Source organism: uncultured Amphritea sp., from assembly GCF_937127095.1.
Taxonomy (GTDB): domain Bacteria; phylum Pseudomonadota; class Gammaproteobacteria; order Pseudomonadales; family Balneatricaceae; genus Amphritea.
Map to the genome: position 1 here is coordinate 230685 of NZ_CAKZLP010000054.1, position 57671 is coordinate 288355.

Sequence of the window (57671 nt, forward strand, 5' to 3'; positions counted from 1 at the left end):
GCGTCAAACCCCTCTCTCAGAGCGACAGCCGTCTCATACTGACCGTTGATCCCGCCAGCTGTTAGCTGCTTCTGTACTGTATCGCCCGGCAGGAAGCCAACAATCTCATCATTCCAGACTGGACGACTGCCGGTGTGACAGGACAGGTGAATCACCGGGCTCCAGCCACCGGAAGAGGCAACGGTATCGGCTTTCAGCTTAGTCACAGAACCGATCACTTTAGAGCCGGATGCACTCAGCGCAGCCACAGAGACACCGCTGACCCGCTTACTGCCCTGCACTTCAATCACCGCAGAACCGGAAATAATATTCAGACCACGCTTACGCGCCGCTTCGGTACGGTCACCGACCGCCGCTTCACGGGTATCAACGATAGCCACAACTTTACGACCCGCATCAGCCCAATCCAGCGCTGCCTGATAACCGTAGTCATTGGTGGTCATCACCACCAGCTCAGTACCCGGTACAACACCATAGCGGTTGATGTAAGCTGACACCGCACCCGACAGCATACAGCCCGGCACATCGTTATTAGCGTAAACCAGTGGACGCTCATGAGCGCCGGTCGCCAGCACAACCCACTTAGCACGCACCCGGTGCATCCGCTGACGCACCTGATTAACCGGCGCAATATCTGCCAGATGATCAGTACGACGCTCATGAATCGTCAGGAAGTTATGATCGTGATAGCCGTTTACTGTTGAACGCGGCAACATAAGCACATCTTCATAGGTGCTCAGCTCTTCCACGACAGCGCGAACCCACTCAGCAGCGGGTTTGCCATCCAGTGTCTCTTTGCCATTCAGAAGGCTGCCACCAAACTCATTCTGCTCGTCGGCAATAATGACACGGGCACCACCACGGGCAGCCGTCAGTGCCGCGGCAAGACCGGCAGGACCTGCACCCACAATCATCACATCACAGTGCTGATTAATTGAGTCATAACGATCTGGATCACTTTCCCGGGGTGCACGCCCCAGACCTGCAGCCTTACGAATTACTGCTTCGTAGGTATGCCACATCGACTGCGGAAACATAAAGGTTTTGTAATAGAAGCCCGGTGGCATCATGTCGCCACCGACTTTACCCATCAAACCCATGACGTCGGTATCAACACTTGGCCAGCCATTGGTTGAAGCAGATACCAGGCCATCAAACAACTCTTGCTGAGTTGCACGTACGTTAGGCACCTGAGTCGCTTCTGTCGCGCCTAGCTGCAACACCGCATTCGGTTCTTCTGCACCACAAGCGACAATACCCCGAGGACGGCTGTATTTAAAGCTTCGTGCAACAACGTTGATGCCATTCGCCAGCATCGCAGATGCCAGCGTATCGCCTTGAAAACCTTTATACTGCTTACCGTTATAGGTAAACGTCAGCGGCTTGGAACGGTCAATTCGACCTCCGCTGGTGAGGCGGTTCTGTTGTGTCATTATTCCGCTCCTGTTACTCAGCCACTACAGATGGCTTCTCGCCAATCTTGTAGACTTCTTTAATTTCATAGGTCTGGGTGTCGCGGGTCATATTGAAGAATTTACGACAACCGGCTGCGTGTACCCACAGTTCATGGTGAAGACCACGAGGGTTCTTCCGGAAAAACAGATATTCGCCCCACTCCTTATCGGAGCAGGCTTCCGGATCCAGTGGACGCGCTATATGCGCCTGACCAGCTCCGTGAAACTCTTCTTCTTCGCGATATTCCGCACAGTGCGGGCAGTAGATATGAAACATGTTAATTAGCCCCTGTTAATGTGCTACACCGGCAGCGCCGTGTTCATCGATCAGTGCACCGGTATGGAAGCGCTGTATAGAGAAAGGTTCGGCAATCGGATGAGGTTTACCATTTGCCAGTGTATGCGCAAACAGGTTACCGGAGCCCGGAGTTCCCTTAAATCCGCCGGTACCCCAACCACAGTTGAAGAACAGGTTCTTCACCGGTGTATCGGAAATAATCGGACTGGCATCAGGGCAAGCGTCAACAATACCACCCCACTGACGGTTCATGCGCACGCGACTGGTGCACGGGAACATCTCAACAATCGCCTGAAGCGTATGTTCGATAATGCCGTAAGACCCACGCTGGCCGTAACCAACCCAGCCATCGATACCGGCACCAATCACCAGATCACCCTTATCCGACTGACTCATGTAACCGTGTACATGGTTAGACATAACAACCGTATCAAGGAAAGGTTTGATCGGTTCGGATACCAGCGCTTGTAGCGGGTGAGACTCAACCGGCAGCTGGAAACCAGCCATTTTAGCCAGTACGCCACTGTTACCGGCGACCACGCAACCCACACGGTCAGCCTTGAGGACACCGTACTGTTTGGTTTTGACACCCGTAATTTTGCCGTCGCTGATCTCCATATCGATGACTTCGCAGTTCTGAATCAGATCAACACCCAGAGCATCGGCCGCACGGGCATAGCCCCAGGCCACCGCATCGTGACGGGCGTTACCGGCACGGCGCTGCACAGACGCGCCCATAATCGGGTAGCGAGCATTCTTAGAGCAGTCGAGGGATGGAATCTCTTTCTGCAGCTGTTCGGCATCAACCATTTCGTTATCAATGCCCTGCAACCGGTTGGCGGCAACCAGACGCTCGTTGGTACGCATATCCTGCAGTGTATGACAGGTATGGTATACACCACGCTGGGAGAACATGACGTTGTAGTTCAGTTCCTGCGCCAGGCCTTCCCACAGTTTCATGGAATGCTCGTACAAAGCAGCGGACTCGTCCCACAGGTAGTTTGAACGCACAATAGTGGTGTTACGAGCAATGTTACCACCAGCCAGATGCCCCTTTTCCAGCACCGCCACGTTGGTGATACCGTGTTCTTTCGCCAGATAGTATGCAGTAGCCAGACCATGACCGCCGCCACCGATGATAATTACATCGTACTTCTTCTTCGGCGTAGGGTTACGCCAGACACGCTGCCAGTTCTCATGATGACTCAGACTGTGCTTCAACAGCCCGAAACCAGAATATTGCTGCATATCATCAGCTCCCAAAATAGGGGCAACCATATATCGCTGGCTGCCGGGTGTTTAAATGAGTTCTTAACTCACCGGTCGTGGTTAACAGAGCGGTGAGTAATTTTTCGTCAATTCAGTTTAGCTATAAACCGGGAAGTCAGCGCACAGCGCTTTAACCTGTTGTTTAACTTCAACTATTTTCGCTTCCAGCGCTTCAGGCTGATTCAGCACATCCAGCAGATCCGCGATCCAGCCCGCCAGAGTGCGACACTGTTCCTCTTTAAAGCCACGGGTAGTCACAACCGGAGAACCGATACGCAGACCTGAAGTCACAAACGGCGACTGGGGATCACCCGGTACCGCGTTCTTGTTAACCGTAATGTTAGCGCGACCCAGAGCAGCGTCAGCATCTTTACCGGTCAGACCCTGTTTAATCAGGCTCAACAGGAACAGATGGTTTTTAGTACCACCAGAAACAATCTCGAAGCCACGTTCAACCAGCACTTCAGCCATCGCATTGGCATTTTTTATCACCTGCGCCTGATATTCTTTGAATTCAGGTTCCAGCGCTTCTTTGAAGGCAACCGCTTTAGCTGCGATCACATGCATCAGCGGGCCACCCTGACCACCCGGGAATACAGCCGAGTTAAGCTTCTTCTCCAGCTCGTTATCACGGGAGATAATCAGACCACCACGCGGACCGCGCAGGGTTTTATGAGTCGTTGTAGTGACAACATCAGCGAAAGGCACCGGATTCGGATAAAGACCCGCAGCGACCAGACCAGCAACGTGAGCCATATCGACAAACAGGTAAGCACCGACTTTATCGGCGATTTCGCGGAAACGCGCCCAGTCAACAATCTGAGAGTAAGCAGAGAAACCTGCAACAATCATCTTAGGCTTGTGTTCAACGGCCAGCGCTTCAACCTGATCGTAATCGATCTCGCCAGTCGCTTCGTTCAGACCGTACTGAACCGCTTTATAGATCTTGCCGGAAAAGTTAACGTGAGATCCGTGAGTCAGGTGACCACCATGAGCCAGACTCATACCCAGAACGGTATCACCCGGCTCACACAGCGCCATGTAAACGGCCGCGTTTGCCTGAGAACCGGAGTGCGGCTGCACGTTGGCGTAAACAGCACCAAACAGCTCTTTAGCACGATCCAGTGCCAGCTGCTCAACCACATCAACATATTCGCAACCACCGTAATAACGCTTTTCCGGATAACCTTCGGCGTATTTATTGGTCAGTACAGATCCCTGCGCCTGCATAACCCGTGGACTGGTGTAGTTCTCTGAAGCGATCAGTTCGATATGCTCTTCCTGACGCACCTCTTCGTTGCAGATCGCATTCCACAAAACATCATCATATCCTTGGATCAGGTCTTCTTTCTTAAACATCTGTACCTCCGCGCCAAAACCAGGTCCGGCGAGTCATCTCAGTTATCGTTATCTTTGTTGGTTACCTGCCTTAGGCTACACGTATGCGCCCAATCAGGTTTCTTGATATTGATAGTAGCGGGTCTGATAAACAGCCCTATGCTCGAACACGCCGGGAGTATGTCCAAATACGACAGTGGCCGAAAAAGTACTGACGAAGGGTTTAAACATAAAGGGAAGTTGATACGTCTGAAAGAGATTGTGTGCTTTTTCTGGCAGGTAAAACTTCGTTTTACCTCTCACCATGCACCAGCGGGAGCCGCCTTTAGCTACTGATAAACCGCAACAGCCAGAGACACAACATCCCCCCCATCACCGGCCAGAACACACTGCGGCTGAATTTAGCGATCAGAATCGCCACCAGGGCCGCCAGCAACTGAAAATAATCAACCTGATATGCTGTCAGTGGCCGGGTAAAGATAATTGCGGGAATACAGAGCGCCGCCAGAATCGCCGGGGGTAGCAGCATCAGAATATGTTTACTGCGGGCGATCAGCGCTTCAGCACTGCCATGTAACTGAATAAACGACAGCCGTATCAGAAAGGTGCCCAGTCCGACGGCAAAAAACAGCAACCACAGCTGCAGATTATCACTCATGGGAGGCTCCCCGCATCTTCAACAACCCGGGCAGCAATACACCACCGCCGACACCGGCTGTGACCGCAACAATAAACCCGGTATTAAAGGGCAGCAGCTGAAACAGCACGGCACAACTACCGGAAATAATCGCCACCATAAACAATAACCGACTGGTAATAGTAGTCACCAGCATCGCCAGAAAGGCCAGAGGAATGGTAAATTCCAGTGACCAGGAGGGCGGAATCCCGGCGCCCAGAGCAACCCCCAGGCCCACCGAGATCATCCAGACGACATACAAAGTCAGCGCCACCCCAGCCAGATACCAGACACGTTCAGCAGTGGTCTTTTGCATCTGCGCGGGCATTGAACAGAGCCCGTAGGTCTGGTCCGACAGCATATAGGCCAGGGTAAAGCGATAACGTTTGGGCAGCGGCCCCAGCAACGGTGCAAAGGTTGCACTATAGATGGAAAACCGCAGATTGATCACCATCGCGGTTGCCAGAATAATGATGAAAGGCGCGTTATCCTGAATCAGCGTGTAAGCGGCCAGCTGAGCGGAACCGGCAAAAAACAGTGCGGTCATCCCCATCACCATCTCCGGACTCATCCCCAGCGATATGCCGGTTGCCCCGACAATCATGCCAAACGGGGCCGCCCCCGATATCAGTGGCAGCAGATCCCTGGCACCCAGCCAGAACTGTTTACGATAGTCCTTCAATTAATCTTTCCTTACGACAAAAACAGAACCCAGGCCCTGTCATTAACGTTTATAAAACAGCATAAAGACATTGAGCTACTGAAAAAAATCAGAGGTAACATCCGATAATAAATCAACAGGCAGAGAACATAACAGCAGATACTTATAGCGGCAACGTTGTACACTTAGCTTTTCAGGGATATTGTTCAACCTTTTGAAACATACCCTACCAGTTCAGCTCAACTGTATAGCCCGATAATCAGAGATTCAACATGCACGACACCGCCAAAAAACGTGATTTCAGCTCAGTCATGCGCAGCAGTAACAGTCGCTATCTGTCTGCTGGAGGCGCACCGGATAAGCCGGTCAAAGTCGGGTTTGTGCTGCTGGAACATTTCTCGATGATGGCCTTCACTGCAGCGGTTGATGCGCTGGTCACCACCAATCTGGTACGCACCGCTCCACTGTTCGAACATATTATTCTCGGGGTGGATTCGCGCAAAGTACTCAGCGACCTGGGTATTGAGATCGCCACTAATACCACTCTGGAACACTTTACCATTGAGCACCGTGGCAACATTGATATTCTGATTGTCTGCGGTGGCTTTCGTTGTGAGCTGAACGAAAACCCGCAACTGACCGAAACCCTCAAAGCCGCCGATAAACTCGGTCTGACCCTTGGTGGCATCTGGAATGGCAGTGTCGCTATCGCTTATGCCGGCCTGTTGGATAATCAGCGCTGCGCTGCTCATCCGGATAATCATGCGTTTATCCGTGAGCAATTCCCCAGGGTTGAAGTGGCGGATACCGCACTGGTGATTACCGAACGGTGTGTCACCTGTGCAGGCCCGGTGAGCGCACTGGAAATGATGTTAACCCTGATCCGAAAACAGTATGGCGAAGATATTGTTCGGGCGATACGGGAGATTCTCAGCTGCGATCAGGTGGCGGAAAGCGGTGGCAAAATGAAGTTACAAGCCGGAGATGATCCTACCCACCCGGAGAACCTTCGCACCCTGATGCAGTTGATGAACAACAACATCGAAGAACCCCTGACGCTGGAAGAGCTAACGGCCCATGCCAGCGTCTCCCGGCGGCAGATGGAGCGACTGTTTCAGACCCACCTTGAAACCAGCCCTTCGCGATATTATCTGGAACTGCGCATCACCCATGCCCGGCGTCTGCTGTTGCAAACCAATGAAACCATCACCAACGTTGCCCTGGCGAGTGGCTTTGTCAGCACCAGCCACTTCAGCAACTGTTATAAGGATTATTTTGGACTGTCACCCAGTGCGGCACGCCAGAAACAGCACAGCTAAGCGCGGGTTGTTTTGCTAACCATAATACCCCTTGTATGACTCATCCCTATAAGCTCATCCCTATAAGCTCATCAATATAGAAGCTCACCTCTATAGCTCACCTCTATAGCTTAGTTTTTATAGGCGCGATGTTATCCCGCTCTTGTACGCTTTTATTCAGACTCGATAACCACTTAACACACCCTCAGGACAGATGAACCAGAAGCGACAATCAGCGCCACGACCACGACTCCATAGACCTGTCCACTGCCTGTTCGCGTCAAAGAAATATCTTTTTACGACGCGTTCCCCCCTAAAAAATAAAATTCAACCCAAAAACCAATAAAAAATTAAATTGTTTTTAATCAGATAATTACACACCTATAAGGAAGAATTCACGAAATTTTAACGCTCATAAAACAATACCTTCAAGAATTTACGTTCTGAAAACGACACATTTCACTTTTGACATTTGCTCAAGAAATAGCCAGTATTATTTTTAATTAAACGAACGATTAAGAAAAAAGATTGACGACTAAGCCAGTCTTTTAACGCTCAGTGACTGCATCTTTGATGCAGTACTTTATCAGCGTCAGTTGAATACAAATATCACTGCCTGGTTGCAACATTTTGACCAACAGGCAGCGAAATACGCGGGACGAATATCTATGCAGAAAGCTCTATATATCAATGGCCGTTATCAGGACGCCACCTCCGGTGAGACATTTAACAGCGTAAACCCTGCCACCGGAGAGGTCATTGCGGAAGTGCAACAGGCATCTCTGGCAGATGTTGATCTGGCTGTCGCGGCGGCTAAAGAGGGCTTTAAGGTCTGGTCTGCGATGAGTGGGGCCGAACGGGGACGGGTGTTGATGCGGGCGGTTGCCATCCTGCGCGAACGTAATGATGAACTGGCGCTGCTGGAAGTTCTGGACACCGGTAAACCGTTACAGGAAGCCAACTGCGTTGATATCGCCACCGGCGCGGATGTGATTGAGTATTACGCGGGTCTGGCTGCCACAATTCATGGACAACAACAGGATCTCGGCGGCACTAATTTCTTTTATAGTCGTCGAGAGCCCCTCGGCATCTGTGCCGGTATCGGTGCCTGGAACTACCCGATTCAGATCGCTATGTGGAAATCCGGTCCGGCTCTGGCAGCCGGTAACTGCATGATTTTCAAACCCTCAGAAGAAACCCCACTAAGCGTACTGAAACTGGCGGAGATCTTTACTGAAGCCGGTCTGCCCGACGGTGTATTCAACGTTGTACAGGGTGATTATCGCGTCGGGCAGGCGCTGTCCCGTCATCCTGAAATAGCCAAAGTATCGTTCACCGGCGAGTGCGGTACCGGTAAAAAAGTGATGGCCGATGCCGCCGGTTCGCTGAAAGAGGTCACCATGGAGCTGGGTGGCAAGTCACCTCTGATCGTCTTTGGTGACGCCAATCTTGAAAATGCGGTCGCCGGTGCAATGTTGGCTAACTTCTATACTCAGGGAGAGGTTTGCACCAACGGTACCCGGGTGTTTGTCCATGACAGCCTCTACGATGAGTTTGTCAGCAAAGTCGCTGAACGTACCGAACGAATGATTATTGGCGATCCAACGGATCTGAATACGCAGGTCGGTGCGCTAATCTCAGTCAAACATATGGAAAAAGTCCTCGGCTTCATTGATGCGGCTAAAAAAGCAGGTGCCCGTCTGGTATGTGGCGGCGAACGGGCGCTTGAAAACGGCCTCGATAAAGGCTGTTTTGTTCAACCGACGGTGTTTGCCGACTGCACCGATGAGATGCCCAACGTCAAAGAGGAGATCTTCGGCCCGGTGATGTCGATTCTGCGTTTTAGCGACGAAGAGGAGGTTATCCAGCGCGCCAATGATACCGAATATGGTCTGGCGGCTGGCGTGTTCTCGACTGATTTCTCCCGCGCTCACCGGGTGATTGCACGACTTCAGGCAGGTATCTGCTGGATCAATACCTGGGGCGCGTCCCCTGCAGAGATGCCGGTCGGTGGTTATAAACAGTCAGGGGTGGGTCGGGAAAACGGTATTGAGACACTCAATCACTACACCCAGATCAAGAGCGTCTTTGTCGAACTGGGCGATGTCGAGTGTCCTTACCAGTAACAGTCTCTTTTTAACGGTAGCAGTATGACAGATCAGAAACAGTACGATTACATTATTGTTGGCGCAGGCTCCGCCGGTTGCGTGCTGGCCAACAGACTGACCGAGGATGGCAAACACAATGTGCTGATCCTGGAAGCCGGTGGCAGTGATAAAAGTATCTTTATCCAGATGCCCACCGCCCTCTCCTATCCGATGAATACGCCAAAGTACGCCTGGCAGTTCCACACCGAAAATGAACCCCACCTGGATGGCCGTTCAATGCACTGCCCAAGGGGTAAGGTGCTCGGTGGCGGTTCCTCTATTAATGGTATGGTTTACGTCCGTGGTCATGCCTGTGACTTCGATGAGTGGCAGGATCAGGGCGCTAAAGGCTGGGGTTATCAACAGTGTCTGCCCTATTTTAAAAAAGCCGAAAGCTGGGATCACGGTGGTGATCAGTATCGTGGAGCCACCGGCCCCCTGACCACCTGTGGTGGCAATGATATGAAACTTAACCCACTCTATCAGGCGTTTATTGATGCCGGAGAAGATGCGGGCTATCCAACCACCGACGATTATAACGGTTACCGTCAGGAAGGTTTCGGCGCCATGCATATGACCGTGAAGAACGGCGTGCGCGCGTCCACCTCCAACGCTTACCTGCGTGATGCCATGAAGCGCAGCAACCTGACCCTGATCAGCAGCGTACTCACGCGCAAAGTGGTTATGGATGGCAAACGGGCTGTCGCTGTCGAATATGAAAAAAACGGGCAGATCACTGAAGTGGCTGCGCTAAAAGAGATTATTCTGGCGGCAGGCTCTGTCGGTTCTCCGCACCTGTTACAACTATCCGGTATTGGTCCGGAAAAAGTCCTGCAGGATGCGGGTGTCGATGTGGTCCACAACCTGCCCGGCGTCGGTGAAAACCTGCAGGATCATCTGGAAGTCTATTTCCAGTATCACTGTAAGCAACCGATCACCCTGAACGGCAAACTGGATCTGATCAGTAAAGGGATTATCGGCACCCGCTGGATGCTGTTCAAAGATGGTCTGGGCGCGACCAATCACTTTGAATCCTGCGGCTTTATCCGCTCCAGAGCCGGGCTGAAATGGCCCAATATTCAGTACCATTTTCTGCCAGCAGCGATGCGTTACGACGGCGGTAAGGCGATTGATGGTCATGGTTTTCAGGTACATGTCGGCCCGAATAAACCAGAAAGTCGGGGCCGCATCTGGATCAGGTCCGCCGACCCTAAAGCGAAGCCCGGCATTATCTTCAACTATATTGGCACCGAGCAGGATAAGCAGGACTGGCGCGACACCATTCGTCTCACCCGTGAATTGCTGAATCAACCGGCCATGGATGCCTACCGGGGTGATGAGATTCAACCCGGTACGCAAATAGCGTCCGATGAAGCGATTGACCAGTGGGTGCGAGAAAACGTCGAAAGTGCTTACCACCCATCATGCAGTTGCAAAATGGGGGCCGATGATGACCCAATGGCCGTGCTGGACAGCCAGTGTAAGGTCCGTGGCATTGAGGCTCTGCGCGTTGTCGATTCCTCTATCTTCCCGACGATCCCTAACGGCAACCTGAACGCCCCGACGATTATGGTGGCAGAAAAAGCAGCGGATATGATTCTCGGCAGGCAGCCGCTGGCTGCGGCTAATGTTGATATCTGGATCGATAGTCAGTGGCAGACCCGGCAGCGTCCGGGGTGTGCAAAACGACCGCTGATAAGCAAAACTGAAACTAAACAGGCAGGCTAAGGTTCTGCCCTCGCTGCACAGGGAGTGTGCAGCGTCGCAAGAAACACTGAATAAGAGAAAAGACTAGCGCACATAAACTACTTAAATAAGGGTATAACGAATGAACTCACAACAGAAAAACAGCCGCTCAGCAACACCCCTGCTTAATCGCCTGACTTGCGTACTGGGCATTGCCGTCGCCACCAGCTTCGCAGCGTCTACCGCGTTTGCAGGACAGTGCGACACCGTCCGCTTCTCCGATGTCGGCTGGACCGATATTACCGCCACTACCGCGGTCACCAGTGAACTTGTTACCGGCATGGGGTATAAGCCATCAACTCAACTGCTGTCTGTTCCGGTTACCTACACCTCTCTGGCCAACGCCGACATCGATGTTTTTCTGGGTAACTGGATGCCCACCATGGAAGCGGATATTGCTAAATATCGCGATGCTGGCACCGTTGAAACCCTGCGCGCCAACCTTGAAGGTGCGAAATATACCCTGGCAGTGCCAAAATATGCCTATGACGCCGGTCTGAAAAGCTTTGCTGACATTGCCAAGTTCAAAGATCAGCTGAAAGACCGGATCTACGGTATTGAACCCGGCAACGACGGCAACCGTCTGATTCAGAGCATGATTGATGATGATGCCTTTGGCCTGAAAGGGTTTAAGCTGGTTGAATCAAGTGAGGCTGGAATGATCTCTCAGGTATCCCGCGCAGCAAAACGTGATCAGTGGGTTGTGTTCCTGGGCTGGGCACCACACCCGATGAACTCTAACATTGAGATGGAATATCTGTCCGGTGGTGACGACTTCTTTGGTCCGAACTATGGCGGAGCCAATGTCTATACCAACGTACGCAAAAACTACACTGAAGAGTGTCCAAACATGGGACACCTGCTGAAAAACCTCTCTTTCACTCTGGAGATGGAAAACCAGATTATGGGCTCGATTCTCGACGATGGTATGAAACCTGATGCTGCGGCCCGTGCCTGGTTAAAAACCCACCCTGAGGTTCTTAACAACTGGCTTGAAGGTGTAACGACTCAGGACGGTGGCGATGCACTGCCCGCTGTTCGCAAGTATCTGGAGCTTTAAGCACCACGTTGTTTAAACTCGCACACAGCGATTCAGGCGCAACCAGATTAACTGAAGATAACTGCATTTAATCTGGCTGTGAGGTTATTTCTACCGATCTGCATCTCCGAGTTGAGTGCTGATAATCTAACTGTAAAAAAGGCAGTCGTATGAACTGGATTACAGAACATAAAATCCCTTTGGGTAGCTGGATGGAAGCGTTCGTCGACTGGCTGACGTTTAATGCCGCAGGATTCTTCGACGCAATCTCCATATCCCTGGAATGGGTGATCCTCTCAGTGGTGGAGATATTCCAGTGGTTTCCACCCTATGTGCCGATGATTATGACCGCAGCCCTCGCATGGGCTTTGCACCGTAGCATTCCGCTGGTGATCTTTGTTGTAGTTGCCCTGCTGCTGATTCTTAATCTGGGTTACTGGCAGGAGATGCTGGAGACCTTTGTCCTGGTACTTACCGCAACGACCCTGTCCGTTATTATGGGCATTCCGATCGGCATTCTGGCGGCACATAACCCTCGACTCTATACCTTCCTGCGGCCGATACTGGATATGATGCAGACCATTCCAACGTTTGTGTACCTGATTCCAACGCTGGTACTGTTTGGTCTGGGCGTGGTACCGGGACTGATCTCCACCATCATATTTGCCATCGCTGCGCCGATCCGCCTGACCTATCTGGGCATCAGCAAAGTACCGGAAAGCCTCATTGAAGCAGGTAAGGCGTTTGGCGCTACCCCGTCAAAACTGCTCTTTAAGGTAGAACTGCCAGCAGCAATGCCGAGTATTATGGCGGGGATCACCCAGTGCATCATGTTATCACTATCGATGGTAGTTATTGCCGCACTGGTGGGCGCTGATGGCCTGGGCAAACCAGTTATCCGGGCACTCAATACGGTGAATATCTCCCAGGGGTTTGAAGCCGGTCTGGCGATTGTTCTGGTCGCGATCATCCTCGATCGCATCTTTAAAAACCCCGGTTCTAAAGAGGAGAGTTAATCATGTCTGCTATCAGTATTCGCAATCTGGATGTGGTTTTCGGCGACAAGGTAGACGCCAGCCTCAAACTACTTGACCAGGGTAAAACACGCCAGGAGATTATCGATCTGGGCTGCAATGTTGTCGGTGTGCATAATGCCAGCATCGAAGTTGCCGAAGGAGAGATCTGCGTCCTGATGGGCCTCTCCGGTTCCGGTAAATCCAGTTTGCTGCGGGCCGTCAATGGGCTAAACCCGATCAGCCGCGGTGAGCTCTTGGTTCAGGACGGAGAGCAGATGGTCGATATCGGCTCCTGTGATGAGACCACTCTGCGTCATATGCGCACCCGTCGCATCTCGATGGTATTTCAAAACTTCGCCCTGATGCCCTGGCTGACTGTATTGGACAACGTTGCCTTTGGACTTGAGATGCAAGGCATGGGCAAGCAGGAACGTCGTGCCAAAGCGATGGAGAAGCTGGAGATGGTCGGACTGGATGAGTGGAGTAGTAAATACGCCCATGAACTCTCCGGCGGAATGCAGCAACGGGTTGGTTTAGCCAGAGCCTTCGCAATGGACAGCGACATATTGCTCATGGATGAACCCTTTTCTGCGCTGGATCCGCTGATTCGTAGCCAGCTTCAGGATGAACTGATTGAGTTGCAGCAGCGGCTGAATAAGACCATTCTGTTTGTCAGCCACGACCTGGATGAAGCGCTGAAAATTGGCACCAACATCGCCATTATGGAGTCAGCCAGAATCATTCAGCATGGCCGACCCGAGGACATCGTGCTAAACCCGATCAACGACTATGTTGAGCAGTTTGTTGCCCACACCAACCCTCTCAACGTGCTCAAAGGTCGCTCGTTGATGACCGAAACCTCCAAGCTTGAGCGCCTTGAGGATATGCTGGTGCTCAATCGCAATGATAACACCTGTGTCAGTACCAACAGCGCCGGTCAGGTCGTATCTGCCTCACGTCAGGGCAAACCAATCGCGTTGTACCAGTGGCAGGAGGGCGAAAGTATTGATCGACTGCCGGAAGATACACTGGTCATGGCAACGCCGGATATCTCTATGCGTCAGGCAATTGAGATTCGTTACCGCACCGGTCAGCCGGTGCTCCTGAATGAAAAAGAGAGCCTGATTGGAATTTTATCTGATAACAATTTCTATCACGCATTGCTGGGTAAGCACTTCACCTCAACTGAAACCAGTATACCCAGCCAGGCAACGCTTGCAGATGATGCTGAAAGATTAACCAACAGCAGCATCTGACCTTTTTACCAAACCTGTTTAGCCACTGCCTGATTCGTCAGGTAGCGGTTATGCTTTGCCCAAAATTCGGAAAGTTACCGGATACGGGAACACAACCATCCTAATGCTGAGGATTAAAAATGTTTAAAAAAATAGCACTTTCAACGGTCATAACCTCTGCTGCAATATTATCGGCTCAGGCGCAGGCAGACGTTTCTGCAACGGTCTCCCTGGTCTCTGATTACGTTTATAACGGTGTCAGTAACACGGATAACGACCCTACCCTTCAGGGCAGCGTCGACTGGTATAACGATGCCGGCTTCTATGCGGGTGTCTGGGCTTCTGGCCTGGACGAAGGCTTTTACAGCAGCGCTGAAGTCGAGATCGATTACTATGCCGGTTATGCTGGCAGCATCAATGACGACTTCGGTTATGATCTGGGCTACGCATTTTATACCTATCCGGGTGCAAACGATGCAGGTGCTGAACTGAACTACGGCGAGCTGTACGGCTCAGTAACTTACAAAGAAAGCACCACTGCAAAAGTACAACTGTCTGACAACTACTCAGGTGAAATTGGCAACTCAGTGGTAGTTTCTCTGAGCCATACCATCAGCCTGCCAGAAGATTTCAGCCTGACGCTCGATGCCGCACACACTAAACTTCTGGATGACAAAGCCGCAGCCTATTACGGTAGTGATGCCGGTGATGATTCCTACACTAACTGGGGTATTTCAGTCGCTAAAAGCGTTGCCGGATTTGACCTTTCTCTAGGCTATACCGACAACAATATCGAGGACAATTACTGGGGTGATATTACCGATGCACGGGCAGTACTGAGTATCAGCCGTACCTTTGAGTAAGTTACGCTTCAGAGCATACAGAAACAGCACTCCCCCTTCAGTGCTGTCGATGTAAAACAGAAAGACCCCGAAAATCGGGGTCTTTTTTTCTCTGCAAGAATCACCAGAAATCAGCTTAACTGATGCTCCAGATAATCGGTGATCATTCGCTGGGCCAGTTCGGCATTAATCCCCTGGGGAGAGAGCGCCCCACGCAACCAGATACCATCGATCAGCGCCGCAATTCCCTGGGCAACGAACGTCGCTCTCTCTGGTGGTAAGACCTTCTTCAGCTCCAGCGTCAGATGAGAGATCAGCCGTTTCTCATTCACCCGTTGAAGGCGAAACAGCATGTCGTCATGCATCGACTGCGACCAGAACGCCAGCCAGGTTTTGACCACTTTACTGTCCAGCTGATCTGGTGAGAAATTACCGCCGACGATCGCCTGAATCCGCGCGATAACATCATCAGGCCCAGCCTCCTGCAGACGGACTCTTACACCATCAGACAACTGTTTCAGAATAGAGCGCATCGTGGCTTCGAGCAGACCGCTCTTGCCACCAAAGTAATGGTTAATAATCGCGGGGGAAACACCCGCATAACTGCTGATCATCACAACGCTGGCTTTTTGCAACCCCACGGAGTCAATCGCTTCCATGGTGGCTTTAATCAGCTGAGGCTTCCTGATTTCCGGCATTCCTACTTTAGGCATTCACTAAGACCTGTTTACTTAAATAGACGTTTAACTAAAAATGCCCCTCTGGCTCTGAACTGTCAACCCCCCATAGGGAGTCTATAGTATCAACTGACTGTCCGCCTCACTGCTCAGGCTGCTGGGATGATAATCTTTTAACCTGTTCCAGTTCCTCCTCAGTGAGCTCCCCATAACCTCTTGGATAGGACCAGCCATAACCCCAACGGAATTGTGTCGGCAAGAAAGGCCCACCTCCGACTCTCACACCTGCCAGCATCAACAGCGCCGTCCTGGGTTTTCCGACTGCCGCCACACACTCTTCCAGCCGGTTATCCGCATCCAGGCGTTGCTGATAGGTGCCACCTTTCCAGTATGCCCGGTCATGCTGCTTACAGCAGGATAACCAGAGGGTATTCTCTTGCCAGGTGCCGTCAGGAAACGAGCTGCAGCCGTCACTGGTGAACGGTTTCAGTTCATCTGCGCCAGAATAACCAGGCAGCATAAGGATCAGTAAGAGTAAACACAGGTGCTTCATCCCTGAAACCTCCTCTGGTTAGTTGATAAACAAATCAGGTTTGCCCAATAGTATCTCTGGCAGTGCCACAATCACTATTGATTCAGGTTAGTCGTTTGCTGAATAATCTTCTGGCATTAGCGGATACGAACGTTCAGGTACAAAAAACTCGCTTCCTAACAATAAAAAAGATTGATACAAAAAAAACTGATCATTTATTGAGCAATCGAAAAAATCTTTTCTATACTGCCTTTTCATCTGAACAATCAATAGAGAGATCGGCAATGAAAGCCCTGCGCCTGCGAAACGTCCCCAAACCCAAGCCAGCCCATGAAACCCACGAGTCGATTCAAAATCAGACCAGTCAGTTTTTGCAACAGGGTGGAAGAATTACTCAGGTGCCCACAGGGTTCAGTGGCATCCCCCGAATGCAGGGACCGCAGCAAAGAACGGGCAAAAAGCTGCTGCTCTGATCGATCATCGTCACCTAGCTGACTGATCAATACCCGTTTCAGCTTACTCGCTTAATCTGCCAGTCTGGCCTGTAAGTCTGCGACCGTTTTCTCCAGTTCACAGATACGCTCTTCCAGGGCTTGTATCGTATCGTTACTGATACGCGAACTGACGGCCACAGCACTGTACTCAGACGGATCAGCAGCTTCGACCTCACCGCTAAACAGATGTGCATAACGGGACTCACGCTTGCCAGGTTCTCTGGGCATACGTACCACCAGCGGAAACTCATCCCGCTCACTCATTTTCTGCAGCACCGCTTCGGTTTCATGCACGTCACTAAAATTGCATAAGCGATTGGTACGGCTACGCAGTTCTCCAGGGGTCTGCGGCCCGCGCAGAAACAGCGTACAGATAATCGCCAGTTCCTGCTCACTCAGCTGCAGCTGAGAAAACTCGGTGTTACAGAAACGGTGCTTGTACTTAGGTACCCGACTGCCAAAACTCCCCTCCTCGCGGATCAGGTGTTTGCTGTTTAGTTCGTCAAGCACATCCTGAACATCGGTATCGGACAGATCCATCACCGGATCACGGTTACTTTTCTGATTACAGGCGGTGGTAAGGGAGTTGAGGGTGAGCGGGTACTGATCCGGTGTGGTTTTCTCTTTCTCAATCAGACAGCCAATCACCCGGGTTTGCAAAAGACTCAGATCCATATCCATGTTGTAACCTCTTACAAAAAATAATTAACGCATTCATAAGGTTACCCTATTTCCAGGAAATGGCACCCTAATTGTTCAGCTAAATCTGACTTTGCCAGAGCAGTACAACTGGCCATATCAGCGCCGCAACTCTAGACTGTCTGACAGGTTTAATAATGGAGTCGTACAATGAACAGTCTTTCACTACCCGTTGAAGGGATCTATATCGGCCAGCTCTCGACCATCGGCCCGGCAGAGACCGCCACCGGGATATTTAAAACGCTATCCGAAGCACCCCATGAGATAAGTGAACTGGGACTCAGTGGTGATATTCAGGTAGATAAACGGGTACATGGCGGGCCGGAAAAAGCGATCTACCACTACCCGGCTGAACATTACGCGCTGTTGCAAGAGGCACTGCCGCATCTCTGTGATAGCTTCGTAGCGGGTTCTATCGGTGAAAATATCTCCACCCACGGATTGCTGGATACCGAAGTTCATATTGGTGACACCTTTCGTTTGGGCAGCGCAATTGTGCAGGTATCACAGCCTCGCCGCCCCTGCTGGAAGGTGAATCAGAAATACGGCAATGCCCATATTGCATCGCTGATCATGTCGCAAGCGATCTCTGGCTGGTATTACCGGATATTGGAGCCCGGCCAGTTAACCATTGGCGATTCCATAGAGTGCTTAGACAGGCTGGACAATAGCGTTGCAGTGGCGGATATCTGGGAGATTTTTATGGATCGACTGGAAAGAAAAATGGGCAGAGAACCACTCCCTACAATTCCGGGTCTTTCAGATGAGTGGCGCTTTGAGTGAGAAGCAACAGCAGCGGCTTACACACCTTCAAGCTGTTTCAGTTTGCGGTACAGGGTTGCCCGACTGATGCCTAGTTCAGACGCGGTAGCCGAGATATTACCCTCGTTCTGCTCCAGAACCTGTTGAATGGTTAACAGTTCACTGCTCTTTAACGTGCCGCCACTCTGATTCAGCGATCCAAAGTTCCCGCTGGAAGATATCGGACTGTTGAGTTCTTCAAGGAAATCATCGCTGATATGACAGCTATTGATCTCAACTTCATCCGGTTCCATAAAAGCGATTGCCACCCGTAAGGTGGTTTCCAGCTGACGGATATTACCCGGCCAGTGATAGGCCAGTAGCTGCTCCATCATATCGGCGGCTATGTTGATCTGCCGGCCATCCGGTGTCAACTGATGAAGGAAGTAGCGGATAAAGTCCTCTTTATCAGTACGATCCCGGAATGCAGGAATGCGCAGGCAGACGCCGTTGAGACGATAAAAGAGGTCTTCACGAAACAGACTTTCAGCCACCAGCGTTTTCAGGTCTCGATGGGAGGCGCAAATAACCGCAATATCCAACGCGATCTCATCGCCGCCGCCCAGTGGAGCGATAGTCCTTTCCTGCAATACCCGTAACAGCCTTGCCTGCAGAGCCAGGGGCATATCGCCGATCTCATCAAGAAACAATGTCCCCCCCTGCGCCTGTTCCAGTCGCCCGATCATGCCGCCTTTGCGGGAACCGGTGAATGCACCCTCCCGATAACCAAACAGTTCCGATTCGATCAACCCTTCGGGGATTGAAGCACAGTTAACCGCCACAAACGGCCCACTACTGTGTCGGCTATCCAGATGCAGGGATTTAGCCATCACCTCTTTACCGGTACCGGTCTCCCCCTGAATCAGTACCGGCAGCTCATGGGACAGTGCCCGGCTGCCCATGCGCACACCCTTCTGTAACCGCGGATCCTGTCCGGCGAGTTCAGTCAACGGCGGTGCATTCAGCGGGGCTGGCGCAGGTTTACTGCGGCTTGATTTAGTCGGCGCTTTATAAGCGGTCGGAAAACTATTGGGAAAGTGCAACAGCTCACAATAGAAGTCACCACCACGGGTTCTCAGCTGTCCACGGCCTTTGCGGTGCAGATCAGTCAGCAGCACTTCAGGGCGGACACCGAACAGTTCTTCCAGATTGCGCCCTACCAGCTGTTCCCGCTTGCGATTCAGCAGCTGACAAACCTGTTCATTGGCTGCCTGAATATGACCATCCAGCTCCAATGCCAGCAACCCCTGCCAGGAAGACCGCAGATATTCCGGTCGACTGTGTACACTGAGAACAATATGCTGCTGAAACTGCCCGCTGAACATCCGGTTTTCGATGGAGCGCACCGCCTGCTGCACCAGACTGAGATTCGGCGGCAGATCACGATTATCAGTCGGTGAAGTGAGATCCAGCACCCCCAGCAGCTCCCCTTTGGGATCGGCGATAGGTGCAGAACAACAGGAAAGATAACCGATCGAATCGAGAAAGTGCTCATTACCCCGGATCATCAGGGGAGAGCGGTTAACAATGGCGGTACCCGGACCATTGGTGCCGCGCAACTCTTCGCCCCAGTTGGCCCCCGGTGCAAGCGCATAGCGGGTGGCGGAATCCAGATGCCGGGTATCGCCCTTTATCTTCAGAATCGTAGCCGATTCATCAGTCAGCATCACAAGTCCGCCATCGGAACTAAAATAGTCAACCAGCTGTTTAATCTCAGGATGAGCCGCTTCGATCAGCCCCCGGTTTTTCTCTTGCAGAGTGTCGATCCTGTCTCTGGAGAGATTTTCCAGATCGAGCGGTGCTTCACAGTTAAGTCCGGCGTTTACACTTCGCTGCCAGGAATCTTCAATCTCGCTACGTAAGACTCCACTGGGGACTTCACCTTCCTGAACAAGCCGATTACGGGCGACCTTCACCGAGTTAAGGGGGTCAGTAGGTAACACGGAATCTATCGACTTTTTCATAGTACTGATCACTCGCCACTGCTTAATTCAACAACTCAAATACAGGTTATCAATTTTTTACCGTATCTGTGTAACAGAACAATAAAAACATAGTACCATCACCGAGTGTCTACTCGGTGATGGTAAATTCAGCTCTTACAGAACACCTTTGAGTTACGCTCGTTACGATACACCGGCTCTTTGTGGGATGGCAGCTCCGCTTCCTCGCGGGCCTGCAGAATCAGATCGTGGTGGGGCGACTTACTGCACACCGGATCGGCATTATTGGCATCCCCGGTCATCATGAAGGCCTGACAACGACAACCGCCAAAATCTTTCTCTTTCTCATCGCATGACGCGCAGGGTTCCTTCATCCACTCATAACCGCGGAAATGGTTAAAGCCGTTGGAGCGGTTCCAGATCTGCTCAATACTCTGCTCGCGCACACTGGGGAACTCGATCGGCAGCATCCGGGCGCTGTGACAGGGTAATGCGGTGCCATCGGGAGTGACCGTCAGAAACACCTGTCCCCAGCCGTTCATGCAGCCCTTGGGCCGCTCTTCGTAATAATCCGGCGTGACGAAGATAATCTTGATCGGATTACCTTCGGCAGCCAGACGATCACGATAGTCATTGGTGATCCGCTCGGCCCGCTCCAGCTGCGCCCGGGTCGGCAACAGGTCGTTACGGTTCTCATACGCCCAGCCATAATACTGACAGGTCGCCAGTTCGACATAATCGGCTTTCAGTTCGACACAGAGCTCAATAATACGGTCGATCTGATCAATATTGTGACGATGGGTAACGAAGTTCAGCACCATCGGATAGCCCTGCGCTTTAACCTCCCGAGCCATCGCCAGTTTCTGCTTAAAGGCCTTTTCAGAACCCGCCAGCAGATTATTCACCTCAGGGTCCGCCGCCTGGAAGCTGACCTGGATGTGATCCAGCCCCGCCTCTCTGAAATCAGCGATCTTGCGCTCATTCAGGCCAACGCCAGAGGTAATAAGATTAGAGTAATAACCCAGATTACGTGCTTCGCGGATCAGCTCGATCAGATCCTGACGCACCAGCGGCTCGCCACCGGAAAAGCCTAACTGCGCGGCTCCCAGCTCACGTGCCTGAGTAAAGACATCGATCCACTCGGCGGTGCTCAGTTCACCGGTCTTGCTGGCAAAGTCGACCGGGTTGGCACAGTAGGGACACTGCAACGGACACTTATAGGTCAGTTCGGCCAGCAGCCAGAGCGGCTGACCATGGGTTGGGACACTGTTCAAAGACGGCGCCTGTGAAGGCTGGCCGTTACAGGGTGATCCAGAGTTGCTCACGGGCGTCTCCTAAGAAATCCAGAATATCCCGGTCGATCCCCTCGGCATCGGGAAACTTGGCCTGCAGTGTCTGGATAATATCCGCTGCAGTCCGCTGACCGTCCACCAACGCCAGCACTTCACCGGCCGGGCCGTTCAGCTTTACCATGCCTTCCGGATAGAGCAGCACATAGCTGTCCTGCGCCTTCTCCCACTGGAAGCGGAACATGCGGTTGAGCACCGGCACCGACTCCGGGCTTATCTCGGCAGCGGTGTTCGGGGTGGTGTTTGCGCTGTGAGTCGGGCTGCTCATGAAAACAACCCGGTGTGATAAACCTTCTCATCGGTGACCGTATGGTACGGCGGGCGATTGAGTTCATACGCCATGGTCATGGAATCGAGCATACTCCAGAGCACATCCAGCTTAAACTGAAGAATATTCAGCATCCGCTCCTGTTGTTCCCGGGTAGTGTAATGATCCAGGGTGATCTCCAGCCCGTGCACCACATCGCGGCGGGCCTCGGTGAGACGGTTACGGAAATACTGATAGCCTTCCGCCTTGATCCAGGGATAGTGTCCCGGCCAGCTGTCCAGACGGTTCTGATGAATGGTCGGCGCAAACAGCTCGGTCAGCGACGAGCTGGCGGCTTCCTGCCAGCTCGCCCGGCGGGCAAAGTTGACATAGGCATCCACGGCAAAGCGAACACCGGGCAGCACATGTTCCTGCGACAGAATCTCTTCACGGGTCAGGCCCACTGCTTCACCCAGCTGCAGCCAGGCTTCGATACCACCGACTGCGCCATCGTAGCCATCATGGTCCAGCACCCGTTGCACCCAGTGACGCCGCACATCGCGGTCGGGACAGTTGGCCATAATCGCCGCATCTTTCACCGGAATCGAGATCTGATAGTAAAAACGGTTAGCGACCCAGCCCTGAATCTGCTCTTTGGTGCAGCTGCCGTTATACATGGCAACGTGATACGGGTGTTGAGTATGGTAGAAAGCACTTTTAGCCCGCAACGCCTGCTCAAACTCATCCCGGCTCATGGGTGGCTGGACATCTTTCATCTGTGCATTCATGGTAAAACCTCTCAGAGTTCTATACCCATTCCGTCCCAGGAGACTTCGATACCGTGGGCGACCACTTCGGCCCGCTCCGGAGAGTCTTCATCCAGAATCGGATTGGTATTGTTAATGTGGATCAGCACTTTCCGGGGCTTGTCCAGCGTGTCCAGAAAGTCGATCATGCCACCCTGACCGGTATCTTCGTTGCGGGACTGCGCCAGATGGCCCATGGTGACGCCGAGCTTATCGCCAACACCGGAGGTCAGCAGTTCATCGTCACGCCAGATAGTGCCGTCAACCAGCAAGCAGTCCGCGTCTTTCATAATCGGTTTAAGGTGGGGCTCAATCTGGCCAAGACCAGGGGCATAGAACAGAGTTTTGCCGCTGCGGGTATCTTCTATCAGAATACCTATGTTGTCCCCTGGATGGGGATCGTTGCGATGCGGTGAATAGGGTGGTGCACTGCTGAGCAGCGCAACCGCTGTCAGTTTCAGTTCGGGTACCTGAGGGATCACAAAGCTGTTAGTACCCTCTTCTACCGATCCCCCGACAGGAATACGGTTGCGTTTAATGCCGCCATTCCAGTGTTCCAGCATCTTGAAGATGGGAAAGCCGGTGGTCAGATCCTGATACACCATATCGGTACACCAGACCTCATGGGGGCAACCTTCACGCAGCATCAGCAGACCGGTGGTATGGTCGATCTGACTGTCCATAAAGACAATCGCCGCAATACCGGTGTCACGAATCGCACGATTCGGCTGCATCGGCGCAAAGTCAGCCAGCTGCTGGCGGATATCCGGGGAGGTGTTAAACAGAATCCAGTCTTCACCGTTGGCACTCACCGCGATGGAGGACTGAGTCCGGGATTTTGCATTGAGGGTTCCGGCACGGTAGCCGGCACAGTTGCGGCAATTACAGTTCCACTGAGGAAATCCGCCGCCCGCTGCGGAGCCTAATACTTGTATTTTCATTGTTATTATTATCTTGTCGGTGTATCTGAACAGAGAAAACTAAAAGACTCCACCCGAAGGCGGAGTCTGATAGATTGCTTAGCGGTTAGCGAAGTACATTGTTACTTCGAAACCGATACGCAGATCTGTGTAAGCTGGTTTAGACCATTTCATTATATGATACTCCTGGTATTAATTAACTTTCATGCTGTTTCTTTAAATAAAATTTATTATTTAGGCCGAACAGCATCGGCAGTTCCTTGTATAAACGCTTTTATTTTTTCTATATCAGATTTATCCAATTTACCAGTAAAATCAGGCATTCCCTTATCTTTAAAAGGACCATCGAGCACTATCTGATCTAAGTGTTCGATATTCTTCTCATTTACATAGCCGAGGTTAGGAATAACGCCGCCTCTGTCAACGCCGGGGACACCATGACAGAAAACACAGTTGCTGACATACAGGCCCGTCCCTTCAGCAACATCTTCGGGATTATATTTAACCCCTTCGATCAGGTTGCCCATCTGATACTTAACAAACTCAGGTTTGTCTGCCTGCCCGCCTAACTTAAAGGTGTAAACGGTTCCGGGGGTATCGAGTTCAGTGGCACGAATCATTAAACCGAATACGCCCCCCCAGCCGACTGCGACAGAGATGTACTGTTCACCGTCAAGTTCATATGAGATCGGAGCTGCAATGACACCAGTACCCACTGGAGACTGCCATAAAACATCACCCGTTGTTGCATTGAAAGCCATCAGTCGGCCATCCGCTGTCCCTTCAAAAACCAGGTTGCCCGCAGTCGCCAGCGTACCTCCATTCCATGGCGCTACATGCTCATGCCTCCAGGCTTCTTTTTGTGTGACAGGGTCCCAGGCGATCAGTCGTCCGAAGGGCTTACTGGTCGGAGGTACCGGGTTAATCTGCATACCGGTATTCCAACCGTTACCACTCATTGGCTGACCCGGTTTATCACTGCCGAACTCTTTCCAGTTTGGGTCATCCGCTAACGCGAGCGGAACATTCTGTGCGGGAAAATAAGCCAGCCCCGTATCAGGACTAAAGGACATTGAATGCCAGTTATGCCCACCGAAAGGCCCGGGAACAATATCATAAGGACTGTCAGGGCTTCGAACAGCATCGGTTATCATCGGACGACCATTTTTGTCATAGCCTGTCGCCCAGTTAACATCAACAAAGTTATTCGCGGAAATGAAATCCCCTGTCTCTCTGTCGATAACAAAGAAAAAGCCATTTTTCGGCGCATGCATGAGTACTTTGCGTTGCTCGCCATCCAGCTCGAGGTCGGTAAGGATCATATCCTGTGTCGAGGTGTAGTCCCAGTTGTCTCCTGGTGTTTCCTGATAATGCCAAACGTACTCACCGGTATCAGGGTTAAGCGCGACAACCGATCCAACATATAAGTTATCACCACCAGCAGGACTACGATTATTCCAGGACCAGGGAGAACCATTACCAACACCGATGTACATCAGATTCAGCTCAGGGTCAAAGACCATACTGTTCCACACCGTACCGCCGCCACCAGCTTCCCAGTATTTTCCAGCAGGATCCCAGGTTTTAGCCGCCTCGGCCATTGCCTCATTTTCAAAAGGTTTGGATGGGTCACCAGGCACGGTGTACCAGCGCCACAACTCTTGACCTGATTTAGCATCATAGGCCGTGATATAGCCTCTTACGCCATACTCCGCGCCACCATTGCCGATAATCACCTTGCCATTATAAACCCTGGGCGCACCGGTAATCGTATAGCCTCTGGCCCCATCAATGATGGTGTTCTGTTGCCAAATCAGTTTTCCTGTCTCAGCATCCAGTGCCAGCAAGCGGCCATCGAGTGCAGCAACAAAAACCGTGCCTTCATGTACCGCAACGCCCCGGTTAACAACATCACAGCAAGCTTTCCTTGCTGTCGCACGAGGCACTTTTGGATCATACGTCCAGAGTTTCTTACCGGTTTTGGCATCCAGAGCGAAGACCACGCTCCATGGAGCAGTAACGTACATGACGCCGTTAGCAACGATAGGGGTTGCCTCAACACCACGGGTAGACTGAAGATCATAGGACCAGGCTAATCCAAGATCACTGACGTTTTCTGTCGTTACCTGTTTTAACGGGCTGAACCTCGAACCGCTGTAATCAAAACCATGTTCTGGCCAGTCTTTACCCGATTCCATATTTTCAAGAATAAATTTTTCATTCACTGCTGCATTATCTGAAGCGGAAGTGAATCCGGCATGCGATGCCGCTAAGATGAGCATTCCGATAGGAATAATATTTTTAGTCATCATTAGTACTGCCTTATTATTATTGACTTATTATTATTGACTTATTAAAACTTAAAATGCTTTCAGGATACGGAAATTCAATCGATTCTCTTCTTTGAAGCCATTCTTAACATCAAGATCCCGGCCATAATTAACTAATAGCTGTAAAGTAGGATCTACAAAGTACGCAGTCCCCAGGGTCATTTTTGTTATTTCAGCTTCATCATTCTGATTGACACCATCAACTTTTGTTTCACCGCCCCAGCTTTGCGATACTCCGGCACGCAGATCCCATGAAGGATTCATTTGATATCGAAGGTAAGACTGTACCTGTAAAGAAGATGCTTGTTCGAGTGTACCTTTACCTGGGCCAAAATCATCATTGTCTCCGTACAGCGTCACATCAGCCACCAGATCGAGTGCTACTTTCTCTGTTAGGTTGGTGATATATCCACCCTGGAGAGTAAATTTCCATCGATTTTCACCCAGATTTAAAGCTGAGTCATTATCATATGAGCCAGTAGGTACATATAGAAAAGGCGTAATACCAAAATAAGTATTTTCTGCAGGCTTGTTCACCAACCAAACCGTCGCAGCCAGAATTAAATCACCTACACCGCTTTCTTCACCAAGCGCAGCAACGTAACCACCGGCATCCAAAGAACCAAATGGCAACAAAAACTGAGGATCCACTGTATATCCACCAATTTCAGTAAAGTGAACCCCCCGGAGAATTCCTACATCAGAGTCAAGGCTATAATCACCGGCAAGCTTCTTACCACCAGCATACAACTCATCTCTTGATGCGTTTTGATAGTACGCTATAGCTAAATTAGTGCCTGCAGGTAGAGCTGTATAATCACCAGCATCAACATCTATCGCGAATGCAGAAGTACTCAAAGCAGAGCCAAGAATAATGGAAATTATAATAGAGGATTTCTTCAAGTCAGGATCGGAAATTTTTATTTTTTTCATGGTTAATATTCCGTAAAAAGTTAATTATAACAACTATTTTTAGTAAGACTTATTCAAGCCATTTATGAAAAAGCATAAATCATGCCATAAAATATAAAAAAAAATAATCAATATATATCAATAGCTTAAGTAACATTTCAGCTTAACATTGATAATCACTCTCAATACCTGTGTTTTATATCGATACAGTTACTAACAATATTGTGAATAAATTTGATACACCGACAAACTTTCATAAAATATTTATAAAAAACTTTATAATCGCAGAAAAAAAATCATAAAAACAAATAAAATCTCACATAATGGCTTTAATAACATAAAAAACTGATATATTTCATAAACATACGCACAAAACAAAAAAAAACGAAACATAAAAAACTCTTTTCTTAAATTACACCCCTATAAATTTCACAAAAAATTATTTAAAAAAAACAATCTAAGACATTTAATAAGTTATATAATTTATTAAGAAATATTGCTTTATTAAATACATATAAACCCCATAAACAATGGCTTTTCAATTATGCATTATAGAATCGACAGGCTACCACCTATATTTGATAGATAGCATAAAAAACCTACATCAAACTTTATCAATCGCTCTTATCTTGACGGCTAAGTACTATTATGGATTATAAAAAAACGCGGTATATACGTCATATACCGCGCAAAACAACAATCAAGCAAAGAAGGGGAGGACAAACAATTGTCCACAACATTAGGGTTGAAGCAAAGCAAGTTCGTATGAGTATCTACTTGTACAACCCTTACCAGAAATAAGCACTATTTATACCAACATTACTAATTGTATATTTATCAATAACATAAGAAAATAATCCATTATATTTCGATAATTAATTCTCATATAACTGTTTCAATTAAAAACATAGTGTCCAAATAAACGACACTTTCTTTCTGGCTCAAAGAAGACTCAACGCAAAGACTCGCCGACTTTTTTTTTGACACCTGTCTCAAACTTAAACACACCAAAACCAATCCAATACAAATATATCCTTAATATTCATACATTTAAGTGAAAACTAGATACGGCACACAAATTGCTTTCTTAATAAACGCGCATTTTTAAAGGTGGACTTAAATAAAGAATTACCCCTTTTGAAATTTAGTGACAACAATAAAAAGGACTAATTATGACTATTTCAGAATCACAATTCTCACCATCGGCGGCAGCGATGGACTTTATTCAGCGCCAACATAAACTCCTGATAGGTGATCAGAGACTTGAAGCTGAAGATGGCCGGACACTGCCCGTCATCAATCCAGCAAACGGCGAACAGATCGCTACGGTCCCAAGCGGCAATAAAGCAGAAATCGATAAAGCCGTCGCGATGGCCCGTAAAACCTTTGAAGATTCAGCCTGGAGCCGTATCAAGCCAGTGGATCGACAAAAGCTACTATGGAACTTCGCCGATCTGATTGAAAAGAATGCACGACTGCTGGCGGAGATAGAGTCTCTGGATAATGGTAAGAGCGTGGTTATTGCAGAACATGTGGATATCCGCCTGGCGATCGATTTCCTGCGTTACATGGCAGGCTTTGCCACTAAGATTGAAGGCCGCAGTGTCGACGTCTCCGTACCCTTTATGCCGGATGCACAATTTCATGGCTATACCCGCCGGGAAGCGGTCGGTGTGGTTGGCGCCATCGTCGCCTGGAACTTCCCACTGTTGCTGGCCTGCTGGAAACTGGGCCCGGCGCTGGCTGCAGGCTGCACCGTGGTGCTCAAGCCCGCCGATGAAACCCCACTGACCGCATTAATGCTCGGTGAGCTGGCACTGGAAGCCGGTTATCCACCCGGCGTACTGAACGTGGTCACCGGCACCGGTATCGAAGCGGGTGCGGCCCTGTCTCATCATCCTGATGTGGATAAACTCACCTTTACCGGCTCCACTGAAGTGGGCAAACTGATCGGCAAGGCCGCGATGGACAGCATGACCCGGGTGACCCTGGAGTTGGGTGGCAAGTCGCCCACTATCGTACTGGAAGACGCCGACCTGCAGACTGCTGCTGCCGGTGCCGCCAACGCAATTTTCTTCAACCAGGGTCAGGTGTGTTGCGCCGGTTCACGCCTTTATGTGCATAAAAAACATTTCGACAATGTGGTCGCCGATATCTCCGCCATTGCCGAGGGTATGACCCTGGGACATGGGCTCGATCCCAATACACAGATGGGCCCACTCATCTCCGCTAAACAGCAGAACCGGGTGTGTAACTATATTGAGCAGGGCCGCAACAGTGGTGCCACTATTACCACCGGTGGTATTGCGGTGCCCGGTCCGGGTTTCTTCGTTAAACCCACCGTGATGGTTGATGTGAACCAGAACTCCAGTGTGGTGCAGGAAGAGATCTTCGGCCCGGTCCTGGTGGCGATGCCGTTTGATGATATCGAAGAAGCGGTGCGTATCGCCAACGATAGCCAATACGGACTGGGGGCCAGCATCTGGTCAAACAACTTGTCTCAGGTTCACCGCATGATTCCGCGCATCAAGTCCGGTTCTGTCTGGGTCAACTGCCATACGGCACTCGACCCTGCCCTGCCGTTCGGTGGTTATAAACAATCCGGACTTGGCCGCGAGATGGGCAGTGATGTGATTGAGCACTACACCGAGGTTAAATCAGTATTGATGAGTATCTGAACCCAATAAACGGTCACCCGAAAAGAGCTGCAGACTCTGTCTGTGGCTCTTTTTTTGTTTATCTTACGCCCTCTTTGTCATTGCCTTAATTCGCTGCTGGTAGCAGCTCCTACCAAAAGATACTCAACCAACGGAACGGATCCGTTTAACGCAGAGCCCGGCATGAGTCTGTGTATCCCACCTGTCATCATTAACCTTTGGAAACAGAGTCACGCTTGCTATGATGCAGACCTCACTTATCAAGGTTCGTCATTTATGAAAATTCACCGCATTAACCCCTGCAAACGCTGGTCTGATGTGACTATCTTTAACGGTATCGCCAGTTTTGTTGAGGTCGCCGATGCAGACACATCGGCCGGTATGCAATGTCAGGTGCAGCAAATACTGGATCAGGCGGAACAACAGCTCAAAGCGATTGACAGCGATAGGTCCCGCATCTTATCAGTGACAATTTATGTCACCGATTTTGCCAACTTTGCTGCACTGAATGAGGTTTGGGATGGATGGTTTCCCGAAGGTTGTGCGCCCAGCCGAGCCTGTGTAAAAGCTGAACTAGCCGATCCTGATCTGTTAGTCGAAATGGCATTTACGGCAGCAGCAGGTGCAAAATATCAATCATAAGCAGATAATCGGGTGGTTAGTGTACTTTGCTCCTTTATTTCACCTCCGCTGGACAACCGGGAAAAACGCAGATGTTTTTTAGCCCCAAAAGTGAGAAGAAACTACTGACGCTGACACGGATCGATCCCACTAATCCGCTGGCCTCGTATTCCAAACACCCATTCGAACTGGACGGTTCTCAGTGGCCTTCGGTGGAACACTACTACCAGGCAATGAAGTTCGCTGATGCGCAATATGTTGAGCAGATCCGCCAGGCCCCTCACCCAGCCGATGCGGCAAAACTGGGCAAAAGCAAAAAACACGAAAAACGCAACGACTGGGATAGGGTTAAGGTGACCGTCATGACCCGCGGCACCTATATCAAATGCCGTACCTACCCGGAGATTGCGCAAATGCTACTGGATACCGGTGCGATCGATATTGCCGATGTCACCCAGTACGACTACTTCTGGGGTAGTGGCCGGGATATGCGAGGCAATAACGCCTTTGGCAAAATGCTGATGGAGATTCGGGATAAACTGCGCGAAGAGAGGGCGCAGCAAATTTAAGACACGAATATCAGCTTTTTGTTTCTAGCGCTCAGCCTTCAACCAGCGATTCTGATACAACCAACGGGTAAGCCCGGCCGCGCTTTCTGGACTCATCCCCAGCGCTGTCTCGAGACAGCGTTGCGGGCTTATGCCCTGCTCTTTGTTTTGCAGTGCACGTACCACCGGTGCCATTGGTATGCCATTGAGATGCCAGATGCCCAGTGGCTGGTCATTGGTGATCACCACCTCATGCTCCTCAATCAGGCCATTACTCACCACCGGCATGCTGACTACCTGCAGCGAATCAGGATCGGTTTCCTGGTGCAGGGGCTGATTATCGGGCCAGTTACGCCGTGTCGCCCAGAACGGGTTATCCCACCAGCGCTCTTCGGAGGCATAAAAATCCCGGCCGATGCGGGCAAAACGGTGAAACAAGTGATCGACCCGCTGTTGATAAAACTGTTTCGCCAGCGTCGCGCGTTCGGGTTGCTGCAGCAGGGTGTTAATTACGGCCGGTGCCTGCAGGGCACTGGAGAGTGCCTGAAAAATACCGTTACCTGAGAGCGGGTCTACCGCCATCGCCGCATCCCCTACCCTGATCCAGTTATCGCCTACCGCCTTACGACAGAGTATCGGTGTGCTGGTGCGGGCGTGAATTATCCCGGTGGGTTCGGCGTTGGCGATAAACGGCTGCGCTCTGGGCAGGGTGCGCAGAATAGCGTTACAGTGATCAATCAGTTGGGCTTTGTCCGGCAGATCCGCCGTCGCCACATCAAAGGTCAGTTGCAGATACCGGGTACCATCGGACCAGGCGGCCATCCAGGCCCAGCCATCCTGAAAACTTTCGGCGGCGGACTGCGGCTGACAGGGTTCGCCCTGCCAGTATTGCAATAACGACACCGTTTCACTGCCGCGCAGCCGCGCCAGCCCCGCTGCGGGAGCACTGCGACCACGGGCTTCGACAAGAAAACCAGCGCTAACTGACTGAGCATCCTCATCCTTAATTTCAACAGTGAAGCGGTCACTGTCAGCAACAACTTTGCCAACCCGCCCCTGAATCAGGTTTACCCCTGCTGCCTGCAGGTCCTGGCCTATGCCCCGATCAAGTTCACTGCGGTTGATCAGCATCTCGGTATTGGCGCTGTTGGTAGCACCGTTCCAGCTGGCGAGCCGTGGCGAGGGTTGCGGCAGCTTCGCCAGTGCCTGGTTAAACCCGGCATTGCGCAGCCCTTCTAACACCCGCTCGGAGATCCCCTCGACCGCTTTAAACGGTCTCGGCTCAGCGATCACGCTGACATCATAGCCCAGTTTTCTCAGGCCCAGAGCGGTGGCACCTCCGGCAGGTCCCCCCCCCAGCACAACAATATGGGTTAACGGTTTTTGTTGCGCCATACTCATCAGGCCTCACCTCCACTGTCAGACTTAACCGCCTGGGGGAAACGGACTTCAACACCAAAATAGTCCGCCTGACTCTCCAGCCAGCGATCCACTGAGGCCAGATCGGCAGCACCACCCTGACTCAGATAGCGGCCAATATGGCCAGTTAACTGAGCGCACCCTGCACTGGCCCCAATCACGCCGTTGCGGGCTTTGACATAGCCGCCAAAATCCGCGTATTGGGTTTTTAAACAGCTGAGCTGTTGCGGGCTCTGGCAACGGGCATCACCGGTCATACGCAACACACCTGGGTAAGCTGAAGGATACACAGGATCACCTTTAGCCGGGGATGAGGCACAGATAATCACTCCTGCTGCCAAGGCTCTCTCGCAGGCAGTGCGTAGTATCTCGCGATCATTGCGCAGCCCCAGACTGAGGTTGATCAGATCAACCTGCTGCTCCACCAGCCAGTCGATCGCCGCGGCAACCTGGGCCGGAGTTGTCGCTAAACGTTCGGTGAATATCTGCGCGATGGCAAACTCTGCGTCGGGTGCCTGTCCAGCGATCACCTCTAACAGTGCTGAGCCGTGCCCCAACTGGTCATCCGTCACCGGTGCTAAAACGATACCCTCATCAAACCGGAATGCCTGTGAGACAACCACCCGGTCACACCCGGTTGGCGGGAACCCGGCAAAACCACAACCACTGTCGACCAGACCGATCAGAACTTTATCCTTCTGCCCCATCTCAACCCACCTCCGGCAGACTTTTTTCAGCCACTAACTGGCCACGGTTTAACTCAATACGCAGATCAACCCCGCTGAGGGTTGAGGCCCGGTGGCTGATCAGGATGCGGGTCTTACCGGAAAATATCCGGTTTACATTGGCGATCACTTCGGTTTCGGTGGCTTCATCCACCGCCGAGGTCGCTTCATCCAGTATCAGGATGGCCGGTTGTTGCAGAATCGCCCGGGCGATCGCTACCCGCTGTTTCTGACCACCGGACAGCTGACTGCCCCGCTCCCCCAGTGGCGTTTCCAGCCCCAGCGGCAGAGAGCTGATCAGCTCAGTCAGCTGTGACTGTTGGCACGCAGCAATAACCTCAGCATCGCTGGCTTCGGGTGCGGCATAACGGATATTTTCCATCAGAGAGCCCCTGAACAGAGTGATATCCTGGCTCACCAGCGCCACCCGTTTGCGCAGCGCCATCGGCGGTAGCTGCTTCAGGTTGATGCCATCAATCAGAATACGGCCCTGCTCCGGGTCGTAATAGCGCATCAGCAGATCGATCACCGTAGATTTACCCACCCCGGAGGCTCCGATCAGAGCGATGCTGGCACCGGCTGGAAACAACGCTGAAGCATGGTTCAGAATCGGCTCATTACGGCCCTCGTAACTAAAACTGACCCGGTCAAAGCTAATTTCACCGCGCATATTATCTGTCAGAGAAGCCGGTTGTTCAGGCGTGGAAATGTCCGGTTCGGCCCGGCGCAGATCCATCACCCGATCGAGACTGACCGACATCCGCTGGATCGCCACGTATAAGCCTAAGAGGCTCTGTACCGGTCCGGTGGCCATGCCTAAATAGGTAGAAAATGCGATCAGCGAACCCAGTTGCCACTGTCCCTGTATTACCCAATAGCCACCTATCAGAAAAGCCGTGGCGCGGGTTAGCGAGGTCAGTGTGCCTGGAATCGCCTGGGTAAAAAATTCAGTCACCTGCAGTTTCAGCAGATCGGTCAGATAGTTATCGCTAAGGCTATGAAGCTTGCGGGATTCCCGTTTCTCCTGCGACACCGCCTGGATAAACTTCATGGCGGGCAGGGTTTCTACCAGAAACGAACTCAGATCAGCAGAGCGCTCACGAATGATCCGTGTCTGACGTTCCACTTTACGCCGCATCCAGCGCAACCAGAGAATTTCCAGCGGAATCAGCACTAATACCAGCAACGACAGTTTCCATGAGAGAGTGACCAGGAGTACCAATGCACCCACCAGCCCCAGCACACTGCTCAGGGCGGAAAACATACTATCCACGGCAAAGCGCTGAATCTGTGATACATCACCATCCAGCCGGGAGAGAATATCGCCTATACGGCGGCCACCAAAAAACTTCGGTGACAGGGTTTGCAGATGCTCATACAGATGTTCTCGCAGGGAGAACAGGATCTTGCCCGACAGCTGAGTATGCAGATAGCGATTAATACCGGATAGTCCTGTGCTGATAATCCCAACCAGAATCATCGCTACCGACATGGTCACCAACATGCCGTAATCTTTCGCCAGCAAGCCCTCATCGATCAGCAGTTTGGTCAGCCAGGGCTGTAACAACACCAGCGCTGAGGCAAATACCGACAGCAGCATCAGGCCAATAATCGCTCTCGATTGTGGCCTGACAAAGGTGTAGAGCCAGCGAAACGCTTCTTCTAACCGGCCCCGGTCCTGGCCATCAATTGCTGCACTTAGCCATCTGATCATGCGTGTGTCATCTCTTATTCTTGGCAGATACAAAAAAGGCTGTCGCAGGACAGCCTTTACTCACCAGATTAACATTCTGGACATCGAAGTGTTAGTCCCGACCTACTTCAGATAAGCGATTCGCATAGCAGAAGTCGACATGTCACCGGGTAACTGGATGGAACCAATTTTTTCCAGGGTTTCCGGATCATGGATCGAAATATCACTGGAGGTACCACCCACATAGATAGTGCGGTCTTGGGTCATATTCAGGTTGTAATAGGTATGATCCATATTGTGCACTGCCAGGGTTTTCTGCTCACGAATATCGTGTTTAGACAGGGTATTAAATGCTCCGTAGAGAATATTACTATCTGCCGGATCCGTGATGAAGTTGAAGACGATAAACTCAAAAGGCACGGTTTCGGTTTGTTCAACTTCGCCGGTTTTAAGATCAACCCGGCTCATTCCCCACCAGAATTCAGCCTTCTCCATATCACCCGGATCGCCATTCCACTTAATGGTGAAGTACGGCATGATGAACTCATCAACATGCTCTCCCAAGGAATGCATCGCAAAGGCATCGGGTTGAACCCACTTATCGCCAGGTCTGTCCCAGTGCTGCAGCTTACTCAGCATACGAATCTCACCGTTTTGCGGATTGATCGCCTGCAGGTCATTACCACCCAGAATAACTTCACCGGTATCCATCGCCATGATTTTAGTAATCTGCCGGTCTACCGGAAAGGTTCTGATCGGCTTGGCATCAAGTCCGGCACTGGTGTCGTAAACCGCCAGCTGAGGCTGCATCACTTCATACCGGTCAGTCAGTTTACGGGTTGGGTTCTGTATGGTGTACAGCTCCTTGCCATCCCGGCTGACCGCCAGAGAAACAAAGCTTTTTACCGTGACATTGTTATCCGACTGTTTGGCAAAGAAGACCATCTCACAGTTGGTAATATCGAATCCGGCAACGTCTTCCCATTTATTGGTGCCGACGTAGGCGATCCGACCATCCGGTGAGGGTTCAACGGTACCCTGGCCAAAAACTCCAGGGACATCACAGCTGCGAATAACCTGTTTGGTTTCCGTATCAATGACATGAAGCTGATTCGGACGAGTCACCGTCAACAGATACTCGTGGCCATCGCCTTTCATACCATTGAGCGATGCTGAAGGGTTCATTGAGCAACCGGACATCAGCGCTACCGTACTCACAGCGCCAATCAGCGCTGCCGCTTTTATTTTAAGGGTAAGTTTCATCTGCGCCTCCGTTACTTCTGCTCTTCCGGGAAAATGCCATCCAGCTTGCGCCAGTCTTCGTTGGCCTTGGATACATCCTGAGACCAGTCAGGATAGTTACTCATGGTGTCTGGCACCTGGGCCGGCCACCAGCAGGCATCGGCACAACCATAGAGGTCAGATTCCATCGGCTGGCACAGTGAGCCGAGGCCACCGAAAGGATCCACTTCCCAGCCCGGATCATTAGTGGAGGTACAGCCAACTATCGTCTGCATCGCCACGACCTCTTCCACCTGATCAGGGGAGGTAGTCTGATCAAGCATTTTCGCTTTTTTATTAAACGACTTCAGATGTTTCATTTAAGCACTCCTTCTAGGAGAGACATGGGCTTCGAAAAAGCCCGGATTCTCTATCATGATGCGGGTGTACGCCTCGACTCCGAAATCGACCCAGTCGCGTAACAGGTCACAATAATGGTAGGAGGGTACGGTCGCATCACCGTATTTTGCGTAACTTTCGTGATAACAACCGCCGGAACAGATGTTGCGGATACGGCAGGTTTCGCAACCGGTATCGCTGCGGTCCAGACGGGTTTCGATAAACTCAGCCAGTGCGGGTTTATCCAGTCCCTCGCTAACATCGCCGAACAACGGCTGATCCGACCCGGTAAACCGGTGGCACAGGTTGATGCCGCCTTTGGTATCCACCGCCAGCAAGCCCACACCGGCACCACAGGGCAGTTGTTTCTTATTGCCCTCATGGATGTCGGTCATCAGCATATGCATATTGCCGTAACCCAGGTTTTTACCTTCCAGTGCCGCCTCGAGATACTTTCGTCCCAGACGCTTCATCCCCGCAAACACCTCCACCATCTCGTCGGCAGTGAGGTTAAACGAGGTAATATCACCGGAGGTGACCGGGCCAAATCCGACTTCGGAAAAGCCAAGATCGTGATAAAGATGGTCGAAGATCGCTTCCACATCGGTGATGCCCCGGGTCAGGGTGACCCGGCAACCGATCGGCCGTGCGGTATAACGGGAAAGCAGCATCTGCGCCTTCTGCTTAACCACATCATAAGTGCCCTGGCCACCCACGGTAATCCGGTTTTTATCGTGCATCGCCTTGGGCCCATCCATCGAGATAGTCAGGCCAAAACGGTGCTCGTTAAACCAGTCCACCAGCTCTTCGTTAAGCATGGTCGCGTTGGTGGTCATGGTGAAACTCACCTCCGCTTCCATAGTGGCAAAACGCTCTTCACAGTAGGCCACCACATTACGGATCAGCGGCATATTGGTGAGCGGCTCGCCACCAAAGAACACCACGTTGTACTGACGCTGGTCCGGAGACTCTTTCAGCATCATCTCAACCGACTGCACTGCGGTATCAAAGCTCATCTTGTCACCCTTTGACGGGGTGGTCAGATCCTCTTTGTAGCAGTAAGTACAGCTGAGATTACAACCGGTATTGGTGTTCAGCACGATGGTGGTCAGCGGAAACTGCTTCACCGGTTTAGGCTCATTATTGATCTGCGCCCAGGTGCCCGCTTCAGCAATGATCTTCAGCGTCTTTAACTCTTCCAGAGTATCCACCACATCACCGGCGCTGAACCGGCCATCAAAGCGGTCACGAATCTGCAACGCAGACACCTCCGCTTCTGATGAGAACAGTTCGATCAGCTCACGGCCCAGGGCATCCAGCTCAAACAGGCTGCTGGTCGGCACATGGAACAACATCCTGCGTTCCGCTACATCAACCAGATGCAGGTTGGGTTTTACCAGAGTTAAAGATCCCATTTTCAGTCTCTCTTCTTGTTATTCGCTACAACAGATGTTGGCGGTTGTTATCAGTGTTACTGAATGGCGCGTTTGATATAGCTCGGTACAGCCACCAGCAGGTCTGATTCACCCTCAACGGTGTTATCACCGTCTCTGACTGACGCCACGACTTTCAACATGCCGACGTTATTAGTAGACATCTTGCGCTGTGGGTTCAGACCCGTATCACCGGGAGTAAAGATACCCTGGCTATCGATGGTTCCGGCAAACTCAACATCCCGATCCTCAGCAGCCACTTCATTCTGAGGTTTCAGTGACCAGGACGCTGGCATATACCCCAAACGCATATCATCGTCAGTTCCGGGCTGACCATCTGCACCGGCACTGAATGCCACTGCCCGATAGGTCGATTGCATTTTTGGAATCTTGCCACCGTTACCGCCGATACGAGCCATCGACTGAGGCGGAAATACCTGCACGGCGGCAACCTTGTCATAGACAGCCAGTTGCGCTTTAGCTTTGGTTGCACCCACTGCGACATCACGCATTCCGACTGTCGCTGCAGCAGACGCTTTTGCTTCTACCACAACCCGGTCCGCATCACGGGACAGGACTTTTACGACTTTGACACCAGGCCCCAGATTGACGTTGCCTTTCAGGTAGCCGCCAAAAATGGTCACCTGAGAGGTTTCACCCTGTTTAAGCGCAGCCGGTGACAGGCCAACAATGGCATTACCGCTGACTGCTTTCAGTTCACCACCGATCTCATCATGGGCACTCTGATACATACGTCCAGTCAGAGAGGAGCCATCAGCAGAGGCCGCCAGAACCTGGCGCATGCTGACACCATCAACCGTCAGACCCGCACGCCACTCATAACCGGAAAAGACATTGGCGCTACCACTGCCGTGCAGTTCCGAACCGTCGCTATAATGACCGCTCATGGTGACGGAATACTTATCTGCGGAGGTTTTCACGGCTTTGAGAATAGCGCTATAGTCGCCTTTACCCGGCAAAAAGCCAGCAACAGACCAGCTGCCTTCCAGTGCCGGCTTGGCCATTTTCTGCCACTGTTTCCAGGCCGCATCATTAAAGGCGTAATCCGTCGCCAGTTTAGGCGCCGTTTCATTCAGGGCGATATCGTACCAGCGGCGATCCCGTGCCAGAGCGTGCAGCTCGGTAGTCGGATGGATCGCCATATGGGTATTAACCAGTTCTTTCCACTCGTTTTCTGTGCGGCGCTGCAGGCCAAACCGGGCATTAGAGTGACACCGGGCACACATCTCTGCATAAGCCGGATCAGCGTCTTCCACAACGTTTGGCTGCTGTTCCAGCACATAGCGGAACGGAGCGGTTTCAGACGGTGCAAGGCCCTGAGTATCAGAAAGGTACTTGATCACTGCCTGCGTGTCTTCAGGCGAAAGAGCAAGACCGTTCCAGTGTTGCATTCGCTGCAACGTCATCTGCCAGCCTTCCGGCGTTTTACGCTGTTCACTGATTCTCGAAAATGGCGTTTCCGGGTTGCCGGTGCGGGTATGACAACTCAGACAATTCTCCTGAATCACCGTCTCACCATCCTTCGCCCAGGACGCCGCCGGGGTCAGCATAGTCCCCATCAGTGCCAGTGCACTCACACTAAGTAGCGCATGCTTGGATTTATTATTGTTCAAGGCCAATCACTCCTGTAAGAATTTTCTTTGCAGCATCTGTTGCGGAATGCCGGAACAGATGCAGGCCCTCATCGTTTTTTTAGTTCGCCGGTCTCCCAACTCCAACTAACCTAACCGCCGGGTGTAAATGAATTTCCGTGAATTTGTGCTAAGTTGTTAACTAATGTAACAAAATGTAACGCGACAACCTAAGTACTGATATAACTCTTTGTCAGATAAAGAGTTTCTACACTTTATCAACCATTTAACGGCAGATTAAGGAATACTGTTATCAAACCCTGCAGCTTGCTAGACTCTGAGCATCTGTTTCATAAAACCATAATAAAAGATAATAGTTGCTAACCATGACACCGCCCACTGAAGCGTCACATATCCTGATCGTAGAAGATGATTTTGCATCCCGCTCTCTGCTGGTCAGTTACTTTGAAAGCGAGGGTTATCGGGTGAGTGAAACCGACCATGGCGAAAGTCTGGTAAAGCGTGTACTCGATGAGAGAATCGATCTGGTGCTGCTGGATATCAATCTGCCCGGAAAAGACGGACTCACGCTCACGCGCGAGCTCAGAGCCCATTCAAAAGTCGGCATCATACTGGTGACCAGCAAAGGCGATGAGATTGATCGTATTGTCGGACTTGAGCTGGGCGCCGATGACTATGTCACCAAACCCTTTACCCCCCGCGAACTTCTGGTGCGAGCCAAGAACCTGATCTGGCGGGTTACCGATCAGCCAGGTAAACCGGAGACCGGGGAAAAACACCTGATCCGGTTTGAAGGCTGGACACTGGATTGCAGTAAACGCTTACTGGAAAGTCCGGAAGCTGGCGCTGAACGTCTGCCGGAAGGCGAGTTCAAGCTATTAAACGCACTCATCAGCCGTCGGGGTCAGGTGCTCAGCAGGGACCAGTTGATGGATGCCATTCATGACCGGGAATGGACCCCCAATGACCGCTCTGTCGATGTACTTATCGGACGCCTGCGACGTAAACTTAACGACAACCCGCTTGATCCCCACTTTATACTCACCGCCCATGGCGCTGGCTATATGTTTGCCGGGGAGATTGGCTGATCTATGTATCACTTTCCCGGCTTTAAGGTCCAAACGATTATTCACCGGGGCAAACACTGTACGGTGAGCCGCGCCCTCAGGGACAGCGATCTGCAACCGGTGATCATCAAACAGCTCAACAAAAACGCAACCACGCCGGAAGATATCAATCGTTTCGAGCATGAGTATGAACTGCTCAGTGGCCTGCAGGTTAAGGGGTTGGTTGCGCCCTCAGCGCTGACCAGCATTAACAACCAGTCAACGCTGATATTCCCGGACCTGGGGGGTACCTCGCTGCGGCAGATGATGCACAAAAAACAGTATTCCTGGGAGCAGATACTACCCATGGCAATCGCGCTGAGCGACTTGCTGGGACGCCTTCACAGCGCGCGGGTGATACATAAAAAACTATCTCCGGATAATATTCTCTGGTTACCGGAGACCGGTGAGGTTCAGCTGATCGATTTTTCCATTGCCACCCGACTGACCCGTGAACAGGCCAGCTGGAACTCACAACAACTCTCCGTTGACGACCTTCGCTATATGGCGCCGGAACAAACCGGACGGATCAACCGGCATATCGATTTTCGCAGTGACTTTTACAGCCTGGGTGTCACCCTGTATGAAATACTCTGTGGACGCCCACCCTTTACCGGTAAAGATCGTCTGCAACTGATCCACAGCCACATTGCCAAACACCCGCAGGCACCTCACAAAGTTAAACCGAACCTGCCGGAGATGCTCAGCAGGATTGTACTGAAACTGATGGCAAAAGATGCATCAGAACGGTATCAGTCGAATTTCGGTATCTCTCAGGATTTAAAGAAGTGCCTGGCATTCTGGCGACAACAACAGAGTATTCCGTCGTTTAATCTGGCTCTGGAAGACATTTCGGAACACTTCTCCATCCCCCAGCGTCTTTATGGCCGTGCAGCGACCATTCAGAAGCTGCGCAACAGCTTCGACCAGGCCAACCTGCGTCGCCAGCAGCTGATTATGATTACCGGTTACGCTGGTGTGGGCAAGTCGAGTCTGGTTCACGAACTGCGCCACTATATCCATGAACAGAACGGACGGTTTATCAGCGGTAAGTTTGACCAGTTCCGTCGAACCCGCCCCTATTCAGGTATTTTTATCGCCCTGCAGGGCCTGATCAGGCAGCTATTAACCGAGAACGAACAGGAGATTACAGTCTACCGGGATCAGATTCTCACTGCTCTGGGTCAGAATGCGCATGCCCTGATACGTCTGGTTCCGGAACTGGAACTGATTATCGGTCCACAAAAAAATATGCCCCGCGTCTCTATTCTGGAAGAACAGAACCGCTTCTCCCGATTAGTGAAATCACTGCTCAGTGTCTTTGCCACCGCAGAAACCCCGTTGTTACTGTTTCTCGACGATCTGCACTGGGGAGATCTGGCGTCATTCAGCCTGATCACCTCCTTGTGTGAAGAGGGTGATATGTCAAACCTTCTGATTGTCGGTAGTTACCGGGACCAGGAGGTTGGCCCTACTCACCCAATGACCCTGGCGATCAGTAAAATAAGACAGGGCAGCTGTAACATCAGTGAGATTCTGCTTGAACCGCTCAACAAATCTCAGATTATCAGATTGATTGCAGACACCCTGAGAACAGAACCACAGCACTGCACCGAGTTGGCCCAGATCTGCCTGGAGAAGACCCAGGGCAACCCGTTTTTCCTGATACAGTTTCTCTACTCACTGCATGATGAGGGGCTGATCCGCTTTCATAACAACCGCTGGCGCTGGGATGAACAAAAAATCCAGTCCCGGGAGATGAGCGATAACGTCATCGACCTGATGGTCAGCAAGATACAAAAACTGTCTCACCAAAGTCAGAAAGCCCTGCAGATGGCCGCCTGTATCGGCAGCCCTTTTGATCTCAACACCCTCGCGATCGTCTTAGAACAGAGTGACACAGGCACTACTGAGAATCTGCTGGATGCCATGCGTGAAGGGCTGCTTATCCCACTGGACATTAATTACTCAAGCAGCTCAGGACTGCGATTCGAACGTCACCGATACCGCTTTGTCCATGACCGGATTCAACAGGCTGCCTACTCCCTGATTCCTGAAAATCAACGACAGCAATTGCACCTGCAGATTGGTCGACTACTGCAACAGCGCTTTCCTGATCAAAACAGCGGGCCGGTATTTGAAATAACCAACCATCTGAACAGTGGCCGCAGTCTGATCGAGTCTACCGCTGAGCTCACCGAGCTGGCATCACTCAACTGCCAGTCGGGTATTCAGGCGCTCGATTCAGCCGCGTTTGATGCCGCCCAGGAGTATTTTCAGACAGGCATTGAACTACTACCGGATAACAGCTGGAAACAGCATTACGAGCTGACCTTAACCCTCTATAAGAGTGGTGCCGAAGCCGCCTATATCCGCGCCCAGTACGAGCAGATGAACACGCTGATCGACCGGGTCATCAAGCACAGCGAAAGTGTGCTCGATCGGGTCAAAGTCTTTGAGATAAGAATCCAGTCTCATATCGCCAGAAACCAGTTCGACCAGGCGATGAAAGTCGCATTACAGGTGCTCAAATTACTCGGCGTAGAGCTGCCATCAAAACCCAGCAAACGGCATATCTGGCAAGGCACGTTAAAGACCCAGTGGTTGCTTCGCCGTCGTACCCGAGAGCAGATTATCAATGCCCCCCCCATGCAGGACCCTCATGATCTGGCAGCCCTGTCGATACTGGCGAGCATGTTCGGGGCGGTAAAATTTTCCAGCTCGGCCCTGCGTCCGCTGGTGATGGCCAAAGAGGTTGAACTCACCCTCACCCGGGGGATTACAGCGCACTCTCCGATGGCCTTTGCCGGTTATGGCGGCATCCTCTGTGGCAAGTATTTCGCGATTGAGCAGGGCTATCAATTAGGCAGCATCGCGATAGAGCTCGACCAGCGACAGCCAGACCGATTGCTGCATCATCGCACCATGTCCCTGTTTGACTCTTACGTACGCCACTGGAAAGAGCCGCTGCAGAACTCACTGAGTTCACTGATGGAGGGACATCAACAGGCGCTCAACTGCGGCGATATAGAGTGGGGCAGCTACAGTCTGGCAGCCTGGATACAATATGCGTTTACCCAGGCAGAGAATTTCGCAGAGTTACAGCCGATACTCGAAAACTACACCACATCATTGCTGCAATATGGGCAAAAACCATCGATCCAGTACTCACTCCAGGCCTTGCAGGCCATTGATAATCTGCTGGGAAAAAATTCAGATCCGACCCAGCTGTTTGGTCGCTTTTTCAATCAGACAATGCTGGATGAACACCACAGTGAAGACCATCGCACGGCGATCGCAACCTATCACCACTACTGCTCACTACTCTGCTTTATTTTTGAAGACTATCAACAAGCTAACTGGCATTGCGAAACTGGCGCACCCTATCTGCCACATATCGTCGGCACCTATTCATCCCCCTGCTTTGAATATATGACCGCCCTGTCGAAGCTTGCTCTGCTCTCTGATATCAGCATTCTGCAGCAGCCCCATAAGCTGAAACATATACGCAGTGCGCTTCGCAGAGCCAAACGTCTGGCCCGTCACTGTCCTGAAAACCATCAGCATTTTGCTGCATTACTGCAAGCAGAGCTGTATCGGGTGACTCGCCAGTACCATAAAGCGATGGACCATTATGATACGGCTATCAACACTGCTCAGAGTAACCATTTTTATCTGATCGCCATACTTGCCACAGAGATGGCAGGCCGCTGCTATATGGAGTGGGATAAACAGAATATTGCCCACACCTATCTCAACGATGCCTGGAATGGATATCTTCGGCTGCAGGTCAAGCCAAAGCTACAGCAGTTACAAAACCGCTATCCTGAGTTATTCGCCAGTCGCAGTATCAGCAGCAACGAAAAAAACAAGGCGCTGGCCAGCGCTGATGATGGGGAAACCTTTTCCAATCAGCAACTGGATACGATCTCTGTTATCCGCTCCTCCCAGGCGATTTCCGACGAGATCGTACTGGAGAAACTGCTCGGCAGGTTGATGGCGCTGGCGCTGGAAAGTGCCGGAGCGCAACGGGCGATTCTCATCCTTAAAGAGCGGGACGAATACTATATCGAAGCAGAAACGGAGCTGGACCAGCCCCCCCGGTTTTTCAAGAGTCTCACCCTGGATGAGAGCACCACATTGCCGGTCAGTATTGTTCACTACGCGGCCCGCACCAAGGAGATTGTCGTACTCAGTGATGCTCACAGTCACGAGATGTTTATGCAGGATAGCTATATCCGTGCGCATAAACCCCGCTCGTTGCTGTGCATGCCGATCCTCTACCACGGAGAACTGACCGCCCTGCTCTATCTGGAAAATAACGAAAGCCGCAATGTATTTGATCCATCACGCATGGAAACCCTGCAAATACTCTCGGCCCAGGCGGCCATCTCCATCGAAAATGCCAAGCTCTACTCCAGCCTGGAACAATCAGAGCAAGAGTTTCGTTCACTGTTTGAAAACACCGTTGAAGCCATTTTCAGGGCCAGCGCGCAGGGCCACTTTATCTCTGCTAACCCGGCGCTGGCTGAACTGTTAGGCTATTCCAACCCGCAGGAGTTTCTGCGCACCATCACCGATATTGGCAGTCAGTGCTTTGCCAACAGCGCCGATCTGCACCACTTCCTTAATCAGTTGTCTGCCGATAACCGGGTGCTCGGTTTCGAAACCGAGTGGCTGCGCCGCGATGGCACCCCGGTGAATGTTTCCATCTCTGCACGCCGGGAGCTGGATGACCAGGGTGACGTAGTCTACTACGAGGGATCCCTGAGCAATATCACCGAACGTAAAGCGAAGGAGCAAGCGCAACTGAATCTGCAGAAGTCAGAAGCCGCCAGCCAGGCAAAATCTGAATTCCTGGCAACCATCAGCCATGAGATCAGAACGCCAATGAACGGTATTCTCGGCATGGCTCAGCTGCTCAATAAAGGCCATTTGCGTCATGATCAGCAAGAGCAGGTCAACGCGATCTATCAGTCCGGCCAGACGCTGTTATCGATTCTCAATGATGTCCTGGATTTCACCAAGGCAGAAGCGGGCCAGGTCGAGCTGGACAGAGCCCCCTTCTCTGTCAGACAGGTGCTCAATGAACTGGAGTTGATGCTGCGGCCAATGGCACTGGAAAAACACCTGTCACTTGAGCTGGATATCAGCGATTCACTGCCCGACAGGGTTTTCGGTGACCGGCGAAGCCTGGGACAAGTATTGATGAACCTCTGTGCCAATGCCATTAAGTTTACCCAGCAGGGTTATATTAAAATATCGGTCAATGCCCGTCTGGCTGAACAAACAACAGAGATCCATTTCAGTGTTGAAGATAGTGGTATCGGTATTCCTGAAGAGTCGCACCAGCGGATCTTTCAGCACTTTTCCCAGGCAGACTCCTCCATCACCCGCCGTTACGGTGGCACCGGTCTGGGGCTTGCCATCAGCAAGAAAATGGTGGAGCTGCAACAGGGCGAGATCGGTTTCAGCAGCATCGCGGAACAGGGTAGTCAGTTCTGGTTCACTATCCCCTATGCGTTAGCCACGACAGAACAGGAAACCAACATACTCAGTCCGCCTGCAATCCCGACTCAGGCAGCGCTGCATATTTTGCTGGTCGAGGATACAACCATCAATCAGCAGGTGGCGAAAGGGTTGCTGGAAAGTGACGGCCACCGGGTCGAGATCGCCGCAAACGGCTATACCGCCCTGCAGAAACATGATCAGCATGATTATGACCTGGTACTGATGGATATCCACCTGCCGGATATGGATGGCATGGAAACCACCCGCAGAATCCGCCAACATCAGACGCCTGACAAGGCCAATATACGGGTAATCGCGCTGACCGCCAGTATTACTGAAGCGGAAATCAATAACTATCACTCTGCGGGTATCGACGCGGTAATTGGCAAACCCTTGCAGTATACCGAACTGCAACGGCTGCTGAGTCGACATCCGTCAGCGCTTAAAAATGAACCTGCTGAGCATACTCAAGCAGAGCTTAACCCTTCAGAGACGGCTATGACTAAAGGGACGGCTGTGACAACTCTTGATGAACACCTGGTTAATCAGCATTGCAGCATGTTAGGCCGGGATAAATTTATCCGCTTGCTTGATCAGCTTGAACAGCAATGCCGCCAACTAACTGAGAAGATGCAGCAGGCATACGAAAATCAGGATCTTAAGACGATGCGCGATTGCGCCCATCAGCTGACGGGAGCCGCTGCAAATTTTGGTCTGCATTCACTGGCGGTGCAAAGTAAAGCGATAGAGATGGAAGAAGAGGTAATCACCCCCACCACCTGTTACCAACTGGAGAGTCTGGTGACTAACGGCCTTGAGGCGCTACGCCAGTTTAGCCAGCAGAGTGTAACCACAGGGTAGATGCAGACGAACATAAAAAAACCCCTCATCAGAGGGGCAAAGCTGCCGTTTACAACCAGGAAAAAAGTAGCAGAAAACGAAAGCACCGGGAAACGCTCCCGGCAGGGCGATCAAGGCATACTATTTAAATAAAAACGTGCGGCTAAAAAACCTGATAAGCAGAGGCAAAACAGGCATGAACAGAGATAACAGAAAGCAGCCGCTTCCACTTAACCGCGCTGCTTCCTGTCCTATTTTTAACAGATCCTATTCTTTACAGATCCACTGCTGAGCACTCAGCATCGGCGGTTATTTATTGATATTAATAACCTGCGCAGAGGTGTATTCCATCAACCCTTCCTGACCAAACTCGACACCGAAGCCTGACATCTTACAGCCACCGAAAGGCGCATAGGGCAGCAGTTCTGCATGGCCATTGACCCAGGCAGTACCACATTCCAGACGTCCGGCAATCTGCGTCGCTTTTGCAATATCAGACGACCAGACAGACCCACCCAGCCCCACATCGGAGGCATTGGCGCGTTTGATCGCATCTTCCACATCGGTGTAACGGATAATTGGCAATACCGGACCAAACTGTTCTTCATCTACCAGACGACAGCCGTCAGTTACATCAGCAACCAGAGTGGGTGGATAAAAGTACCCGGCACCGTCCATCCGAGAGCCACCACAGATAATTCGGGCACCGTTGGCACGGGCATCTTCCACCAGTTCGCTGACCAGATTCAGCTGATCGCGATTCTGGATCGGGCCAAAGGTGACACCCTCATCCAGACCATTACCCATCACCTGTTTTGCAGCAACGTCCGCCAGCTTTTCACACAGTTCTTCATAGATAGAGTCATGCACATAGAGACGCTTCAACGCGGCACAGGTTTGCCCCATATTGAGGAATGCTGTCTGGAAAATACCCTCTGCAACCACTGCAGGATCAGCATCCGGCAGCACGATACCGGCATCATTTCCACCCAGTTCCAGGGTCAGGCGTTTAAGGTTATCGGCGGCCCCACGCATGATTGTTTGACCCGTTGGGGTAGAACCGGTAAAGACAATTTTGCGAATGCCCGGATGTTTGGTCATACCGCTGCCAATACCACTTTCACCGGTAACAACGTTTACCAGCCCGGGAGGCGCAACTTCATTAATAATCTCCACCAGACGAATGGTATTCAGTGGCGTCAGGCCGGAGGGCTTAGAGACCACTGTATTACCGGAACGGATCGCCGGCATGATATGCCAAACAGCAATCATTAACGGCCAGTTCCACGGCGTGATAGAGCCGACGACGCCAAGGGACTTACGGTGTACCTCAACCCGTTTGGTATCACTGTCTTCGAGAATATCCACCGGCATCTCCAGCTCGGCGGTCGCATGGGTCCAGGCGACGGCTCCGCCCACTTCCATCTGCGCCAGAAACAGCGGTTTACCCTGTTCCTCAACAATAATCTGCGCCAGTTCAACCGCATTGGCTTCAATACGATCAGCGATATCATGGAGTAATTTTTTGCGCTCCGCATCGCTGGAATACTGCCAGCTCTCGTAACATCCCTGTGCCGCACTGACCGCTTCATCCAGCTGTTCAATACTCGCCTGAGGACAGAGAGCAACCACTGTTTCGGTCGCCGGGTTCAGAACGTCAAAAAAACCACCCTGAGGCGCGGTCTTCTGACCATTAATCATCAGTGAATACTCTTTCATACTCATATTCCTTTGTTGGAGAGATACAGGGCTTCTTGCGAGGCCCTGTTTTTTATAGTTATATTATGTTGTCTGTGCAATCAGAACGGCACAATGGCAATGACCTGCGCGTAGGTATTAGTGTTATCGTTACCCTGCGAGCTGTTGGCATTATCCGGAGTGTAGAAACCCAGTACCGGGCTGATAATCAGATGGTCCATAGCCACCCACTCAGCCCAGATATTCAACTCATTACCCGAAACATCAAAATTCTGTGCAGCTGTATCCACACCATTTTTGTCTTCAAAGTCGAAGTAAGCGACACCTACTGACAGCATCTCAGTGGGGTGCGCCGTTACCCCCAGATAGTGAATATCAGCACCGGTACCGAAAGGTCCGGCGTAGTTAGCCGCCACTTCTCCCTGGAACCAGGTGCCGTAGCCACGGCTAAAGCCGAAGAACAACGGATCATAACCATCATCATAACTCGTGAAACGATAGTTAACGCTCGGTGCCCAGGCAACATCGGCAAATGTCCAGCCCGCTTCAGCATACCAGGCGTTGGTATCATTGCCGCTAACACCGTCTTCCTGAGTTACATATTCATAAGAGAGGAACAGGTTTTCAACACCCGCATTACCCTGATAGCGAACGCTCATGGTTTTCTGTCCATCGCGCCCTCCCAACCCCATAAATGCGGCTTCGCCGGCATCCACACCCAGGCCTTTAATGTACATCGCACCAAAGGTGCCTGTTTCAGTCACATACTCCAGGTTAGCACCTGCAAGTTCTACACTGGCTTGTCCGGCGTTATCGGACTCGATCCAGAAAATATCTGAACGCAGCCCGTCATCACCGCCAATACGGGCAACCACGGTCTTATCAAATGCTTTACGGGCTGCCAGCCAGTATGCACCGCCGCGATCGGGTTCAAACGCCGGATCAATCCCTTCAAGACCTTTACCCAGATTCAAAGAGTCACCGTTAAGAATGAAGCCATCGCCAATACTCAGATTTTGCCGCCCGACAGAAAGTTCAAACATACCCGTCCGAAAACCAATGTAGAGGTCTTCAATTTTGGTCTTGTTCTCGTCTCCGGTGGTTAAACCGGCTGCATCACCATCACCCCAGGTGCCTGAAGACACAGCATTCGCGGCGCCAAACAGGGCTGCACCACTGCTCAGATCACGTGAACCGCTGAAACCATACTTAATATAGCCTTCCTGCCAGCCCGGTTCGGATGCGCTATTACCGTAAGTTTCATCACTGCTGAACATACCGAAAGCAGCTTCTACATCCAGATTCACCTCAGTCCCGTCTTGTGAGTAGAGGTTGTAAGCCTGTACCGGCATAGCCATGGCTGCAGTTGCCGCAGCGACTGCAGCAGATAGCAGGTAACCGGACAGGTTATGGCCATTTGATTTCTTCATCGATATTTCCTCCGCGAACACGCGATACTTTTATAATCGTCAGGCAGCGGAGTATCTCCGCTGCCTTGCAGTGACTGCCGATTAATCTGTCAGAATTCGAAGGGGAGAACTCTATACAGGTCAGGACAGACTGAGCACAGGAAACAGAGTAACGTCAGGGTGTAAACCAGATTTCGTGAAAATGTGTAATGTTGTATGAAGATGTAACGAAATATAACAAGAGGAGACTATGGGCTTTCGAGGTGTGAGAAAGCCCGATCTAATAAGGAATAACAGCAACCCGTTATTCAGCGTTACGCATCATCTCGGCCAGATTGAACACCGGGTCTTTCAACATCTCAATCAGCTCATCTGACGCGTTCAGATTAACCAGTGCCTGATCCATACAGCGTAACCACTGGTCCCGTTCGTTACTGCCAATCGCAAACTTTGCGTGCTGACCTGAGAGACAGACCGTGCCATGTTTTTCAAAGTAGAGATCCGGACCGCCCATCCATCCGGATAGAAACATGAACAACTTCTCTGCCACCGCCGAGGTATCTTTAGCATGCATGGCGCGAATCGTACTGGCATCGGCGCGCTGCGCCATCACCTGGTAAAACTCGTTCGCCAGAGACCTGACACCGACCTCACCGCCCAGTAGCTCGTATGGAGTAGACATGAACAATATCCTCTGACTTAACTAAATAACACGATTCTGGCTTTGCATTACATTCGCTCGGTGAATAAACAAAGCAGAGCCACTTGCCAACACACCAAAACCCGCTATTAAAGGTAACACAGTGCCATCAAGCAGCTGCCCGACCAGGGTGCCTGACACAACAGCCAGCAGCGTAGAGACATTGCCAATGACTGCCGATGCGGTGCCTGCAATATGGCCGAACGGTTCCATCGCCATGGCATTTAAGTTACCAAACTGTAAACCCACAAAAAACAATGTTACGCCGAGATAGACCATCAACCCCCAAAGAGGCGGAACGCCCTGCAACATTGATGAAAGAAAATACATCACAAACGACAGGCCCGCCACCGCCAGCGCAGCGATTAAAGCAAGTCGTCGGGTACCAAAGCGCATGACTAAGCGTGAATTCAGATATGAAGCGCCTGCAATGCTGATAGTCAGGCTGGCAAATAATACCGGAAAGGCCGCGCCCATCTGATAGATGCCTTGCAAAACAGGCTGAACGGAGTTGAGAAAACCAATAAATGCGCCAAAGATAAACCCAAGTGCGATAACGTAACAGACCGCAGACCGTTCGTTCACCATCCCCCTCAGGTTTCTCAGGGTCTTTTTTACTGAAAACGGCGTTCTGTCTGCAACAGCTAATGTCTCCGGCTGCCTTAACCAGAACCACAGCCAGGCAACGGTTGCTAACCCCAGCAGGAAAATAAAGATCTGTCGCCAGCCGAACAGCCAGAGTATTCCCTGACCAATCAGCGGGGCGATTACCGGCGAGATGATAAACACGGTCATCACCAGCGACAACACCCGGGCCATCTCATTGCCTTTATACTGATCCCGGATAATCGCCAGGGTGATGGTTCTCGGCCCTGCAGCCCCCAACCCCTGCATAAAACGACCGAGTAGCATCATCTCCAGACTCTGAGACCATAATGCCACCAGGCTACCGAGCACAAATGTCGCGATACCCAGATAGATAGCGGTTTTTCGCCCTTTGGCATCGGCCAGAAATCCATAGATTAATTGTCCAACCGCCATACCCGCATAAACGATAGCTATTACCAGCTGAATATCATTGCTGTCGCTGACATTCAGATCTGCCGCCATCGGATCCAGTGCAGGCAGAACCGCGTCTATTGAGAGCGCCACCATGCACATCAGTAGCGCCATTAAGGCAATAAACTCACCCGACACACGGCTCATCTTTATATCTTTCATTGCGCATACTCAATCGACAAAAAGGGTTTCAAAACAAACCCGCGACTCTGTCCCTTTTATGTTCAAAACCGTATTTAAGAACGGCTTTCCATAATCGCTCGTAAGCCATTTTTCAATTGGCTGGACTGCTCCTCCGACAGTGCTGTGAGCACTTCTGCCTCATGTTGCTTGGCCAGGTCCAGCAATCTGTTTGCCAGAGAGATACCCTCAGGTAACAATTTCAGTGAACCGTCAACCAACTCAACCAGTCCACGGTCCTGCATCCACTCGACAGTCTGCATCAGCGCCACTGCTGGCTGCATCACTAACGGGGCAAGGTCTTCCGTTTTCATTACACCCTGATCACGAAGCATCGCGAGTATGCGCCATTCTTCCGGATTGACGCCCCCTTCCGCCTGTAACTTCGGATAAAGATCTGAACTGAAGCGATTATAGGATTCACGCAACATATACAGCAGATAGTCAGAGATAAACTCACCCGACTCGTCCTTTGCATCATATTTAACGGTAGAAGGATGCTGGCTGGAAACAGAGTAACTGCCGCGGGCAAATACTAATGGCAGATTGCTGTCGTTATAGCGGTAACCCAGCACTTCACCCACCAGAATAAGGTGATCACCACCTTCATACACTGCCCAGGTTTTGCATTCAAACTGCGCCGAGTAGTCGTTCAACAGCGGGCTGTTACCCACACCTTTGTGATAAATAACATCTTTAAACTTATCTTCGCCACGGCTGGCAAAACGGTTAGACAGATCAACCTGATCTCGACTCAGCACATTCACCGCAAAGTGCTGCGAGTTTTCAAAGGCCGCTAAACTATGGGCGCCCTTATCAATACTCCACAAAATCAAAGGTGGCTCAACCGAAACAGAGTTAAAGCTGCTGGCGGTCACCCCTACCGGCCGGCCCTGCTCATCATTCGTTGTGATAACCGTAACACCGGTCGGAAATTGCGAAAGTGCGCGGCGAAAATCACGCACATCCAGGTTTTGTATACTCATATTAACCACCTTTTGTACTTATCTAACTGTGGGTAGTAAAAACGAAACCACAAACAGCTATGCGCCAATTAAAGTCCACCTGATATCAGATCCAGGTGGAAGTACAGATACAAACAGATCAGGTAAGAACACTCAGGAAACGCTCATTAAGCACCCGATCATGATAGAAAATAGCTTTACCCAGATCTTCAGCTTTCCAGGTAACGGGCTGATGATCAGGGTAGTGATAATCACCGCCACAAAACACTTCATTACGATTCCCCGATGGGTCGAAGAAGTAAATTGTCTGACCATGAGTCAAACCGTGACGGGTAGGACCGATATCGATAGAGGTATTGGTCATGGAGATCAGATCCGCAGCACGCAACACCGATTCCCAGGTCTCCAGGAAGAACGATGCGTGGTGGAATTTACCCGGCTCCGGGCAATCAATAAACGCTATATCATGGGCTTTCATGCTGGCCGTCAGGAACGCCGCAACACGATTGCCTTCCGGATCAACCACCTCTTCAGCCAGATCGAATCCCAATACATCCCTGAACAGATCATAGGTTGCTTCAACGTTAGGTCCGTAGAGCAAACAGTGATCAAAACGGGTAGCTTTCATCCCCTTTAGATTCCGGGGCCAGGCTTCAGGATTGGTATTTGATATGCCCCATTTTCCGGTTTGCTCTTTATCAGCATAGAGCTCAAAACTGTGCCCGGTCGGCGCCTGGAACCGGATACGACGGCCACAGCCATCCAGTTCGCCTGCTGCGATATGCTCCACTGCACAACCGTACGCCACCAGATCACGTTCCAGCTGCTCTAAAGTGCTGTTGTTGAGCACTTTAAAGCCCATGAAATCCATCCCCGGCTGGTCGGCTTCACGCAATACCACGGAGAACTTATCCACTTCGGTCCAGCCTTTCAGGTAGGCACGCCCCTGATCATCGCGGCCCATCTCAATCAGTCCCAGCAGATCCCGATAGTGGAGCACGGCTTCTTCAATATCCAAAACCCGGATCTGCACATGACCCGGACGCATCACACCCTTTTTCATTTATTAATCCTCTTATTTTTGTTTTAGTAAGCGGCTTTATAGAACTGTTTTGATCAGATGCTTTAATCAGCTTGATTATTGACGACACTGTTTTTAAAGCGTATTGACCCGCTATCGGTTACCACCGGCCCCGACACCATTAATTTTCAATCGGCACAATCATCACCGGCCGGCTACTCAGCTGCATCACTGACTGGGCCGTTGAGCCGACAAAAAACCGTCCTAATACTGAGTGAGTTCGGGAACGCGTCCCCATAACGATCAGATCTGCGTCCAATTCATCGGCAACCTGAATAATGATTTCTGCAGCGGGCCCCTCCTCAACCCGGGCAACCGGGTAATAAGGCAGAGGCTCGCGCTCTGAAAGTTCCTGCAGACAAAACTCCGAGATACGGTTTTCCATCAGAGCCTGCAGGTTGCCGAAACCTTCAGAACGTATCTCTGCAAGCACTGCAGGATTAAGATACCCCTCCAGCAAGGTTGTCGTAGAAGTACCTACAGGTTCAACTACATTGAGGAAAACCATGTGTGCTTTATGTTTAAAGGCCTCTTTGGCCGCCATATAAAACGCCTTTTTAGAGCCATCACCAAGGTCAGATGCATACAGAATTGTTTTGATATCAGGGATCATGGTTTAACCTTTTTATTGTTCGAACGTAGGTTCCTGTTCGGGAAGCCGCTTTTAGTAGCTCAGGAGCGTCAACTCACCATCCCCGGTAACACAAGAGAGATAGCCGGAACCGTTGCGATTAACAGTAGACGCACAATATCAGCGATCCAGAAAGGGGTAACGCCCTTGAAAATCGTCGACAATTTCACATCCGGCAGCACCGATTTAAGGACAAAGACATTAAGCCCCACCGGCGGTGTTATCAGGCTGATCTCAGTCACCACAACAACCAGAATGCCGAACCAGATAAGATCAAAACCCATCGCCTGTACCAGTGGATAAAAAACCGGTACCGTCAACAGAATCATCGACATACTTTCCAGTACACACCCCAGCAATACATAGATCCCGATAATGGCCACAATCACCCAAAACGGACTCAGCTCCATTCCCAGTACCATATCGCGCAGCGAATCAGGTAATCCAGCCAGATTAATGAAGTTGGAGAACAACACCGCACCGATCACCAGAAAGAACAGCATAGCGGTGGTACGCACCGTGCTGACCAGGGTTTCAACCAGTCGTTTAAAGGTCAGACGGCGGCGAAACAGAGCGATGAGAAATGCGCCCGATGCACCGATACCCGCAGCTTCCGTAGGCGTAAAAACTCCGCTGTAGATGCCGCCCATGACAACAAAAAACAGCAGACAGATCGTCCAGACATTTTTGGTAGCGGTAAGACGCTCAGCCCAGCTGGATCGCTCTCCCGCAGGACCTGCTTCCGGCTTAATGTGTACTGTCACACTCACTGCGGCCATGTAGAAGATAATACCGATCAACCCTGGCAGTAGCCCGGCAATGAACAGCTGACCGATATCCGTTTCAGTGATCATGCCATAGACCACCAGAATCACACTGGGCGGAATCAGAATCCCCAGCGTTCCCCCTGCAGCGATTGAGCCACTGGCGAGGCCATCGGAATATTTATACTTACGCATCGAGGGCATCGCGACCCTGGACATCGTCGCTGCAGTCGCCATAGAGCTACCACAGACCGCTGAAAATGCGCCACAGGAAACGACCGTTGCCAACGCTAAACCACCCTTAAAGTGACCAAGAAATGCATTTGATGCGCGGTATAACTGGGAGGACAAACCCGCCTCAGTAATGAAATTCCCCATCAAAATAAACAGAGGAACCACTGACAAGCTGTACGCTAAACCGGTTTCAAAGGAGACCTGAGAAATCATGTTTAACGCCGCATCCCAGCCCCGCGGATTACCAAACACAACCTGTTGCACATAGGCAAAACCGCAAACACCGACAATACCCATCGCGTACCCCAACGGTACGCGCGCGAAGATAAGAAACAGCAAGGCGGCAAAGCCAATCAGACTTATTTCCATAAGATTACTTCACCTCTTTAACAGCATGATCACCGTGATTATTGCTGAACAATTTTTTGCCCCGTTTAAACAACAGCATCAGCATCAATGCCCAGGTCGACAACGTACAGCAGACGGCCATCAGGAATACCAGACCCGCATAAGGAATCTGCAGCATCGCCGTCGTGTCCTGATATTCGTAGGTGCGAAATGCCAGCTTCCACATCATCCAGGACAGGGTTGCAAACGCGACAAGGTTAACCAGGCAAATAGCGATATCCTGTAATGGCTTCAGAAAAGCCGGGATTGTCGAATCCATTATGTCGACATCAACATGGGATCCTTCTGCCGTCACCATTGGCAACCCCAGAAAGATTAATGAGGCAAGTAACAGCTCCGTCACTTCAAAGCCCCCCGGCAGCGGCGCAGAAAACAGATCCCGCCCGACTACATCCACCAGCGTCACCAACATCATGGTAAACATCGCCAACGCTGCGGTGTAGGCAAGCACCCGTTCAAATAAAAACTCAAACGGGCGGATCCATCCCTGAGCACTGAATAAAGATTTCAAGATGCTCATATTCGGACTCGGTTACTTGTTATAGTTTGAAGTGATCTGACGCAGCTCTGTCAGAGCAGCAGCACCATCGACACCAAGCTTTGCAGCTTCTTCAATCCACTCAGCTTCAAGTGGAGCACTGATCTGCTTTATCTCCTCAATAAAAGCATCATTGGCAACCGTTATCTCATTGCCATTCGCCTTCAACACATCTAAAGCGGCAGTATCTGCAGCATCCCAAACACTTCCCGCCAGGCGTGCAAAGGCTTCGCCAGACACACTCATGATGGCCGCCTGATCTTTTTCAGACAGACTCTTAAAACGATCGCTGTTCATCACCAGGAAGAAACTGGTGTTGTAGAGGCCATCAGGGACAATAGTGGTGTATTTAACAAGATCCTGAAGTTTGAACGCGGTCACCGTTTCCGCAGGGAACAGGATGCCATCGGCAACGCCGTGGGAAAGGATTTCATAGCTTTTAGATGAAGGTTTCATCAGCGGAACAGCACCAAGTGCACTGGCGAGTTCGCTAACAACACCGCCACCCACACGTAACTTTATCCCGTTTAAATCAGCAGCAGATGCTACTGTTTTTTTACTGTTATGAATCAAACCGGGGCCATGAGTAAACACACTCAACAACTGAGTTCCTTTATGCTCATTAGCCTTGGCGAGATATTTCTGATGGATTTTCCAGTAAGCAACTGATAGCGCTTCTGCACTGTTGCCACCAAAAGGGAATTCGACCACTTTAGTCAGCGGAAACCGACCCGGTGTATAACCATGTACGCTATAGGTAATATCGGCTGAGCCATCACGGGCGATGTCATAATGGACCTTTGGATGACCTAGTCCCTTCGCCAGAATATTAATTTTTACGCGGCCCTCCGTGACCTCTTCAACCTGGTTAGCCCAGGGTTTAATCATTTGTGACACAATGGGGTGAGTCGGCGGCAACCAGGAAGAGAGCGTCAGCGTAGTATCCGCATTCGCTATCCCATTACTCACCGTTAATACCATTCCTACAGCAACTGTCTTGAGAAACTTTTTCATTTAAAATCTCCTGATCGCTCTGACTTTTTATATTTATTTTTTTAAGCATTAATGATTAATTAATTGCCTATCTCACTTATCTCATATTGATGACTTACCTGAAAAAGAGACCCTATAGTTTATGTTTCAACTATTTATAGCCAGTCTTTCTTTTTGTATTTCATCGAACTATCACCTGCTTTACAGCAAATTCTGCAGTCACAACTGGCATCAGATATCCAGCACCAGCTTGCTACTTTTCGACCGCGAGCAGCAGAGGATAATCTGATCGTTGTCCTCCCTCTCCTCTTCGTTCAGAAACTTGTCTTTATGGTCGGGGGTACCCTCCAGCACATCGCATAGACATGTGCCGCAGACACCCTGTTCGCAAGAAACATCCACCTTAATACCCGCAGCTTCCAGTGCTTCAACAATGGTCTGATTTTCGCCAACCATAACGGAAATGCCACTCTGCTCAGCAACTACTTCGAAGGCC

General features: G+C 51.1%; 49 protein-coding genes (2 of these 49 cut by a window edge). 14 read left to right on the plus strand and 35 right to left on the minus strand.

Annotated features, from left to right (window positions below; translation table 11 throughout):
- The 6 genes from Q0499_RS12755 to Q0499_RS12780 form a co-directional block, all read right to left on the minus strand.
- Nucleotides 1-1433, minus strand: the start of a protein-coding gene (locus Q0499_RS12755) for a sarcosine oxidase subunit alpha family protein (protein WP_299199953.1). It extends 1585 nt beyond the left edge of the window; the window shows 1433 of its 3018 coding nt (coding positions 1-1433); its start codon is at nucleotides 1431-1433; its stop codon lies beyond the left edge, outside the window.
- A 13-nt stretch (nucleotides 1434-1446) separates the two neighbouring features.
- Nucleotides 1447-1731, minus strand: coding sequence for a sarcosine oxidase subunit delta (locus Q0499_RS12760; RefSeq protein ID WP_299199954.1), 285 nt, complete (start codon nucleotides 1729-1731; stop codon nucleotides 1447-1449).
- A 15-nt stretch (nucleotides 1732-1746) separates the two neighbouring features.
- Nucleotides 1747-3000: a sarcosine oxidase subunit beta family protein gene (locus tag Q0499_RS12765; protein ID WP_299199955.1), complete on the minus strand. Its 1254-nt coding sequence runs from the start codon at nucleotides 2998-3000 to the stop codon at nucleotides 1747-1749.
- A 117-nt stretch (nucleotides 3001-3117) separates the two neighbouring features.
- On the minus strand, nucleotides 3118-4380 hold the full coding sequence (gene glyA / locus Q0499_RS12770) for a serine hydroxymethyltransferase (protein WP_299199957.1): 1263 nt from the start codon (nucleotides 4378-4380) through the stop codon (nucleotides 3118-3120).
- 304 nt (nucleotides 4381-4684) lie between these two features.
- Nucleotides 4685-5017: an AzlD domain-containing protein gene (locus tag Q0499_RS12775; protein WP_299199959.1), complete on the minus strand. Its 333-nt coding sequence runs from the start codon at nucleotides 5015-5017 to the stop codon at nucleotides 4685-4687.
- Nucleotides 5010-5717 (minus strand): AzlC family ABC transporter permease, encoded by a 708-nt coding sequence (locus Q0499_RS12780; protein WP_299199961.1) that lies wholly within the window; start codon nucleotides 5715-5717, stop codon nucleotides 5010-5012. Before Q0499_RS12780 ends, Q0499_RS12775 begins: the two co-directional genes overlap by 8 nt.
- Before the next feature lie 251 nt (nucleotides 5718-5968).
- Here Q0499_RS12780 and Q0499_RS12785 point away from each other — a divergent pair, with 251 nt between their 5' ends.
- The 7 genes from Q0499_RS12785 to Q0499_RS12815 all read left to right on the plus strand — a co-directional run bounded on the left by Q0499_RS12785 (nucleotide 5969) and on the right by Q0499_RS12815 (nucleotide 15040).
- A complete protein-coding gene (locus Q0499_RS12785) occupies nucleotides 5969-7015 on the plus strand; it encodes a GlxA family transcriptional regulator (RefSeq protein WP_299199963.1) in 1047 nt (348 codons plus the stop codon).
- Between the two features lie 647 nt (nucleotides 7016-7662).
- Nucleotides 7663-9120 (plus strand): betaine-aldehyde dehydrogenase, encoded by a 1458-nt coding sequence (betB, locus tag Q0499_RS12790; RefSeq protein WP_299199966.1) that lies wholly within the window; start codon nucleotides 7663-7665, stop codon nucleotides 9118-9120.
- A gap of 24 nt (nucleotides 9121-9144) precedes the next feature.
- Nucleotides 9145-10869: a choline dehydrogenase gene (betA, locus tag Q0499_RS12795; protein WP_299199968.1), complete on the plus strand. Its 1725-nt coding sequence runs from the start codon at nucleotides 9145-9147 to the stop codon at nucleotides 10867-10869.
- A 100-nt stretch (nucleotides 10870-10969) separates the two neighbouring features.
- Nucleotides 10970-11947, plus strand: coding sequence for a choline ABC transporter substrate-binding protein (locus Q0499_RS12800; protein WP_299199969.1), 978 nt, complete (start codon nucleotides 10970-10972; stop codon nucleotides 11945-11947).
- A 149-nt stretch (nucleotides 11948-12096) separates the two neighbouring features.
- Complete coding sequence (gene choW / locus Q0499_RS12805; RefSeq protein ID WP_299199971.1) at nucleotides 12097-12942, plus strand: choline ABC transporter permease subunit; 846 nt, start codon at nucleotides 12097-12099, stop codon at nucleotides 12940-12942.
- A gap of 2 nt (nucleotides 12943-12944) precedes the next feature.
- Nucleotides 12945-14198: a choline ABC transporter ATP-binding protein gene (gene choV / locus Q0499_RS12810; protein ID WP_299199973.1), complete on the plus strand. Its 1254-nt coding sequence runs from the start codon at nucleotides 12945-12947 to the stop codon at nucleotides 14196-14198.
- A 119-nt stretch (nucleotides 14199-14317) separates the two neighbouring features.
- Nucleotides 14318-15040, plus strand: coding sequence for a TorF family putative porin (locus Q0499_RS12815; RefSeq protein ID WP_299199975.1), 723 nt, complete (start codon nucleotides 14318-14320; stop codon nucleotides 15038-15040).
- 110 nt (nucleotides 15041-15150) lie between these two features.
- Here Q0499_RS12815 and betI read toward each other — a convergent pair whose 3' ends face one another.
- Both betI and Q0499_RS12825 read right to left on the minus strand, forming a co-directional pair.
- Nucleotides 15151-15732 (minus strand): transcriptional regulator BetI, encoded by a 582-nt coding sequence (betI, locus tag Q0499_RS12820; RefSeq protein ID WP_299199977.1) that lies wholly within the window; start codon nucleotides 15730-15732, stop codon nucleotides 15151-15153.
- A 106-nt stretch (nucleotides 15733-15838) separates the two neighbouring features.
- The gene (locus Q0499_RS12825) at nucleotides 15839-16249 is read right to left on the minus strand and encodes a hypothetical protein (protein WP_299199980.1); all 411 of its coding nucleotides are present in this window, start codon (nucleotides 16247-16249) and stop codon (nucleotides 15839-15841) included.
- A 95-nt stretch (nucleotides 16250-16344) separates the two neighbouring features.
- Here Q0499_RS12825 and Q0499_RS12830 point away from each other — a divergent pair, with 95 nt between their 5' ends.
- The gene (locus Q0499_RS12830; protein ID WP_299199982.1) at nucleotides 16345-16701 is read left to right on the plus strand and encodes a hypothetical protein; all 357 of its coding nucleotides are present in this window, start codon (nucleotides 16345-16347) and stop codon (nucleotides 16699-16701) included.
- A 51-nt stretch (nucleotides 16702-16752) separates the two neighbouring features.
- Here the strand turns inward: Q0499_RS12830 and Q0499_RS12835 are convergent, their stop codons facing one another.
- Nucleotides 16753-17403, minus strand: coding sequence for a YceH family protein (locus Q0499_RS12835; protein ID WP_299199984.1), 651 nt, complete (start codon nucleotides 17401-17403; stop codon nucleotides 16753-16755).
- A gap of 168 nt (nucleotides 17404-17571) precedes the next feature.
- Between Q0499_RS12835 and Q0499_RS12840 the strand changes: the two genes are divergently transcribed.
- Nucleotides 17572-18204 carry an MOSC domain-containing protein gene (locus Q0499_RS12840; protein ID WP_299199986.1) on the plus strand — a complete coding sequence of 211 codons (633 nt, stop codon included), beginning with the start codon at nucleotides 17572-17574 and terminating at the stop codon, nucleotides 18202-18204.
- 17 nt (nucleotides 18205-18221) lie between these two features.
- Here Q0499_RS12840 and Q0499_RS12845 read toward each other — a convergent pair whose 3' ends face one another.
- The 8 genes from Q0499_RS12845 to Q0499_RS12880 all read right to left on the minus strand — a co-directional run bounded on the left by Q0499_RS12845 (nucleotide 18222) and on the right by Q0499_RS12880 (nucleotide 26750).
- Nucleotides 18222-20186 carry a sigma-54-dependent Fis family transcriptional regulator gene (locus tag Q0499_RS12845; protein ID WP_299199988.1) on the minus strand — a complete coding sequence of 655 codons (1965 nt, stop codon included), beginning with the start codon at nucleotides 20184-20186 and terminating at the stop codon, nucleotides 18222-18224.
- Nucleotides 20187-20314: 128 nt separating this feature from the next.
- On the minus strand, nucleotides 20315-21439 hold the full coding sequence (gene pqqE / locus Q0499_RS12850; RefSeq protein WP_299199990.1) for a pyrroloquinoline quinone biosynthesis protein PqqE: 1125 nt from the start codon (nucleotides 21437-21439) through the stop codon (nucleotides 20315-20317).
- A gap of 25 nt (nucleotides 21440-21464) precedes the next feature.
- On the minus strand, nucleotides 21465-21782 hold the full coding sequence (pqqD, locus tag Q0499_RS12855) for a pyrroloquinoline quinone biosynthesis peptide chaperone PqqD (protein WP_299199992.1): 318 nt from the start codon (nucleotides 21780-21782) through the stop codon (nucleotides 21465-21467).
- Nucleotides 21779-22549, minus strand: coding sequence for a pyrroloquinoline-quinone synthase PqqC (pqqC, locus tag Q0499_RS12860; RefSeq protein ID WP_299199995.1), 771 nt, complete (start codon nucleotides 22547-22549; stop codon nucleotides 21779-21781). The genes pqqD and pqqC overlap by 4 nt, the downstream gene beginning before the upstream one ends.
- A gap of 11 nt (nucleotides 22550-22560) precedes the next feature.
- Complete coding sequence (gene pqqB, locus Q0499_RS12865; protein ID WP_299199997.1) at nucleotides 22561-23508, minus strand: pyrroloquinoline quinone biosynthesis protein PqqB; 948 nt, start codon at nucleotides 23506-23508, stop codon at nucleotides 22561-22563.
- A 78-nt stretch (nucleotides 23509-23586) separates the two neighbouring features.
- Nucleotides 23587-23661 carry a pyrroloquinoline quinone precursor peptide PqqA gene (gene pqqA, locus Q0499_RS12870; RefSeq protein WP_299200213.1) on the minus strand — a complete coding sequence of 25 codons (75 nt, stop codon included), beginning with the start codon at nucleotides 23659-23661 and terminating at the stop codon, nucleotides 23587-23589.
- 56 nt (nucleotides 23662-23717) lie between these two features.
- Nucleotides 23718-25799, minus strand: coding sequence for a PQQ-dependent dehydrogenase, methanol/ethanol family (locus Q0499_RS12875; RefSeq protein WP_299199999.1), 2082 nt, complete (start codon nucleotides 25797-25799; stop codon nucleotides 23718-23720).
- Between the two features lie 48 nt (nucleotides 25800-25847).
- Nucleotides 25848-26750, minus strand: a complete 903-nt coding sequence (locus Q0499_RS12880; RefSeq protein WP_299200001.1) for a transporter — start codon at nucleotides 26748-26750, stop codon at nucleotides 25848-25850.
- A gap of 1151 nt (nucleotides 26751-27901) precedes the next feature.
- Here Q0499_RS12880 and Q0499_RS12885 point away from each other — a divergent pair.
- The 3 genes from Q0499_RS12885 (at nucleotide 27902) to Q0499_RS12895 (ending at nucleotide 30576) form a co-directional block, all read left to right on the plus strand.
- A complete protein-coding gene (locus tag Q0499_RS12885) occupies nucleotides 27902-29407 on the plus strand; it encodes an aldehyde dehydrogenase family protein (RefSeq protein WP_299200003.1) in 1506 nt (501 codons plus the stop codon).
- 255 nt (nucleotides 29408-29662) lie between these two features.
- Complete coding sequence (locus Q0499_RS12890; RefSeq protein ID WP_299200005.1) at nucleotides 29663-30028, plus strand: RidA family protein; 366 nt, start codon at nucleotides 29663-29665, stop codon at nucleotides 30026-30028.
- Between the two features lie 71 nt (nucleotides 30029-30099).
- Nucleotides 30100-30576, plus strand: coding sequence for an NADAR family protein (locus tag Q0499_RS12895; RefSeq protein ID WP_299200007.1), 477 nt, complete (start codon nucleotides 30100-30102; stop codon nucleotides 30574-30576).
- Between the two features lie 24 nt (nucleotides 30577-30600).
- Here Q0499_RS12895 and Q0499_RS12900 read toward each other — a convergent pair whose 3' ends face one another.
- From Q0499_RS12900 to peaA, 7 genes are all read right to left on the minus strand, one after another.
- Nucleotides 30601-31956 (minus strand): tryptophan 7-halogenase, encoded by a 1356-nt coding sequence (locus Q0499_RS12900; protein ID WP_299200010.1) that lies wholly within the window; start codon nucleotides 31954-31956, stop codon nucleotides 30601-30603.
- Nucleotides 31956-32681 carry a S8 family serine peptidase gene (locus Q0499_RS12905; RefSeq protein ID WP_299200012.1) on the minus strand — a complete coding sequence of 242 codons (726 nt, stop codon included), beginning with the start codon at nucleotides 32679-32681 and terminating at the stop codon, nucleotides 31956-31958. Before Q0499_RS12905 ends, Q0499_RS12900 begins: the two co-directional genes overlap by 1 nt.
- A gap of 1 nt (nucleotide 32682) precedes the next feature.
- The gene (locus tag Q0499_RS12910; RefSeq protein ID WP_299200014.1) at nucleotides 32683-34413 is read right to left on the minus strand and encodes an ABC transporter ATP-binding protein; all 1731 of its coding nucleotides are present in this window, start codon (nucleotides 34411-34413) and stop codon (nucleotides 32683-32685) included.
- A gap of 102 nt (nucleotides 34414-34515) precedes the next feature.
- Nucleotides 34516-35655, minus strand: coding sequence for a quinohemoprotein amine dehydrogenase subunit beta (gene peaD, locus Q0499_RS12915; protein ID WP_299200016.1), 1140 nt, complete (start codon nucleotides 35653-35655; stop codon nucleotides 34516-34518).
- Between the two features lie 11 nt (nucleotides 35656-35666).
- On the minus strand, nucleotides 35667-35993 hold the full coding sequence (gene qhpC / locus Q0499_RS12920; protein ID WP_299200018.1) for a quinohemoprotein amine dehydrogenase subunit gamma: 327 nt from the start codon (nucleotides 35991-35993) through the stop codon (nucleotides 35667-35669).
- Nucleotides 35994-37427 carry a quinohemoprotein amine dehydrogenase maturation protein gene (gene peaB / locus Q0499_RS12925; RefSeq protein ID WP_299200022.1) on the minus strand — a complete coding sequence of 478 codons (1434 nt, stop codon included), beginning with the start codon at nucleotides 37425-37427 and terminating at the stop codon, nucleotides 35994-35996.
- 56 nt (nucleotides 37428-37483) lie between these two features.
- Nucleotides 37484-39079, minus strand: coding sequence for a quinohemoprotein amine dehydrogenase subunit alpha (gene peaA / locus Q0499_RS12930; RefSeq protein ID WP_299200024.1), 1596 nt, complete (start codon nucleotides 39077-39079; stop codon nucleotides 37484-37486).
- Between the two features lie 344 nt (nucleotides 39080-39423).
- On the opposite strand from peaA, the gene Q0499_RS12935 reads away from it, so the two are divergent.
- Entirely contained in the window at nucleotides 39424-40146 is a 723-nt protein-coding gene (locus Q0499_RS12935; protein WP_299200026.1) for a response regulator, read from the plus strand.
- A 3-nt stretch (nucleotides 40147-40149) separates the two neighbouring features.
- Nucleotides 40150-46536 carry an AAA family ATPase gene (locus Q0499_RS12940; protein ID WP_299200029.1) on the plus strand — a complete coding sequence of 2129 codons (6387 nt, stop codon included), beginning with the start codon at nucleotides 40150-40152 and terminating at the stop codon, nucleotides 46534-46536.
- A gap of 288 nt (nucleotides 46537-46824) precedes the next feature.
- Here the strand turns inward: Q0499_RS12940 and Q0499_RS12945 are convergent, their stop codons facing one another.
- The 11 genes from Q0499_RS12945 to Q0499_RS12995 form a co-directional block, all read right to left on the minus strand.
- Nucleotides 46825-48234 carry an aldehyde dehydrogenase family protein gene (locus Q0499_RS12945; RefSeq protein ID WP_299200032.1) on the minus strand — a complete coding sequence of 470 codons (1410 nt, stop codon included), beginning with the start codon at nucleotides 48232-48234 and terminating at the stop codon, nucleotides 46825-46827.
- Between the two features lie 80 nt (nucleotides 48235-48314).
- Nucleotides 48315-49643: a hypothetical protein gene (locus tag Q0499_RS12950; RefSeq protein WP_299200035.1), complete on the minus strand. Its 1329-nt coding sequence runs from the start codon at nucleotides 49641-49643 to the stop codon at nucleotides 48315-48317.
- A gap of 283 nt (nucleotides 49644-49926) precedes the next feature.
- Nucleotides 49927-50304, minus strand: a complete 378-nt coding sequence (locus Q0499_RS12955) for a group II truncated hemoglobin (RefSeq protein ID WP_299200037.1) — start codon at nucleotides 50302-50304, stop codon at nucleotides 49927-49929.
- Nucleotides 50305-50325: 21 nt separating this feature from the next.
- On the minus strand, nucleotides 50326-51543 hold the full coding sequence (locus Q0499_RS12960; protein WP_299200039.1) for a multidrug effflux MFS transporter: 1218 nt from the start codon (nucleotides 51541-51543) through the stop codon (nucleotides 50326-50328).
- Between the two features lie 74 nt (nucleotides 51544-51617).
- Nucleotides 51618-52547, minus strand: coding sequence for a flavin reductase (locus Q0499_RS12965; RefSeq protein ID WP_299200041.1), 930 nt, complete (start codon nucleotides 52545-52547; stop codon nucleotides 51618-51620).
- A 118-nt stretch (nucleotides 52548-52665) separates the two neighbouring features.
- A complete protein-coding gene (locus Q0499_RS12970; RefSeq protein ID WP_299200043.1) occupies nucleotides 52666-53589 on the minus strand; it encodes a catechol 2,3-dioxygenase in 924 nt (307 codons plus the stop codon).
- A 139-nt stretch (nucleotides 53590-53728) separates the two neighbouring features.
- Nucleotides 53729-54220 carry a universal stress protein gene (locus Q0499_RS12975; protein ID WP_299200045.1) on the minus strand — a complete coding sequence of 164 codons (492 nt, stop codon included), beginning with the start codon at nucleotides 54218-54220 and terminating at the stop codon, nucleotides 53729-53731.
- A gap of 68 nt (nucleotides 54221-54288) precedes the next feature.
- Nucleotides 54289-55605 (minus strand): TRAP transporter large permease, encoded by a 1317-nt coding sequence (locus Q0499_RS12980; protein ID WP_299200048.1) that lies wholly within the window; start codon nucleotides 55603-55605, stop codon nucleotides 54289-54291.
- 4 nt (nucleotides 55606-55609) lie between these two features.
- Nucleotides 55610-56164, minus strand: coding sequence for a TRAP transporter small permease (locus tag Q0499_RS12985; RefSeq protein WP_299200050.1), 555 nt, complete (start codon nucleotides 56162-56164; stop codon nucleotides 55610-55612).
- Between the two features lie 12 nt (nucleotides 56165-56176).
- The gene (locus tag Q0499_RS12990) at nucleotides 56177-57196 is read right to left on the minus strand and encodes a TRAP transporter substrate-binding protein (RefSeq protein ID WP_299200052.1); all 1020 of its coding nucleotides are present in this window, start codon (nucleotides 57194-57196) and stop codon (nucleotides 56177-56179) included.
- A gap of 210 nt (nucleotides 57197-57406) precedes the next feature.
- Nucleotides 57407-57671 carry the 3' end of a PDR/VanB family oxidoreductase gene (locus Q0499_RS12995; protein WP_299200054.1) on the minus strand. Its footprint extends 692 nt past the window's final position, so only the last 265 of its 957 coding nucleotides appear in the window; its start codon lies beyond the right edge, outside the window; it ends in the stop codon at nucleotides 57407-57409.

What these genes read in the sequence shown, in the direction of transcription:
- betA (WP_299199968.1), top strand. Translation starts at nt 9,145, where the DNA reads ATGACAGATCAGAAACAGTACGATTACATTATTGTTGGCGCAGGCTCC.
- Q0499_RS12815 (WP_299199975.1), top strand. Translation starts at nt 14,318, where the DNA reads ATGTTTAAAAAAATAGCACTTTCAACGGTCATAACCTCTGCTGCAATA.
- pqqB (WP_299199997.1), bottom strand. Translation starts at nt 23,508, where the DNA reads ATGAAAATACAAGTATTAGGCTCCGCAGCGGGCGGCGGATTTCCTCAG.
- Q0499_RS12905 (WP_299200012.1), bottom strand. Translation starts at nt 32,681, where the DNA reads ATGGGGCAGAAGGATAAAGTTCTGATCGGTCTGGTCGACAGTGGTTGT.
- betI (WP_299199977.1), bottom strand. Translation starts at nt 15,732, where the DNA reads ATGCCTAAAGTAGGAATGCCGGAAATCAGGAAGCCTCAGCTGATTAAA.
- Q0499_RS12900 (WP_299200010.1), bottom strand. Translation starts at nt 31,956, where the DNA reads ATGAGTATGGCGCAACAAAAACCGTTAACCCATATTGTTGTGCTGGGG.
- Q0499_RS12845 (WP_299199988.1), bottom strand. Translation starts at nt 20,186, where the DNA reads ATGAAAAAGTCGATAGATTCCGTGTTACCTACTGACCCCCTTAACTCG.
- Q0499_RS12945 (WP_299200032.1), bottom strand. Translation starts at nt 48,234, where the DNA reads ATGAAAGAGTATTCACTGATGATTAATGGTCAGAAGACCGCGCCTCAG.
- Q0499_RS12785 (WP_299199963.1), top strand. Translation starts at nt 5,969, where the DNA reads ATGCACGACACCGCCAAAAAACGTGATTTCAGCTCAGTCATGCGCAGC.
- Q0499_RS12800 (WP_299199969.1), top strand. Translation starts at nt 10,970, where the DNA reads ATGAACTCACAACAGAAAAACAGCCGCTCAGCAACACCCCTGCTTAAT.
- qhpC (WP_299200018.1), bottom strand. Translation starts at nt 35,993, where the DNA reads ATGAAACATCTGAAGTCGTTTAATAAAAAAGCGAAAATGCTTGATCAG.
- Q0499_RS12955 (WP_299200037.1), bottom strand. Translation starts at nt 50,304, where the DNA reads ATGTCTACTCCATACGAGCTACTGGGCGGTGAGGTCGGTGTCAGGTCT.
- peaB (WP_299200022.1), bottom strand. Translation starts at nt 37,427, where the DNA reads ATGGGATCTTTAACTCTGGTAAAACCCAACCTGCATCTGGTTGATGTA.
- Q0499_RS12885 (WP_299200003.1), top strand. Translation starts at nt 27,902, where the DNA reads ATGACTATTTCAGAATCACAATTCTCACCATCGGCGGCAGCGATGGAC.
- Q0499_RS12950 (WP_299200035.1), bottom strand. Translation starts at nt 49,643, where the DNA reads ATGAAGAAATCAAATGGCCATAACCTGTCCGGTTACCTGCTATCTGCT.
- betB (WP_299199966.1), top strand. Translation starts at nt 7,663, where the DNA reads ATGCAGAAAGCTCTATATATCAATGGCCGTTATCAGGACGCCACCTCC.
- Q0499_RS12890 (WP_299200005.1), top strand. Translation starts at nt 29,663, where the DNA reads ATGAAAATTCACCGCATTAACCCCTGCAAACGCTGGTCTGATGTGACT.
- glyA (WP_299199957.1), bottom strand. Translation starts at nt 4,380, where the DNA reads ATGTTTAAGAAAGAAGACCTGATCCAAGGATATGATGATGTTTTGTGG.
- Q0499_RS12985 (WP_299200050.1), bottom strand. Translation starts at nt 56,164, where the DNA reads ATGAGCATCTTGAAATCTTTATTCAGTGCTCAGGGATGGATCCGCCCG.
- Q0499_RS12975 (WP_299200045.1), bottom strand. Translation starts at nt 54,220, where the DNA reads ATGATCCCTGATATCAAAACAATTCTGTATGCATCTGACCTTGGTGAT.
- peaD (WP_299200016.1), bottom strand. Translation starts at nt 35,655, where the DNA reads ATGAAACTTACCCTTAAAATAAAAGCGGCAGCGCTGATTGGCGCTGTG.
- Q0499_RS12760 (WP_299199954.1), bottom strand. Translation starts at nt 1,731, where the DNA reads ATGTTTCATATCTACTGCCCGCACTGTGCGGAATATCGCGAAGAAGAA.
- Q0499_RS12910 (WP_299200014.1), bottom strand. Translation starts at nt 34,413, where the DNA reads ATGATCAGATGGCTAAGTGCAGCAATTGATGGCCAGGACCGGGGCCGG.
- Q0499_RS12940 (WP_299200029.1), top strand. Translation starts at nt 40,150, where the DNA reads ATGTATCACTTTCCCGGCTTTAAGGTCCAAACGATTATTCACCGGGGC.
- pqqC (WP_299199995.1), bottom strand. Translation starts at nt 22,549, where the DNA reads ATGAATGCACAGATGAAAGATGTCCAGCCACCCATGAGCCGGGATGAG.
- choV (WP_299199973.1), top strand. Translation starts at nt 12,945, where the DNA reads ATGTCTGCTATCAGTATTCGCAATCTGGATGTGGTTTTCGGCGACAAG.
- Q0499_RS12970 (WP_299200043.1), bottom strand. Translation starts at nt 53,589, where the DNA reads ATGAAAAAGGGTGTGATGCGTCCGGGTCATGTGCAGATCCGGGTTTTG.
- Q0499_RS12775 (WP_299199959.1), bottom strand. Translation starts at nt 5,017, where the DNA reads ATGAGTGATAATCTGCAGCTGTGGTTGCTGTTTTTTGCCGTCGGACTG.
- Q0499_RS12825 (WP_299199980.1), bottom strand. Translation starts at nt 16,249, where the DNA reads ATGAAGCACCTGTGTTTACTCTTACTGATCCTTATGCTGCCTGGTTAT.
- choW (WP_299199971.1), top strand. Translation starts at nt 12,097, where the DNA reads ATGAACTGGATTACAGAACATAAAATCCCTTTGGGTAGCTGGATGGAA.
- Q0499_RS12960 (WP_299200039.1), bottom strand. Translation starts at nt 51,543, where the DNA reads ATGAAAGATATAAAGATGAGCCGTGTGTCGGGTGAGTTTATTGCCTTA.
- Q0499_RS12965 (WP_299200041.1), bottom strand. Translation starts at nt 52,547, where the DNA reads ATGAGTATACAAAACCTGGATGTGCGTGATTTTCGCCGCGCACTTTCG.
- Q0499_RS12895 (WP_299200007.1), top strand. Translation starts at nt 30,100, where the DNA reads ATGTTTTTTAGCCCCAAAAGTGAGAAGAAACTACTGACGCTGACACGG.
- Q0499_RS12765 (WP_299199955.1), bottom strand. Translation starts at nt 3,000, where the DNA reads ATGCAGCAATATTCTGGTTTCGGGCTGTTGAAGCACAGTCTGAGTCAT.
- Q0499_RS12840 (WP_299199986.1), top strand. Translation starts at nt 17,572, where the DNA reads ATGAACAGTCTTTCACTACCCGTTGAAGGGATCTATATCGGCCAGCTC.
- Q0499_RS12880 (WP_299200001.1), bottom strand. Translation starts at nt 26,750, where the DNA reads ATGAAAAAAATAAAAATTTCCGATCCTGACTTGAAGAAATCCTCTATT.
- Q0499_RS12835 (WP_299199984.1), bottom strand. Translation starts at nt 17,403, where the DNA reads ATGGATATGGATCTGAGTCTTTTGCAAACCCGGGTGATTGGCTGTCTG.
- Q0499_RS12980 (WP_299200048.1), bottom strand. Translation starts at nt 55,605, where the DNA reads ATGGAAATAAGTCTGATTGGCTTTGCCGCCTTGCTGTTTCTTATCTTC.
- Q0499_RS12990 (WP_299200052.1), bottom strand. Translation starts at nt 57,196, where the DNA reads ATGAAAAAGTTTCTCAAGACAGTTGCTGTAGGAATGGTATTAACGGTG.
- Q0499_RS12875 (WP_299199999.1), bottom strand. Translation starts at nt 25,799, where the DNA reads ATGATGACTAAAAATATTATTCCTATCGGAATGCTCATCTTAGCGGCA.
- pqqD (WP_299199992.1), bottom strand. Translation starts at nt 21,782, where the DNA reads ATGAGCAGCCCGACTCACAGCGCAAACACCACCCCGAACACCGCTGCC.
- Q0499_RS12935 (WP_299200026.1), top strand. Translation starts at nt 39,424, where the DNA reads ATGACACCGCCCACTGAAGCGTCACATATCCTGATCGTAGAAGATGAT.